The sequence below is a fragment of the Streptomyces albidoflavus genome, from assembly GCF_000719955.1.
Classification (GTDB): domain Bacteria; phylum Actinomycetota; class Actinomycetes; order Streptomycetales; family Streptomycetaceae; genus Streptomyces; species Streptomyces albidoflavus.
Genome location: NZ_JOII01000042.1, coordinates 1 through 41,480, shown reverse-complemented (window position 1 = coordinate 41,480; position 41,480 = coordinate 1). Strand labels below are relative to the sequence as shown.

The 41,480-nt window shown below is 73.7% G+C and carries 36 protein-coding genes, 2 pseudogenes and 1 CRISPR repeat array; of the genes and pseudogenes, 18 read left to right on the top strand and 20 right to left on the bottom strand.

What is annotated here, in order from left to right; genetic code table 11:
• Positions 1-209 precede the first annotated feature (209 nt).
• A CRISPR array of direct repeats spans positions 210-482; the repeat unit is 29 nt; unit sequence CTGCTCCCCGCGCGTGCGGGGTTGGTCCC.
• 30 nt (positions 483-512) lie between these two features.
• From IF45_RS0128195 to IF45_RS0128160, 8 genes and pseudogenes are all read right to left on the bottom strand, one after another.
• Positions 513-2,444 (bottom strand): ATP-binding cassette domain-containing protein, encoded by a 1,932-nt coding sequence (locus IF45_RS0128195; RefSeq protein WP_030310312.1) that lies wholly within the window; start codon positions 2,442-2,444, stop codon positions 513-515.
• Entirely contained in the window at positions 2,441-4,342 is a 1,902-nt protein-coding gene (locus IF45_RS0128190) for an ATP-binding cassette domain-containing protein (protein WP_030310311.1), read from the bottom strand. Before IF45_RS0128190 ends, IF45_RS0128195 begins: the two co-directional genes overlap by 4 nt.
• A 158-nt stretch (positions 4,343-4,500) precedes the next feature.
• Positions 4,501-4,632 (bottom strand): SapB/AmfS family lanthipeptide, encoded by a 132-nt coding sequence (locus tag IF45_RS0128185; RefSeq protein WP_008415578.1) that lies wholly within the window; start codon positions 4,630-4,632, stop codon positions 4,501-4,503.
• Positions 4,633-4,721: 89 nt separating this feature from the next.
• A pseudogene (lanKC, locus tag IF45_RS31680) lies at positions 4,722-7,306 on the bottom strand (class III lanthionine synthetase LanKC).
• 217 nt (positions 7,307-7,523) lie between these two features.
• Positions 7,524-8,501: an ABC transporter substrate-binding protein gene (locus tag IF45_RS0128175; protein WP_030310308.1), complete on the bottom strand. Its 978-nt coding sequence runs from the start codon at positions 8,499-8,501 to the stop codon at positions 7,524-7,526.
• On the bottom strand, positions 8,498-9,352 hold the full coding sequence (locus tag IF45_RS0128170; protein WP_030310307.1) for an ABC transporter ATP-binding protein: 855 nt from the start codon (positions 9,350-9,352) through the stop codon (positions 8,498-8,500). Before IF45_RS0128170 ends, IF45_RS0128175 begins: the two co-directional genes overlap by 4 nt.
• Positions 9,349-10,446, bottom strand: a complete 1,098-nt coding sequence (locus tag IF45_RS0128165) for a FecCD family ABC transporter permease (RefSeq protein WP_051720753.1) — start codon at positions 10,444-10,446, stop codon at positions 9,349-9,351. The genes IF45_RS0128170 and IF45_RS0128165 overlap by 4 nt, the downstream gene beginning before the upstream one ends.
• On the bottom strand, positions 10,443-11,507 hold the full coding sequence (locus tag IF45_RS0128160; protein ID WP_018469934.1) for a FecCD family ABC transporter permease: 1,065 nt from the start codon (positions 11,505-11,507) through the stop codon (positions 10,443-10,445). The genes IF45_RS0128165 and IF45_RS0128160 overlap by 4 nt, the downstream gene beginning before the upstream one ends.
• A gap of 132 nt (positions 11,508-11,639) precedes the next feature.
• On the opposite strand from IF45_RS0128160, the gene IF45_RS0128155 reads away from it, so the two are divergent.
• The 3 genes from IF45_RS0128155 to IF45_RS0128145 all read left to right on the top strand — a co-directional run bounded on the left by IF45_RS0128155 (position 11,640) and on the right by IF45_RS0128145 (position 16,618).
• A complete protein-coding gene (locus tag IF45_RS0128155) occupies positions 11,640-12,326 on the top strand; it encodes an HAD family hydrolase (RefSeq protein WP_030310300.1) in 687 nt (228 codons plus the stop codon).
• 1,160 nt (positions 12,327-13,486) lie between these two features.
• Positions 13,487-14,542, top strand: a complete 1,056-nt coding sequence (locus IF45_RS0128150; RefSeq protein ID WP_037638698.1) for a YihY/virulence factor BrkB family protein — start codon at positions 13,487-13,489, stop codon at positions 14,540-14,542.
• Between the two features lie 120 nt (positions 14,543-14,662).
• Complete coding sequence (locus tag IF45_RS0128145; protein WP_277989197.1) at positions 14,663-16,618, top strand: acyl-CoA dehydrogenase family protein; 1,956 nt, start codon at positions 14,663-14,665, stop codon at positions 16,616-16,618.
• A 111-nt stretch (positions 16,619-16,729) separates the two neighbouring features.
• Here the strand turns inward: IF45_RS0128145 and IF45_RS0128140 are convergent, their stop codons facing one another.
• The 5 genes from IF45_RS0128140 to IF45_RS0128120 all read right to left on the bottom strand — a co-directional run bounded on the left by IF45_RS0128140 (position 16,730) and on the right by IF45_RS0128120 (position 20,737).
• On the bottom strand, positions 16,730-18,046 hold the full coding sequence (locus IF45_RS0128140; protein ID WP_018471168.1) for a cytochrome P450 family protein: 1,317 nt from the start codon (positions 18,044-18,046) through the stop codon (positions 16,730-16,732).
• Positions 18,047-18,179: 133 nt separating this feature from the next.
• Positions 18,180-18,788 (bottom strand): GTP-binding protein, encoded by a 609-nt coding sequence (locus IF45_RS0128135; RefSeq protein WP_008406866.1) that lies wholly within the window; start codon positions 18,786-18,788, stop codon positions 18,180-18,182.
• Positions 18,763-19,137, bottom strand: a complete 375-nt coding sequence (locus IF45_RS0128130; RefSeq protein ID WP_003950005.1) for a DUF742 domain-containing protein — start codon at positions 19,135-19,137, stop codon at positions 18,763-18,765. The genes IF45_RS0128135 and IF45_RS0128130 overlap by 26 nt, the downstream gene beginning before the upstream one ends.
• Positions 19,134-19,535, bottom strand: coding sequence for a roadblock/LC7 domain-containing protein (locus IF45_RS0128125; protein WP_003950004.1), 402 nt, complete (start codon positions 19,533-19,535; stop codon positions 19,134-19,136). Before IF45_RS0128125 ends, IF45_RS0128130 begins: the two co-directional genes overlap by 4 nt.
• The gene (locus IF45_RS0128120) at positions 19,532-20,737 is read right to left on the bottom strand and encodes an ATP-binding protein (RefSeq protein ID WP_003950003.1); all 1,206 of its coding nucleotides are present in this window, start codon (positions 20,735-20,737) and stop codon (positions 19,532-19,534) included. Before IF45_RS0128120 ends, IF45_RS0128125 begins: the two co-directional genes overlap by 4 nt.
• 1,348 nt (positions 20,738-22,085) lie before the next feature.
• Here IF45_RS0128120 and IF45_RS33175 point away from each other — a divergent pair.
• Positions 22,086-22,367 carry a hypothetical protein gene (locus IF45_RS33175; protein ID WP_129805578.1) on the top strand — a complete coding sequence of 94 codons (282 nt, stop codon included), beginning with the start codon at positions 22,086-22,088 and terminating at the stop codon, positions 22,365-22,367.
• Positions 22,368-22,633: 266 nt separating this feature from the next.
• Here the strand turns inward: IF45_RS33175 and IF45_RS0128115 are convergent, their stop codons facing one another.
• Positions 22,634-23,704, bottom strand: coding sequence for a hypothetical protein (locus tag IF45_RS0128115; protein ID WP_030310293.1), 1,071 nt, complete (start codon positions 23,702-23,704; stop codon positions 22,634-22,636).
• Positions 23,705-24,016: 312 nt separating this feature from the next.
• On the opposite strand from IF45_RS0128115, the gene IF45_RS0128110 reads away from it, so the two are divergent.
• The 3 genes from IF45_RS0128110 (at position 24,017) to IF45_RS0128100 (ending at position 27,636) form a co-directional block, all read left to right on the top strand.
• Entirely contained in the window at positions 24,017-26,695 is a 2,679-nt protein-coding gene (locus tag IF45_RS0128110) for a helicase C-terminal domain-containing protein (protein ID WP_030310292.1), read from the top strand.
• 129 nt (positions 26,696-26,824) lie between these two features.
• Positions 26,825-27,085 (top strand): hypothetical protein, encoded by a 261-nt coding sequence (locus IF45_RS0128105; protein ID WP_008406841.1) that lies wholly within the window; start codon positions 26,825-26,827, stop codon positions 27,083-27,085.
• An 11-nt stretch (positions 27,086-27,096) separates the two neighbouring features.
• Entirely contained in the window at positions 27,097-27,636 is a 540-nt protein-coding gene (locus IF45_RS0128100; RefSeq protein ID WP_030310290.1) for a hypothetical protein, read from the top strand.
• Here IF45_RS0128100 and IF45_RS0128095 read toward each other — a convergent pair.
• Both IF45_RS0128095 and IF45_RS0128090 read right to left on the bottom strand, forming a co-directional pair.
• Positions 27,617-27,940, bottom strand: a complete 324-nt coding sequence (locus IF45_RS0128095; protein ID WP_008406843.1) for a helix-turn-helix domain-containing protein — start codon at positions 27,938-27,940, stop codon at positions 27,617-27,619. The two genes, IF45_RS0128100 and IF45_RS0128095, sit on opposite strands and share 20 nt — an antisense overlap.
• Complete coding sequence (locus IF45_RS0128090; RefSeq protein ID WP_030310289.1) at positions 27,940-28,308, bottom strand: type II toxin-antitoxin system RelE/ParE family toxin; 369 nt, start codon at positions 28,306-28,308, stop codon at positions 27,940-27,942. The genes IF45_RS0128095 and IF45_RS0128090 overlap by 1 nt, the downstream gene beginning before the upstream one ends.
• Before the next feature lie 172 nt (positions 28,309-28,480).
• On the opposite strand from IF45_RS0128090, the gene IF45_RS0128085 reads away from it, so the two are divergent.
• Positions 28,481-30,118, top strand: a complete 1,638-nt coding sequence (locus IF45_RS0128085; RefSeq protein WP_003949998.1) for a DNA repair helicase XPB — start codon at positions 28,481-28,483, stop codon at positions 30,116-30,118.
• A 38-nt stretch (positions 30,119-30,156) separates the two neighbouring features.
• Here the strand turns inward: IF45_RS0128085 and IF45_RS31675 are convergent, their stop codons facing one another.
• Entirely contained in the window at positions 30,157-30,480 is a 324-nt protein-coding gene (locus IF45_RS31675) for a hypothetical protein (RefSeq protein WP_030310287.1), read from the bottom strand.
• Between the two features lie 231 nt (positions 30,481-30,711).
• On the opposite strand from IF45_RS31675, the gene IF45_RS0128075 reads away from it, so the two are divergent.
• The 7 genes and pseudogenes from IF45_RS0128075 to IF45_RS0128050 all read left to right on the top strand — a co-directional run bounded on the left by IF45_RS0128075 (position 30,712) and on the right by IF45_RS0128050 (position 34,469).
• A complete protein-coding gene (locus IF45_RS0128075; protein WP_030310286.1) occupies positions 30,712-31,674 on the top strand; it encodes a helix-turn-helix domain-containing protein in 963 nt (320 codons plus the stop codon).
• Positions 31,628-31,756, top strand: a pseudogene (locus tag IF45_RS34130) (DUF397 domain-containing protein); the annotation flags it as partial. The gene IF45_RS0128075 and the pseudogene IF45_RS34130, both read left to right, overlap by 47 nt.
• A 61-nt stretch (positions 31,757-31,817) precedes the next feature.
• A complete protein-coding gene (locus tag IF45_RS0128070) occupies positions 31,818-32,018 on the top strand; it encodes a DUF397 domain-containing protein (protein WP_008406860.1) in 201 nt (66 codons plus the stop codon).
• A 28-nt stretch (positions 32,019-32,046) separates the two neighbouring features.
• Entirely contained in the window at positions 32,047-32,481 is a 435-nt protein-coding gene (locus tag IF45_RS0128065) for a VOC family protein (protein ID WP_030310285.1), read from the top strand.
• 32 nt (positions 32,482-32,513) lie between these two features.
• Positions 32,514-33,092 carry a GNAT family N-acetyltransferase gene (locus IF45_RS0128060; RefSeq protein ID WP_030310284.1) on the top strand — a complete coding sequence of 193 codons (579 nt, stop codon included), beginning with the start codon at positions 32,514-32,516 and terminating at the stop codon, positions 33,090-33,092.
• Positions 33,093-33,125: 33 nt separating this feature from the next.
• Positions 33,126-34,067 (top strand): aldo/keto reductase, encoded by a 942-nt coding sequence (locus IF45_RS0128055; protein WP_030310283.1) that lies wholly within the window; start codon positions 33,126-33,128, stop codon positions 34,065-34,067.
• Between the two features lie 51 nt (positions 34,068-34,118).
• Positions 34,119-34,469: a MerR family transcriptional regulator gene (locus IF45_RS0128050; protein ID WP_008406858.1), complete on the top strand. Its 351-nt coding sequence runs from the start codon at positions 34,119-34,121 to the stop codon at positions 34,467-34,469.
• A 40-nt stretch (positions 34,470-34,509) separates the two neighbouring features.
• On the opposite strand, the gene IF45_RS0128045 is transcribed toward IF45_RS0128050, so the two are convergent.
• Positions 34,510-34,944 (bottom strand): VOC family protein, encoded by a 435-nt coding sequence (locus tag IF45_RS0128045; RefSeq protein WP_003949989.1) that lies wholly within the window; start codon positions 34,942-34,944, stop codon positions 34,510-34,512.
• Positions 34,945-35,148: 204 nt separating this feature from the next.
• Here IF45_RS0128045 and IF45_RS0128040 point away from each other — a divergent pair, with 204 nt between their 5' ends.
• Positions 35,149-36,645: a glutamate-cysteine ligase family protein gene (locus IF45_RS0128040; protein WP_030310278.1), complete on the top strand. Its 1,497-nt coding sequence runs from the start codon at positions 35,149-35,151 to the stop codon at positions 36,643-36,645.
• A gap of 135 nt (positions 36,646-36,780) precedes the next feature.
• Positions 36,781-37,275, top strand: coding sequence for a hypothetical protein (locus IF45_RS0128035; RefSeq protein ID WP_030310276.1), 495 nt, complete (start codon positions 36,781-36,783; stop codon positions 37,273-37,275).
• 39 nt (positions 37,276-37,314) lie between these two features.
• On the opposite strand, the gene IF45_RS0128030 is transcribed toward IF45_RS0128035, so the two are convergent.
• Positions 37,315-38,499, bottom strand: a complete 1,185-nt coding sequence (locus tag IF45_RS0128030; RefSeq protein ID WP_037638691.1) for a glycosyltransferase 87 family protein — start codon at positions 38,497-38,499, stop codon at positions 37,315-37,317.
• A 544-nt stretch (positions 38,500-39,043) separates the two neighbouring features.
• On the opposite strand from IF45_RS0128030, the gene IF45_RS0128025 reads away from it, so the two are divergent.
• Complete coding sequence (locus IF45_RS0128025; protein ID WP_030310273.1) at positions 39,044-41,194, top strand: HelD family protein; 2,151 nt, start codon at positions 39,044-39,046, stop codon at positions 41,192-41,194.
• Here IF45_RS0128025 and IF45_RS0128020 read toward each other — a convergent pair.
• Positions 41,191-41,480, bottom strand: a 290-nt coding sequence (locus IF45_RS0128020) for a HEAT repeat domain-containing protein (RefSeq protein ID WP_030310272.1), incomplete at its 5' end; no start/stop codon positions are given. The genes IF45_RS0128025 and IF45_RS0128020 overlap by 4 nt on opposite strands.

Here is a 41,480-nt window from a genome sequence, read left to right as displayed (position 1 = left end):
GGGGGGTTGGGTCGGGTGAGGCTGAGGAGTGGGGTCGGGGTGTGAGTGGCTGGAAGGGAGGGGTTCGCGGGAGATCTGTCGGGTTCAATGGGGGGCGGGTGCTGGGTGGACACCATGTAGGGGGTATGAGGCATTCACCCGCATTGCCGGAATCTTTGAAGCTTGCGCTAGAGAGTGACTGGGCTGAGTGAAACCCCAGGTCAGCGAGACTGCTCCCCGCGCGTGCGGGGTTGGTCCCAGTTGGCACCGCCGCACGATGATCACAACCCACTGCTCCCCGCGCGTGCGGGGTTGGTCCCGCCGAGGGGTTGTGGATGAGGCCGCCGCGCTGCTGCTCCCCGCGCGTGCGGGGTTGGTCCCTTCGGGCTCGCCACCTCGACCGCGAGCACAGTCTGCTCCCCGCGCGTGCGGGGTTGGTCCCTCGTCGAGGGTGGCGTTCAGGACCGTGACGATCTGCTCCCCGCGCGTGCGGGGTTGGTTCCCTCCCGGCAGCCGCCGCTCCCCGCCCACGCCTAGGTCGACGCGGTGCCCCGGCTCCCCATCGCCGAAGGCTCCCCCAGCCCCGCCGCCAGTTCCCCGTACAAGGCCGACTCACGAAGGAGCGAGGCGTGGGTCCCCAGGTATGGGGTCGCCCCGTCCAAGAGCAGGACGCGTTGCCCAGGTTCAGGCGCCGGAAAGTGGTGGCTCACTGTGATGACCGTGGCCGGGTGGGAAGCGAAGGCCAGCTCGGTCGCAGCCCGTGCCCCTGCGTCCAGGTGGGCCGTGGGCTCGTCCAGGAGGAGCAGGGGCGTAGGTGTCAGCCAAGCCCGTGCCAAAGCGATGCGGCGGCGTTCGGACGGGGTGAGGTGGTCCGGGCGGAGAGGGCGGGCGGGGTCAGCGGCGAGGGGGGCCAGGGTGAAGGTGTCGATGGCTTCCGTGATGCGAGGGGCCGGGGCGTCCGGGGTGAGGTAGGTGAGGTTGTCGTGGAGAGGGGCCTCGAAGATGTAGGGCTCCTGGGGGACGAGGACGCGGGCGGCCGTGCCGAGGGTGCGGGCGTGGCGGGCGGTGTGGCCCGCGAGGTGGATCTGGCCGTGGCGGGGGTGGGCGGTGCCGGCGAGGAGGGCCAGCAAGGTGGACTTGCCCGCGCCGCTCGGGCCTACGACCAGGAGGTGTTCGCCGGGTTCGACGGTGAGGTCGAGGTGGTCGAGGACGGGGGCGGCGTCGGGGCCGTAGGCGAAGGTCACGCCGCGCAGGGTGACGGCGGGGAGTGCCGGGCGGGTGGGGCGAGGCCCACGGGTGGGGCGGGGTCCAGGGGGTGAGGGTTCCGCGCGGAATGGCTCAGGCCCGTGTACGGGCTCGGGGGGAAGTGAGGGTGCGGGGATGGCGGGGACCTCGTCGTCCGCCTTCCCCTGCGAGCAGGCCCCTGGTGCCCGTGGTCCGTCGTCCGCCCTCAGCGCGTGCGCCTGCTCCTCCCGTACGTCCGCCGCGTCCGCTTCCTCCCCCAGCAGCCGGTGCAGTACCACCACCAGCCGCGACCCCGCTGCCCCCAGGGCCGTCAGCAGGGCGTTGACGGCGGGGAGGAGGGCGGTGGTGACGTAGGTGAGGGCGGCGAGGAGTTCGCCGGGGGTGAGGCCGGTGGAGAGGAGGGTGGGGGCGGCGAGGAGGAGGGTGGCCACGGGGAGGTGGGCGGCGAGGCCGAGGGCGGTGACGCGTACGGCTGACCATCGGGCCAGGGCGGAGGCGGCGGTGGCCTCGGCGGTGATGAGGGGGGCTGCTTCGGCGGTGACGAGGGGGGCCGCGCCGGTGGCGGCGATGTCGCGGGCGGCGTGGTCGGTGCGGCCGGCGAAGGCGGCGAGGTGTTCGTCGGCGTCGAGGAGGTCGCGTTGGCGGGCGGCCATGGGGCGGAGGGTGGCGGCGAACAGGGCGAGGCCGGCGGCGAGGGGGATCAGGACGAGCGGGAGGAGCCTCGGGGAGAGCGCTGCCAGGCCGGTGAAGGCGCCGGCCGAGGTGAAGAGGAAGGAACGTACCGTCAGCAGGACGCCGCCGGCGGCGTCGCGGGCGATCTCCGTCTGAGCGGTGAGGCGGGAGACGCGTGCCGTATCGGCCGGGGTGGGTGAGGCGACCGCCCGGATGAGGGTGGCGCGGACGACGCGGCGGACCAGGGAGTCGCGCAGGGGCTCGATCACCCCGCCGAGCGCGCGGAAGACCCCGGCGTCGGCGAAGCCCCCGGCGAGGGCTGCGGCGCCGAGGGCGAGCAGCCAGAGAAGGCCCGTACGGACGTCTCCGGCGAGGAAGCCGTCGTCCAGGGCGCGGGCGACGGCGTAGCCGGTGAGGAAGGTACGGGCCGATTCGAGGAGCGACCAGGCCCCCAGCGCCCCCAGCGGGCCCTTGCGCCGGCGGGCGAAGGTGAGGGCGGGGCGCAGCAGAGGGCTGGGGGCGCCGTCGGTGTGGCGGGGGCGGGTCACTCGGCGGCCCCGGTGCCGGTGTCGACCCGGGGGTCGGTGCGGATGCCGGTATGGAGGTCGGTACGCATGTCGGTGGGCAGCTCGGTACGTACATCGCCAGTCACGTCGGTACGTACGTCGCTACGGGTTCGGGCCCCCGTGTCAGTGACGGTGTCCGCCCCAGCGCCAGCATGGCCCCCAGCCCCAGCCCCCGCCCCGAAGACCGCGCGGTATGCCGGGTCCCGCCACAGAACGGAGTGCGGCCCCGTCCCCCGTATCCGGCCCCCGTCGAGCCACACGACCTGGTCGGACTGGGCGGCGGTGGTGAGGCGGTGGGTGATGGTGAGGCGGGTGCCGGGGGTGTCGGTAAGGGCGCGGGCGACGAGGTGGGCGGTGACGGTGTCGAGGCTGGAGGTGGCGTCGTCCAGGATCAGGAGGCGGGTGGGGCGGGTGAACGCCCGTGCCAGGCCGAGGCGTTGGAGTTCACCGCCGGAGAGGGGGGCTTCGGGGAGGGGGGTGCGGGGGCCGTGCGGGAGGCGGTCCGTGAAGGTGTCGGCGGCGGCGCGGCGCAGGGCTCGGCGGAGTTCGGGCTCGGGCAGGGGGCCGCAGGCGACGGCGTGGGCGATGGTGGCGCCGAAGAGGGCCGGGCGTTCGAAGGCGTACGCGACGGCGTGGCGCAGGGTGTCGGCGGAGAGGGTGCGGAGGTCGGTTCCGTCGAGGAGGACGGTGCCCTGGTCGGGGTCGGTGAGGCGGCCGGCCACCGCCGCCAGCAGGGACTTGCCGGAGCCGGACGGGCCGACGAGGGCGGTGGTGGTGCCGCCGGGGAGGGTGAGGGTGACGGAGTCGAGGAGCGGGACGCCGTCGCGGGTGACGTGGACGCCGTGCAGGGCGAGGGTGCCGTCGCCGTGCGGGGGCAGGTCGCGCGTCCCGTGGGGGGTGGGCGGCAGGGCGGTGACGGTCTCGACGCGGGCGGTGCCGGCCTTGGCGCGTACCCAGCCGTTGAGGGCGCCGGCCAGGGCTCCGGCTCCGGCGGCGAGGACGGCGTAGCGGGAGAGGGCGAGGAGGTCGCCGGGGGTGAGGTGGCCGGCGACGAGGCGTACGCCGCCGACGGCGAGGACGGCGGCGACCAGGAGCGGCATCAGCGCGCCGGAGAGGCCGGCGGCGCGGCCCTGCACGCGCCAGGTGCGTTCGCCGGCCGCGCGCATCCCGGCCAGCGGGGCGAGGACGCGGCGTTCCTCGGCGCGGACGGTTCCGGCGGCGGCGATGGTGGCGGCGCCGGACAGGGCGCCGGTCAGCAGGCGGGCCATGCGGCCCTGTTCCTCCTGGTACGTGGTGAGGGCGGCGCGGCCGTCGCGGAGCAGGGCGCGCAGGATGAGGAGGAGGAGCGGGACGCCGCAGACGAAGGCGGCGCCGGCCCAGGGGTCGACGAGGAAGAGCCCGGCCAGGCCGCCGAGAGGGGCGAGGCCGGCGGCGGCAGCGGTGGCGGCGGCCACGGGGGCGGTTCCGGCGTCGAGGGCGTTGGCGGTGAGGCGGGTGGGCAGGCCGGTGCCGGTGGTCGCGGCGGGGGGCGCGGCGAGAAAGCCGGCGAGCGCGCGGCGGCGCAGCCAGGCCGTGGTGGCGGCGCCGGTCCGGCCGCCGGTGCGGGCGACGAGGGCGTCCGTGGCCACCTCGGTGGCGATCAGCGCGGTGCACAGCAGGACCCAGGACCCGGCGTCGGCGCGGGCGATGAGCAGGTCGACGGCGCGGCCGAGGGCGAGGGGCAGGGTGACGGCGGCGGCGGCGCCGAGCGCGGTGGCCGCGAGGACGAGGGCCGCGGGTCCCCTGCCCCGGCGTACCGCCTCCCGCAGCAGGCGCCCCTCGGCGGGCGGCGGGGCGGGGGTGGCGCGGGCCCGGGCGGCGTCGGCGGGGGCGGCGGTCATGGCTGCTCCGTTCGGGCGGGCGAGCGGGCGGGGGCTGTCCGGGCGGGCGCGGAACGCGGGAGGTCCCGGGCGCTGGGGCGCCCGGGACCAAGGGTTGTCGCACGCGCCTGGCCCGCAGGGGGCCGGGCGCGCGGCGGACAGCCGGGTTCAGCCCTGCGTCACGGGGTGCAGAGGGTGACGCTCAGCGAGCTGTACTCGCAGATGAGCAGGGAGATCTGGCTGCCGGTGGCGAGGTCGCCCACCGCCTCCTCCTGCGGGGTGTCCATCGCCTGGAGGTCGAGAAGCGCCATGACGTACTCCTTCGTGTCGAGCGGTCGGACGACCGCCACCTGGGAAAACGAGTGGTGCTGGTGGTGCTGGGTGGTGCGCGGCCCTGGGTTCAGGGCCGGTCTGTGGGCCGCCGGAGCGGCGGGAGGAAGGGCAGGTGCGCGGCGGGTTCGCCGTGGGTCGCTGCCAGGGCGAGCAGGACGCCGGCCGTGCCGGTGGAGAGGTCCATCGACAGGCGGGTCAGCTGTTCGCCGGGGTGGGCGAGGTGCCCTTGGTAGGTGAGCGCGTGCCAGTCCAGCAGGGCGGTCTGGCGGGTCAGGAGGGCGGTGCGGGCGGCCCGGTCGCCGGGGGTGGTGGTGCGGGCCAGGTGGAGGAGGAGTCCGGCGACGCCCCGGAAGAGGCCCGGCTGGATGTAGAAGGCGGAGCCGGTGGCCCGCAGGAGGGCGGTCCGGGCCTCCTCGAAGGCGGGGTCGGGGCGGTGGGCCAGGTAGTCGTCGAGGACCATCGCGATGCCCGCGCTCCCGGAGCCGAGGTACGGCATGGTCCGCCGGGCCTCGGAGACGACGAGCGAGCCGTCCGGCCCCGGCACGCAGCGGCCCAGTTCCTCGCGCAGCGCGGTGGCGGCGGTGTCGAGCAGGGCGGGTTCGCCGGTACGGGCGTGGCGGCGCAGGCAGAGCAGGGCGGTGCCGGCCGGGCCGTGCAGCAGTCCGGCCTTGCCGCCGGGGGCGGCGGGGCGGAGTGCGGCGGCCTCGGCGCGGTCGGCGGCCTGGCCGAGGGCGGGGTTGTCGGTGGCGTCGGCCAGGTCGCGCAGGGCCAGGGCGACGCCGGGGGCGCCGGAGTGCAGGCCGGGGCCGAGTGCGTCGAGGGGTTCGGCGGCGACGAGGTGGGCGAGGCGCAGGGCCTCCTCGCGGTGGCCGAGGCGGTCCAGGGTCCAGGCGATGCCGGTGAGGCCGTCGTAGAAGCCGGTCGGGGTGCCGGAGGCGGGGCGGCGGGTGGTGCGGATCAGCCATTCCTCGGCCTCCTCGCAGCGGGCGCCGACGGTGTGGAGGGCGTGCAGGACGCCGGCGGCGCCGTAGCCGTACGACTGTCCGCCGGCCGGGGTGGCGAACTGGGCGATGTCGCCCGGGAAGTAGCGGTCGTCGCGGTCGGGGGTGGCGGAGGCGAGCAGGGCGGCCACCATCGAGTCGCGGGCGGCGGGCCAGTCGGTGGCGGACACCGATGGCCGGCCGCGTGACGTCCCGGCCTCCGGCCGTGCCGGGCCGGCGAGTTCGGTGACCGCCTCGTCGAAGAGGGCGCGGTCGATGCCGTACCGGTCGGCGGCGAGGCCGGCGAGGTGGGCCGCCTTGTCGCGGTCGAGGGGCAGCAGGGTGGTGAGCGGGACGAAGAGGGCGAGGCGGAGGCAGGCCAGGGCGTACCGGTCGACCTCGGTGCCGCGCAGGTGGGGCGGGGCGACGAAGGCGGGGTTGGCGACGATCTGCGGGCGGCGCTCGGCGGCCGGGGTGGCGGCCTCGAAGTCCAGCAGGGTGACGGAGAGCTGGTCCGGCGCCACCATGATGTTGTTCATGTGCAGGTCGCCGAAGGCGATGCCCCGGGCGTGGAGCGCCTCGACGGCCTCCGTGACGAGCTGGTGGGTGCGCAGGGCCCAGGCGGTGTGCTCGGCGAGGGCTTCGGCGGCCGGCTCGGCGGCGGAGAGCGGGAAGCGGCGGGCGAAGACGGTGTTGAGCGGGGTGCCCGGGATGAACTCCATGGCCAGGAAGCGGTGTTCGCCCACGGTGTGCAGTCCGTGCACGCGGGGGACGCACGCCAGCCCTTCGAGGGCGCGCAGGGCCGCGTACTCCCGCTCCAGGCGGGTGACCGCGTCGGCCCCGTCGGCGGCGAGCCCGGCGTGCGGCCGGCCCTCCTTGAGCACCACGGCCTCACCGGTCTCCCGGTGCGAACCGGCGTACACCCCGCCCCCGTTGGAGAAGTGCAGGGCGCGTTCGACGGTGTACGGGAGATCGGTCGTGCCCTGGGCGGCGCGGCCTCGGCGTGCGGGCGCAGGAAGTCGGGGAGTTCCACCCAGTCGGGGAGGCGGAAGGCGGGGCCGCGGGTGTCCGGGACGAGGCGGCCGGCCGGGTCGGCCACCGCCGGGACCAGGGAGCCGTCGGCGGCGCGGGTGAAGCGGGGCGCGAAGGCGCCGTAGCGGACGTGGACCGGGCCCTCGCCCCAGCGCAGGTCGCTGAGGACGACCGGTCCCGCGCTGCCCTTGAGGGCGTCGGCGAGTTCGGCGGCGAGTTCGCCGCAGGCGGCGGTGGTGGCCGGGTAGACGGTGACGAACTTGCCGCTGCCGGCGCGGTCGGCGTACTTGGTGTTGCGGTGGAGCAGCAGGGCGGGCCCGGCGAGGAACTTGAAGGCGGTGGCGCGCTCCTGGCAGATCCCGGCGACCGTCTCCAGGACCTCTTCGGCGTTGTCCGGCGTCGCGGAGACGTGGATCTTCCAGCCCTGGGGCGGGAGTTGGCGCCCGGCGGGGGCGAGCGAGAACCAGTCACCGCGCTCGGCGCTCTCCCAGCCCTCGGGAACGGGGCGCCGGGCGAGGGCGTAACGGTGACCGTCGCTGCCGTTGGCGTTGCCGCTGCCCTCGGCTGCACGGCCGGCCCGGCGCGGGGTGTCGTAGAACCAGCGGTCGGTACCGCTGTAGAGCGCGTACTCCGGATTCACCGGTCCCCCTCGCCGTCTGCGTTCCCGTGCCGTGCCGTGCTGTGCTGTGCGTCGATGACGGGTTCCACACTGCCCGTGGCCGGGTGGTGCCGGTAAGTAACGCTTGTCATAGGCGAGTTGTGGGAAATACATGGTCCGAACGGGTCATGGCGGACGGGTTCGGAGCATGCTGCGAGGGGGCTGGCGGTGGCTGCCGGAAGCGGCTCGGAGGTGGAGGTCAGGAGGCGGAGGTCAGGGCCTCTTCCAGCTCGTCCAGGATCTGCTGGGCGGCGGTGTAGCCGATGCCCTGGATCCACAGCTCGTCCTCGACCTTGTGGACGGCGCCGGACTTGACGGCGTCCAGGGAGCGCCAGAGGGCGGACCTGGTGGTCTGCGTCTCCTTGGCCTTCTCCGGGTCGCCGTAGGTGGCGGTGAAGACCACGTCGGCGTCGGCCAGGTCGATCTTCTCGGGGCTGACGTCGTACGAGAAGCCGTCGGTGGCCTTGTCGGTGATGGCGGGGCGGCCGAGGCCGACGTCGGCGAGGAGGGTGCCGATGTAGTTCTTCCTGCCGTAGATGCGGATGTCGGCGCCCTCGACGAAGCGGACCACGTTGACCTCGGTCTTCTCGGCCTCGGCCGGGCCGCCGACCGCCTCGGTGACCTCGGCGGTCCGCTTCTCGTAGGCGGCGGTGGCGCGGTCGGCCTCCTTCTGCTTGCCGAGTGCCTCGGCGTGCACCTGGAAGTTCTCCTTCCAGGGGTAGCCGGTGTTCTCCGTCATCACAGTGGCGGCGATCTTGCTCAGCTGGGCGTAACGGGCCTCGTCGCGGACCTTGGAGGTGAGGATCAGGTCGGGCTTGAGCGCCGCGATCGCCTCCAGGTTGGGCTGGGCGATGACGCCGACGTTCTCGATCCCGGCCAGTTCCTTCTCCGGCAGGTAGCTCGCGAACCCGCCGGCGGCGTCGGAGCGTACGGCGCCGACCGGCTTCACGCCGAGGGTGAGCGCGGAGTCCAGTTCGGCGGTGTCCAGGACGACGACCCGCTTCGGCGCCTCGGGGACCTCCACCTCGCCCATCGCGGTCTTGACGGTACGGGTGGCTCCCGCGTCCTTGCCCGCGTCGGCGGCGGTCTCCTCACCGGAGCCGCAGGCGGTGAGGGTGACGGCGAGCGCGAGGGCGCCGGTGGCGGCGAGGAGCGGACGGGCGGTACGTCGGGTCATGGCCTGGCCCTGCTTTCTTCTCGGGTGGGGACAGCGGGTTCCGGCGCCGGCCGGGCGTCCCAGGGCGCGCCCGGGACGACGAGCGGGGAGCCGGTGACGGGGTCCGGGACGACGACGCACTCCAGGCCGAAGATCTCCCGGACCAGGCCGGCGGTGACGACCTCGGCGGGGGCGCCCTCGGCGACGACGCGGCCCTCCCGGAAGGCGATGAGGTGATCGGCGTAACGGGCGGCCTGGTTGAGGTCGTGCAGGACGAGGACGACGGTGCGGCCCTGCTCGCGGTTGAGGCGGCGGACCAGGTCGAGGACCTCGACCTGGTGGGCGAGGTCGAGATAGGTGGTGGGCTCGTCGAGCAGGAGCAGGCCGGTCTCCTGGGCGAGGGCCATGGCGATCCAGACGCGCTGCCGCTGGCCACCGGAGAGGGCGTCCACGGGACGGTCGGCGAGGTCGGTGGTGGCGGTGCGGGCCATCGCCTCCGTGACCGCCCGCTCGTCCTCCTCGGACCACTGCTGCCACCACCGCTGGTGCGGCTGGCGGCCGCGCGCCACCAGGTCGGCCACGGTGATCGCCTCCGGTGCCACCGGGGTCTGCGGCAGCAACCCGATCTGCCGGGCGATCTGGCGGGTGGGCAGCCGGGCCAGTTCCGCGCCGTCGAGCAGGACGGCGCCGCCGACGGGGCGCAGCAGCCGGCCGAGCGCCCGCAGGGTGGTGGACTTGCCGCAGGCGTTGGGCCCGATGATGACGGTGACCCGGCCGTCGGGAATGTCCAGGTCGAGGCCGGGGACGACGGTGCGGTCCTCGTAGGCGAGGGTGAGGTCCCGGGCGGTGAGGCGGGCGGCGGGGCGGGTCATGAGGTGCCTCCGGTGGCGCGGGGGCCGTGTCGGGTGACGAGCAGCCAGATCAGGTACGGGGCGCCGACCGCCGCGGTGAGCACCCCCACCGGCAGTTCGGTCGGCGCGAAGAGGCGACGGGCCAGCAGGTCGGCGGCGACCACGGTCACCGCGCCCGCCAGCGCGGAGCAGACCAGCGGGATCTGCGCGGTACGGGTCAGCCGCCGGGCGATCTGCGGGGCGAGCAGCGCGACGAAGTCGACGGGCCCGGCCGCGCCGGTGGCGACCGAGGCGAGGACCACCCCGACGAGGACGAGGCCGAGACGGGCGCGCCCCAGGCGGGCGCCGAGGGAGGTCGCGGTGGCTTCGTCCAGGGTGACGGTGCGCTGGGCGCGGGCGGCCCAGACCAGGGCGGGCAGGGCGGCGAGCAGGGTCCAGCCGACGAGGGCGGCTTCCGGCCAGGCGCGGCCGTTGAGGGAACCGCTCATCCACACCTGGGCCTGCTGGGCCACGGTCTGGTCGCCCTTGGTCAGGAAGAGCGTGGTCAGCGCCCGCAGGGCCACCGCGAACCCGACCCCGACCAGCACGAACCGGGTGGCCTGGAGCCCGCCCCGCCAGGCGAAGAGGTGGACGAGCAGCGCCGCGAGGAGCCCGCCGCCCACCGAGATCCAGGGCAGCACGGTGTACGAGGTGACGCCGAAGGTCAGCGCGGCGACCGTGGCGGCGCTCGCGCCCTGGCTCACCCCGATCAGGTCGGGGCTGGCCAGCGGGTTCCGGGCGACGGTCTGGATCAGCGCGCCCGCGATCCCGAACGCCGCCCCGACGTACAGCCCCGCCACCATCCGGGGCAGCCGCAGCTCCCCCACGACCAGCGTGTCCGGCGAGGGACGCCCGAGCAGCACGTCGACCACCGACCCGGGCGCGACGAAGCTCTCGCCCACACTCAGGTACGCCACGCACACCACGGCCAGCACGCCCGCCAGGACGGCGCCGGTCGCCACGGCCCGCACGGGGACGAGGAGGCTGGCGGGCCCGACGCGTACGGGGACGTACCCGGCGGGTCGTACGCGGGCGGGTTCCGGCCCCGCCTTCAGCACCACGCTGCCGCCGCTCACGCGGTCACCGCCCTGCTCCGGACCAGCGCCACCAGGAAGGGCACGCCGATCAGCGCCGTCATGACCCCGGCGGGGACCTCGCCCGGCGGGAAGAGGACGCGGCCGACGGTGTCGGAGGCGAGGAGCATCACGGGGCCGGTCAGGGCGGCCAGCGGGAGGACCCAGCGGTGGTCGCCGCCGACCAGGTGGCGGACGAGGTGCGGGACCGCGAGGCCGACGAAGGCGACCGGCCCGGCAGCGGCCACCCCGACCCCGGTCAGCACGGCGGCTCCGGCGCCCGCGGTGATCCGTACGGCCGCCACCCGCTGCCCCAGCCCCTTCGCCACGTCCTCCCCCAGCGCCAGCGCGTCCAGCCCCCGGGCCGACGAGGCGACCAGCGCCAGCCCCACCAGCAGAAACGGCCAGACCTGGACGGCCACGTCGGCGCCCCGGCCCTGGAGCGCCCCCACGTTCCAGAAGCGGAACTCGTCCAGGGCACTGGAACTGGTGGTCAGCACGGCGGTGGTGACCGAGACCAGCAGGGCGTTGATCGCGGCGCCGCTCAGCGCCAGCTTGACCGGGGTCGCGCCGCCCCGGCCGCCCGCCGCGACCGCGTACACGGCGACCGCCGCGAGCCCCGCCCCCACGAAGGCGAACCACACGTACCCCGCCAGGGTGTGCACCCCCGCGAAGGCGATGGCGAGGACCACCCCGACCGAGGCGCCCTGGCTGATGCCGAGGATGCCCGGGTCCGCGATCGGATTACGGGTGATGCCCTGCAGGGCGGTCCCGGCGACGGCGAGCGCGGCGCCGACCATCACGCCGATCAGCGTGCGCGGCAGCCGCATCTCCCGGACCACCTCGGCGTCCGGGCCCGTGGCCCCCTGGAACAGGGCCTCCACGACCGTTCCGGGCGCCACCGTACGGGCGCCGACGGCCAGGCTGAGGACGACCGCGACCAGCAGCGCCACCAGGGCCGCCACCGTCCAGGCCGCCCGGCGTACGGCGCCGTCCCGGCGGGGCCGGGGCGCGGTGGGCGGGGCCTTCGCCGGCGACGGGGCGGCGGGTGGGGCGGGGGGCATCGGGTCCTTTCCGGGCGGTCTGCGGGGCGCCGGCCGGGAGCGGACATCACGGCACACCGCCCCAATTGCCCGTTCTGCGCCGGGACTTAGGCTTGGCTAAGTGTACGGCCGCCGGGGCTGCACAATGGAGGGATGCCCGAGCACCTCACCTCCGCCGCCGCGCCCGCTCCCTCCGACCCCGCCGTACCGGCCGCACGTCCGGTTCCGGGCGGGGCGGGGCCCGTCGTCGGGTTCGACCTCGACATGACGCTGATCGACTCACGGCCGGGCATCGGCGCCGCGTACCGTGTACTCGCCGCCGAGACCGGCGTCCTTATCGACGTCGACCTGGTCGTCTCCCGGCTCGGGCCGCCCCTCGAAACCGAGCTGGCCTGCTGGTTCCCGGCCGAGCAGGTCCCCGCCGCCGCCGCGCGCTACCGCGAGGTCTACCCGACCACCGCGATAGCCCCCTCGCTCGCCCTGCCCGGTGCCGCGCAGGCCCTGGAAGCCGTGCGGGCCCACGGTGGGCGCTCGCTCGTCGTGACCGCCAAGAACGAGGAGCACGCGCGGCTCCACCTCGACCACCTCGGTCTCCGGGCCGACCTCGTCGTCGGCAGCCTCTGGGCCGAGGCCAAGGGGGGTGCGCTGCGCGCACAGGGGGCCACCGTCTACGTCGGGGACCACGTCGGCGACGTGCGCGGTGCCCGGGCCGCCGGGGCCTTCTCCGTGGCCGTCGTCACCGGGGGCTGCACCCCCGACGAACTCCGCACCGCCGGCGCCGACCTCGTCCTCCCGGACCTGACCGCCTTCCCCGCCTGGCTGGCGGAGTTCGCCCGCTGATTCGCCTCGGGCGCCGGCCGGGATGTGGCTGCGCCGCGACTGGGGGTGCCTTCGCCTGCGCCCGGCCCCCGATCGGCCTCAAGCGCCGGCCGGGCTGGGGATGCGGCGTGGCTGGGCTCCGCCCCTGCGTACCCGCCCGTGCCCCTGCGGGTCACCGATGGCCTCAATCGCCGGCCAGGCTGTCGGTTGCCGAGCTCCGTCCCGACCGTGCCGGTCAAAGACTGGCCTCAAGCGCCGGCCGGGCTATTGGGTTTCGCGGTGCGTTCGCCGGTTGGGTCGGGCGGGGCCGCACCGGGGTACCTCCTCACAAACTGCAGGGTGCGGGGTCAGTCGCTTCAAGGCGGCCGAGCACGGCAGTTTGCTGCGGGGGCACCCCGGCACGGCCCCGCCCTTCCGTCTCGTCGGCGTCTCCCCGCCGGTGGGTGGGGAAAAGACAAGGCCGTCGCCCATTGATCTTTGTGGCGAGCGAGAGCGAGGACGGTGGTCACTGTGGAGAGGCCCTGTATCGGTGACGGCCCCTCCTCCCCTCCGGCGGTTGGCCGCGTACGAGACCGTGGGGTGGGGACGGGTCGGGGTGCCCCCGCAGCAAACTGCACACACGGCCGTCTTAAAGCGACTGACCCCGCACCATGCAGTTTGTGAGGAGGTACCCCGGCACGGCCCCACCCCACCCACGCACCGGAGGTACCGCGAACCTCACAGCCCGGCCGGCGTTTGAGGCCAATCGTTGACCGGCACGGTCGAGACGGAGCCCGGCAAACAACAGCCCGGCCGGCGATTGAGGCCATCAGTGACCCGCAGGGTCGAAGCGCGCAGGTGGAGGCGGAGCCCAGCCACCACCCCATCCCAGCCCGGCCGGCGATTGAGGCCACCGGGACCGGCAGGGGCGAGGCCGGTAGATCGGGGCGGAGCCCGGCAAGCAACAGCCCGGCCGGCGGTTGAGGCCGATCGGGGACCGGGCACACGCGAAGGCACCCCCAGTCGCGGCGCAGCCACATCGCGGCCAAGCAGATAGGCGAAGCCCAGCCCCGCCGGAGGCCCTGAGTACCGGCGGGCCCGCCCGCCCACGTAGCGTGCAACCCCCGCGCGCAGGTCGGTCGCGCACGAACGGGGTAGGCACCCCTCGACCCGTAGGGCACCGGGTGCCGCGAGGAGGAACGATGAAGCAACCGGCTCGGACAGCGGGCGGGGCCGTGGCCGAGGAGGCGCGGACGGTGGAGGGTATCGAGGGGGACGGGCCCGTGAAGGGTGAGCCGGGGCGGACGGTGGAGTGGTGGGTGGCGTTGCGGCTGACGCCGGGGGCGTTCTGGCGGGACGACATCTCGGACTTCGCGGCGGCGCTGACCTATTACGCGATCCTCGCCGTGCTGCCGGCGCTGCTGGTGGTGGTGATCGCCTTCGGGCTGGTGAGTCCGGACACGGCGGAGCGGTTCGTGGGGCAGGTGACGGCGTGGGCGCCGGGCGGCTCGGGGGCCTCGCTGCGCGAGGTGCTGACGCGGGTGGTGCGGGTCGACTCGACGGCGTGGACGCTCCTGGTGACGGGCGGGGCGAGCGCGCTCTGGTCGGCCTCCAGCTACCTGGCGGTCTCGCGGCGCGCGCTGCACCGCATGTACGGGGTACGGGACCGGCGTTCGCCGTGGGGCAAGGCGCACCGGATCGTGGCGACGGCCCTGGCCCTGCTGGCGCTGCTGCTGGTCAGTTCGCTGCTGCTGATGCTGACCGAGCCGGTGGCCGAGTCGATCGGGCGGCTGCTGGGGCTGGACGCCGGGGTGGCGTGGGCGTGGAGCGTGCTGCGCTGGCCGCTGCTGCTGTGCCTGGTGGCCTGTCTGGTCGTGGTCGTTTTCCGGAACGGCCCGGTGGCCGCCCGTCGGCGCGCCCACAGCATCCCGGGCGGCGTCCTCGCCGCGACGCTCTGGCTGACCGCGTCGGCGGGGCTGGCGCTGTACGCCTCGGTGCTCAGTACGTACAGCCGTCTCTACGGCTCGCTCGCGGGGATCGTCGTCTTCCTGGTGTGGCTGTGGCTCTCCAACGTCGCGCTGCTGCTCGGCGCCCAGTTCACGGCGGAGTTGTGCCGCGCGGCGGGGGGTCCGGGCGCACCGGCCTGCCACCCGGAGCCTGCCGAGGAGGTGGCCGCCCAGGACGCGTCGGCCGGCGCCCAGGACGCCGCGGACACCGAGGAGACCAGGGAGCACGGGCGGGCGCCCACCGGTGCGTGATCCCCTTCCGCTTTTCGCCCTGGCAGGGATGGAGCGTGTCGTACGCGGGCAAGGCGGGTGATTCCCCGCAGAAAGTGCGTACATCCCGCCAGGGATTGGCTTGAACTGGTCACTTGACATATGACACATGGTCAGTTGGGCCCTATCCATGACTCCCTGGCGACCGTTACTTTACAAAGTGTGATTACTGAACGAGAGATTCCGCTCCGCCACAGCTCCATCTCCGCCTCCGTTTCCACCGCCGACGACCTGCTCTTCGCGACACGCGGCGAAGAACACCTGCGCTGGCGGGAGCTATTCAGCACGGAGGAGTTCGGCCACCGGGACTTGCCACACCGGGAAAGGGTGGAGTTGTCCTATCGGCGCTTGCGTACCGTCGCCGCCGCGATACCCGATCCCCGCGCGCTCGTCCTGAGCGCGCCGGCGCTGACCGCGCTCCACGAGTGGGCGGGCCCGGCCGATCCCGGGATGGCCACGCTGGCCTCCATCCACTACAACCTCTTCCTGGGCAGCCTTCTCGACCACGACCACGCGGAGCGGGACCTGGAGCCGTGGCTGCGGATGGACCGGATCGGCACGTTCCTGTGCACCGAGGCCGAGCACGGCAACGACGCGGTGAACATGGAGACGACCGCCGAGTACGACCGCGCCTCTCGTCAGTTCGTCCTCAACACCCCGGGCCCGGGGGCGGCCAAGTGGATGCCCAACACCTCGCTGACCGGCGGTCCGAAAGACGCCGTGGTCGCCGCCCGGCTGCTGGTCGACGGCCGTGACCTGGGCATCTTCCTCTTCCTCACCCCGCTCAGCGACGAGCGGGGCCACCTGCCGGGCGTCAGCGTCGAGCGGCTGCCGCACACCTCCGGCGCGCCCGTGGACCACTGCGCCACCCGCTTCCACCACGTGCGGCTGCCGCACAGCGCGATGCTCCAGGGCGACCACGGGCGGCTCAGCCCCGACGGGGAGTTCGAGAGCACCCTCGGCAGCCCCCGCATCCGCTTCCTGCGCTCCATCGGCCGGGTGTCGATGGGCAAGCTCTGCATGTCCGGCTACAGCCTGGGCGCCACCCGGCAGGCGGTCGCGGTCGCCGTACGGCACGGCTCCACGCGGCTGACCTCCGGCATGACCAAGGGCCGCCGGGTCCCGCTGATGGCCCACCGCAGCCACCACGAGCCGCTGCTCGACGCCCTCGCCACCACGTACGCGGCGACGCTGCTGCACCGCTCGGTGGTACGCCAGTGGGAGGTGGCCGAGGAGGCCGAGCGCGAGGAGGTCGACCGGCTGGTCGCGGTGACCAAGGGATGGATCACCTGGGCCGCCCGGGAAACCATGACGACCTGCCGTGAGCGGTGCGGCGCCAAGGGGCTGCTGCTGACGCAGGGCATCGCGGGCCAGCTCGCCGCCAACGAGGGCACCATCACCGCCGAGGGCGACAACCAGGTCATCTGGGTCAAGGCCGCCGGTGAGCTGCTGATGGGCGGGTTCACCCCGAAGCCCCCCAGCGAGACCGCGCCCGAGCAGCGGTCCCTGCGCGACGGTACGCACCTCCAGGACCTGATGGCGGACGTGGAGCGGATCTGGCACGAGCGGGCCCGGACCCGGCTGCGCACGGGCGGCGTACGCGGCAACCCGATGGCCCGCTGGAACGGCGCGGTCACCCCGGCGCTGGAACTGGTCGCCGCCCACGCGCACCGGCTGGCCGGGGAGGCACTGCTGGAGGGCTCCGACCGGGTCACCGGGGACGAGGCCGAGCGCATCCGCGACCTGCACCGCCTCTTCGCGCTGCGCCAGGTGGCGGCGCACAGCGGGGAGCTGCTGGCCGGGGAGCGGCTGACGGCGGAGCAGGTGCGGCGGCTCCCGGACGAGGTCGAGCGGGTCGTGGCGGACCTGGAGCCCCACGCCCTCGCCCTGACGGAACGTTTCTTCGTACCGGAGCAGGTGCCCGGCAGCGACCCCGCGGGCCTCGTCGAGACAGCGGGCCTGGTCGAGGCTGCGCCCGAGAGCGTCGCCGGAGCCGTCCCCGCCGGTGCGGAGTCCCGTGCCGGCGGGCTCCGGGAGAGCGAGCCGGACGCGGCATGACGGGCTGAGGCGCACGACGGCGGGACACGGGACGGCCCGCCGTGCGTGGGCACGACGGGCCGTCCTCGCCTCTCTCGTCCTCCGGGCGGCACGCCGGCCGGAGGCTCCGGGTCAGACCCGGAAGATGTCGAGGAAGGAGCTCCAGAAGCCCTTCCTGCGACCGCCGCCGTCCGAGGAGGCCGGGGCGGTGTGCTGCGGCTGCGGGGTGGCGGGTGCCGCCTGCTGCTGCGGGATGCCCCGGTTCTGGAGGGCCGCGGCCATCCGGGTGGCCGGGGTGGGGCTGAAAGCGACCGGCAGGGAGACCAGGGCCCGGTGGAAGGGTCCCGGGCGCCACTGGAGGTCCTCCTCCGGGACGCCGAGCGTCAGGTCCGGCAGGGCGTTGAGGATCTTCTCGACCGCGGTGACCGCGATGACCTGCGCCGGGTCCTTGGCCGGGCAGGCGTGCGAGCCCGCGCCCCAGGCGAGGTGCGCGCCGCGACCCGCGCTGCGGCGGGCCTCGGCGAGGGCCGGGTCGCTGTTGGCGCCCGCGAAGGAGATCAGGACGGGGCTGCCGGCGGGCGCGATGACACCGTTGCCGAAGTCCGTGTCCTGGGCCGGGTAGTGGGCGGCGTAGTTGGCGATCGGGGTGCGGTGCCACAGGACGTGGTCGACCGCCTCCTCGACCATCATCCCGGCGCCCCGGCCGCCCGCGCCGCCGGAGAGCAGCTCCAGCAGGGCGTTGCCGATGAGGTTGCGCTCCGGCTCGATGCCGGCGCCCATCAACATCACCAGCTGGTCCTTCAGCTCCTCGTCGGTCAGCCCGGCCGGGTGCTGGATGAGCCAGGAGATGACGTCGTCGGCCGGCTCGCGGCGCTTGATCGCGATGAGCTGCATCAGGCAGGCGTCGAGGCGGGCCTTGGTCCGCACCGGGTCCTTGCCGTCGAACATCGCCGACATCTCGGTGGTGAGGGTGTCGCCGATGTCGGCCGGGCAGCCGAAGAGCTTGTTGAACAGCAGCAGCGGGAGCAGCTTGGCGTACTCCGCGAGGAGGTCGGCGCGGCCGCGCTCGCTGAACTGGTCGATGAGGTAGTCGGCGATGGGCTCCACGTCACGGCGGATGCGCGTGATGTTGAGCTTGGCGAGGCTGTCCGTGACCGCCTTGCGCAGCCGCAGGTGGACGGCGCCGTCGGTGAACAGGGCGTTCGGCCGGTACGCCATCATCGGCAGGACCGGGCTGTCCATCGGGACGCGGCCCTCGTTCAGCGCCGCCCAGCGGCGGGCGTCACGGGGGAAGCTCGTCGGGTTCTGCAGTACGCGCAGCGCCGTCTCGTACCCCACGACCAGCGTCGCGTCGACTCCGGGCGCCAGCTCGACCGGGCCGGCCGGGCCCTGCTCGCGCAGCTGCTCGTAGAGCGCCTGGGGGTCGGCGGCGAAGTTGGCGTCGTGCATCGGGCATCTGCCGGTCGCCGAGGCGTACGGGGGATGGCTTTCCATGGGGTCTCTCTCTGTGGCCCGGGCGGTCCGGGCGGGCGGGGGGTCCTGGTGGCGTCCCGTCGGGGGGCGGGGCGGGGGGCGGGGTGCGTCAGGCGACGCGTTCGCGGGTGAGGAGGTGGCGTACGAGGGCGATCAGGGCGCGGGCGGAGGACTCCCGGTCGCGGGCGTCGCAGTAGACGACCGGCGTGTCCGGGAGCAGGTCGAGGGCCTCGCGGACCTCGTCCTCGCCGTACTTCTGCTCCGGGGTGAAGCTGTTGACGGCGATCGCGTAGTCCAGGCCGTAGCTCTCGATGAGGTCGATGACCGGGAAGGTCTCCTCCAGGCGGGCCGGGTCGACCAGGAGCAGCGCGCCGAGGGCGCCGCGTGCCGTGTCCTCCCACAGCTGCATGAAGCGCTGCTGGCCCGGGGTGCCGAAAAGGTACAGGACCAGGTCGTCGGCGAGGGTCAGCCGGCCGAAGTCCAGGGCGACCGTGGTGGTGCGCTTGTCGGGAGCGGCGCTCAGGTCGTCGAACTGTACCGACGCCTGGCTCATCTTCTCCTCGGTGCGCAGCGGCTTGATCTCCGACAGCGCGCCGATGAGGGTCGTCTTGCCGACGGCGAAGTGGCCCACCACCAGGATCTTGGCAGCGGTGGTCACCGCCTCGGAGACGTAGAGCGGTCCCTGTGCCGTCTCAGCCGATGAGGGATTGGAGTCCATTCAGAACCTTCTCAAGAGTGTCTCTCTCAACGTTCTGCGCCCGCGGCGGTTCGGCACGGCGCAGCAGGTGGCCCTGGTCGAGTAAATCGGTGAGCAGCAGCCTGGCCACGCCGACCGGCAGGGCGACGTGGGCGGCCACCTCGGCCACGGACAGGTACCCGCCGCCCAGCAGCTCCCAGATGGCCTTGACCTCCGGGGACGCCCCCAGCGGGAGCGTCCGTTCGGGGGCGATGGTGACCAGGGTCTGGAGGGCCAGCTGGTCCCCGGCGGGCAGTGTGCGCCCGCCGGTGATGACGTAGGACCGGACGAAGTCGCTGGTGACGGAAGCTTCCTCGCCGGGCCTGGTCATACGCTCACACCGTTGTTCGAGCGTGGCGCCACGCCCATCGCTCTGCTCAGCGACGCCACGGTCTTCTGCATCCGGATGGACATGGACTCCATGTCGACGTCGACGGCCGCGGAGACCGCCAGATAGGCGCCCTGGCCCGCGGCGATGAGGAAGATCCAGCCGCCGTCGTACTCCATGAGCGTCTGCTTCCACACGCCCCGGCCGAGGCCGACGAAGCTGGCGACGGCGCGGCTGAGGGACTGCATCGAGCTCATGGCGGCCGCGTTGGTCTCGGCCTCGCCGCGCTCGATGCCGTCCGAACTCTGGAGGAGGAGGCCGTCACCCGAGACGAGGATGGCGTGACGGGCGCCGCGCACTTCCAGCACGTCGTTCAGCACCCACGACAGATCGGTCTTCACTGGTACTCGGGTCCTTCCGTGGTCATCGTGTCCCGGCCGATGCGCGTCCCGCGGGCGAAGGCCCCGAGTCGCGACGCGGTCATCTCGCTGTCGGCGGCCGGCGTCTCTACGGTCGTGGCGGGCTCGGCGGCGGCCTTGGCGGCCACCTCCCCCGCGCGCCTGCGGCGCTTGGGCAGGCCGCCGGTGGTGGTACCCACGACGTACGGGGTGTCGGTGTCGGGTACGGCCGTCAGGTGCTGCGGGGGGAGCGCCGGGACGGCCTCGACCCGGGCGGGGGCCTGGGCGGGCTCGTTGAACTCGGTCGTCAGCAGTTCCTCCGGAACACGGATCACCGCGCGCACACCTCCGTAGGGGGACACCGACCCGACCGAGACGGCGAAGCCGTAGCGGGCGGCGAGCATGCCGCTGACGGCGAATCCGACCCGGGGCGGGTCCCCGAGGCTCGTGATGTCGACGGTGCCGTCGCTCGCCAGCAGGGTGGCCGCGCGGTCCTTCGTCTCCTGGTCCATGCCGAGACCGGCGTCGTCCACGATGAAGCAGACGCCGCTGGGGACGGCCTGGATGTTGACCTCGACGGGGGTGCCGGGGGCGCTGTAGTTGGTGGCGTTCTCCAGCAGCTCGGCGAGGACCACCGCGACGGGCTCCACGGCCTTGCTGGTGACGGCGACGTTCACCTGGGAGTGGACGCTGACCCGGCCGAAGTCCTTGATCCGGCCCTGGGCGCTGCGGGCCACGTCGTACACGGTGGCGGTGCCGTCGCGCCGGCCGAGCCAGCCGCCGCACAGGACGGAGATGCCCTTGGCGCGGCGCGAGAACTGGCTGCCGGTGTGGTCGACGGACATCAGGTCGCCGAGCACCTCGGCGTCGTTGCCGTACTTCTTGAGCAGTCCGTCGAGGAGCAGCTGCTGCTCCTCGGCGAGGGACTGCAGCGTGCCCATGGCGGACTTCAGTACCGCCTTGGTGGCGGACTCGGCGTCCGCGCGGACGTCGGCGACGTCGTGGGCGTGGCGGGCGCCCATCTCCTGCTGGCGCAGGTGCAGGCGGCCGATCTCACCGCGGGCCTCGGCGAGGCTCCTCTCCAGCTCCCCTTTCCCCCGCCGCAGGGCGAGGTTGGTTCTGCGGGCACTCAGCACTGCGAGCGCCGCAGCGACCAGAACTACAAGCAGGACCCACAGCAGTGGCTCCTGGATGAATGACGTCATGAGACTCTCTTCAAGTCGCATCGCGTCGGAGCTTCGGGCAGCCAAAGGAGCCCGCGGCAGAGCCGGCGGACCTCCTCCACTGGGGAGGCCAAGGCCGCGGGCCGCCTCATACGGACCTCATTGGGGGGACCACACCCGCTCCTCCACGATGGAGCCGTCGCGACTGCCCCCCGTAGCGCGTGATCTCACGCACCGTCAGTCTGCTGAAAGTCAGATGATCGTATCACCGCGCGAATTTGTTCAGATCTGATTGCGGCATCGAGGGGCGATGCTCACAGGAGCGTCACAACACGCCGTGTTTACACACCTGTTGGCAACGAAGGCGTCGGATCGCTACACCGAACGCCTCCAGCGCGCCACCTCGGCGAGATGCGCCCGGCGGCAGGGCAACGACGCCTCCAACGCCGGGGCTTGCATCCCCGCACAGACCATCGCGCACCCAAACATATCGCTGGAACACGGAGCAAGGCCAGAACTTAATCCGAATTGCACCGGCTTGCTCGGACCCGCCCCAAGGGCTCGCAGCAAGCAGACCGGCCTCGGAATCCGGCAAATAGGCCCACATGTACCCCTTGAGGGAAAACGGCCAGGTCCAGGCCCTGACGCCTCCACGCCGGCCGAGAAAGCCACGTGGATCGAAGCATCGCAGCCGACTCCACCGCCGAGGGATGCAGAACGGCGAGCCACACCACCATGCGCTGCAGCCAACCTCGCAGCGAGATCTCGCCTGCAGACCTGTCCAGCCGGGCACGCAAGGCTGCACCCCATCTACACGCCTTCGATTTGGACACCTAGAGGGACATACCATTAAAACTCAGCACGAAATACACAATAAGAAATAAGTTCACCTCGAAGGCGATCCGGCTCTATCGGCCGGCAGACCGAACGCCTTCACCCCTCACCCAAGACCATCGCCATGAGACAAGAAATCACCCGCCCAGCCGCCTACTTCATGGCAGCACACCTCCATCGAACGACCCTCCCGAAGTGCCGAGCAGGTGATTTTTGGCCAACGCACACTTTCAGCCGGGCATAGATTCGAGACAGGATCTGCGCCATCCCAGATCCAGGACTTGAAACTCGTTGAAGCCCGCCCACATATTTGCTATTCTCCGAAAACTGTCACCACTCCGCTAAAAAGACATCTGGATGGGAACTCATGATTAAGAGACGCGCCCACAAGCGCATAGCCACTATCGCGGGCGCTCTATCCGCCACCACCCTCCTCACTGTCACGCAAGCTGCCGCAGTCTCCCTCGAGATCGAGCGAGCGACCAGCACCAGCGGCCCCACTTCTCCTGGCAGTCCCTGGAGCTGCGTCCGCAGCGGAGACAACCACACTGGCACCATGGTCGCTCAAGCCTGCTGGAGAACCGAAGGTGACTGGTTCCTGATCCACGACTCGGCGAAGGACGGCTACTCGGCAGTGGTCGACTGGGAAAGTCGCGACCCCCAGAACCGAGTCCACCGCGCGGGATTCATTTTCAACGCTGAAGGCTACGCGTCTACCGTCTACAAGAACAAGAACTACCCGGAGCAGAATGACATTCGCTTCAGGGCCTGCCTAGGCAACTGGTCCACCAAGAAGATCAAGGCAGGTACTTGCTCAGGCTGGATCACCAGAGGCTGAGAGTCTGAAATAGAAGCTGGCCACCCAGGGGCGTCTAATATTTACACCTCTGCCCTCCGCTCGACAATTCGGCGGGGTCCGAACCGCGAACATATTCGGGCCCCGCCGGAGCTCCCCTTACCCGGAGTCCATATCAGGTACCGAGCAAGTTTCACTGGCGCGACACCACGACTCAATCCGTCGGGCGAAGCCCACTCCGTATCGACATACAGGGTCAGCAGTGCCGGCGGGAGGTAGCTCACACCGGCACTTTGGACCATCCTTCGTCAATGCCGCCGCCGCGCCCGCCAGAGCAGGAAGACCGCCGACGCCACGGCCGCCGTACGCAGCAGCACCGGCCACAGCTCGCCGATCGCGTCGGCCATGCCCGCCTGCGGGATCGGCTCGCCCCAGCGGCCCTCGGTACGCCCCCACAGCCAGACGGCGCCGCCCAGCAGGGTCAGGGCCGGGATGCCGAGGGCGGCGAACTTGGCCTGGACGGGGGTGAGCCGCTTGGTGAGGTAGGCGGTGAGCCAGCCGAGGAGGAGGCAGAAGAGGTTGCCGAGGATCGCCCCGGCGACCAGCAGGGCGGCGGCCAGCAGGAGCAGGGGGCTGCCGAGGCCGCCGCCCACCAGGGCACGCGGCGAGAAGCGGCGGCGGCGCGGGGCCGCCGTGCCCAGCGGGTCCTCGGCCGCCTCCGCCAGCGCCGCCTCGGCCTCGGCGGCGGCCTCGTCCTTCTCCGCCTTCTCCTTGGCCGCGCCCGGCGCCTCGGGCTTGTCCATCCGTACGCCCGGGTTGAGGAGTTCGGGCACCTCCACCCCGCCCTGGAACCCGGCGAACTCCCCGGGCAGCCGCGTCCCGAAGGTCCCCGCGCCCCCGCCGCCGCCCAGCCCTTCGGGCGTGGCCTCGACCCGCCACCAGTCCGGCGAGGCTCCCGCCAGGTCGGGCCCCGAGACCCCGCGTCCGACGTCCTCCAGACCGGGAACCCGCCGGGGCGGGGGCGGGGGTTCCGCCTCCTCGCGGGGGGCGGGGAAGACCTTGCGCAGGCTGGGGCGGGCCGGACGGGGCTCGGGTTCGGCGGGGCGCGGCGGCGGGACCGGGGTGTGCGCGGGCGCCTCGGCCACGGCGGAGGTGCCGCCGGCCTTGGCGACCACCTCGGCGGGGGTGCCGAGCTTGCCGAGGGCGCGCCGTACGGCAGCGGGGCTGTCGCCGCCGGGACGGGCCCGGCGCTGGTCGATGTCCCGCCGCAACTCGGTGATGAGCCGCATCCGTTCGGCGGCCGGCACCTGCCGCTGCTGGGCCAGGTCGCCGACACGGCTCAGATAGTCGAAGACGAGCTGGTCACTCTCGATCCCCACGCTGCCCCTCACTCCGCTCGTACGCGACGCCCCTACCCGGAGAACCGCCGCGTCCAACGGTACGCATCGCGGGGGCGGTTCGGGGGTGTCGGGCGGAGGGCCGGCGGACGACCGCCCCGGCCGGGCCATGGACAGCCCGGCCGGCGCTTGAGGCCACTCGGCCCGGCCGGCGCTTGAGGCCGGGGACGGCCGGCCGGGGCACCGTGTTCCCCGGCGCGGGGGCCGCCGGGAACATCACGCCCAGCCCACCGACCGGTGACGGTTCGGGCCGGTCGGCGCGGTGAGCGGGCGCGGGCCGCTACCGTGGGCTGGATGAGCGCTGAGCAGCAGCACAGGGACGGTCAGGCGGCGGACCCGGGACCGAGGTCGCTGGCGCAGGCCCTGCGCGAGCGCGACGACGCCTCGCTGGGGGCCCTGCTCCGGTCCCGCCCCGACCTGCTCCACCCGGTCCCCACCGACGTGACCCAGCTGGCGACACGCGCCGGGACGCGCGCCTCGGTGCTGCGGGCCCTGGAGCACCTGGACCGGTTCGCCCTCCAGGCGGCCGAGGCGCTGGCGGTGGCGCCGGACCCGGCCTCGTACCAGGAGCTGCTGGACCTGCTCGCCGGGGACGACGGGGACGAGGAGGTGGCCGGGGCGCTGCCCGCCACGGTGGCGCTGCTGCGGGAGCGGGCGCTGGTCTGGGGCGGCGAGGACCGGCTGCGGCTGGTGCGCACCGCCCGCGAGCTGCTGGCGCCGTCCGCCTCGCACTCCTCGCCGACGGGGCTGGGCCCCTCGGTGGCGGAGGCGACCTCGGGCATGTCGCCGGGGCGTATCCAGGCGATCCTGACGGCGGCCGGGCTGCCCCACACCCACGACACGGTGTCGGCGGTGGCCGCCCTCAGCGGCCTCTTCGCCGACCGGGAGCGGGTCGCGGAGCTGCTGGAAGGGGCGCCCGAGGCGTCCCGGGAGGTGCTGACGCGGCTGGTGTGGGGCCCGCCGTACGGCCAGGTGACGGCCGAGCCCGCGGCCCATCTGCGCTGGCTGCTGGACCGGGGTCTGCTGCTGCCGACCACGCCGGGCACGGTGGTGCTGCCGCGCGAGGCGGCCCTGTCGCTGCGCGGGGGCCGCGCCCACCGCGTACCGGAGCCGACGCGTCCGCGGGTCGCCGTGGCCGCCGAGCGGAAGCCGCAGGTGGTGGACGCGGCGGCGGGCGGGCAGGCGCTCGCGGCGCTGGACACCGTCGAGGAGCTGCTGCGCTCCTGGGACGAGGGCGGGCCCGCCGTGCTGCGGGCCGGCGGGCTGAGCATCCGCGACCTGAAGCGGACGGCCACCGTCCTGGAGGTGCCCGAGCCGGTCGCCGCGTTCTGGGTGGAGCTGGCGTACGCGGCCGGGCTGATCGCCTCCGACGGCGGCTACGTGGAGGAGCACCACGAGCGGCACGACCGCCCCGACGCCGACGCCGAGGGCTACGAGGACGAGGAGACCCGCGACGCCCGCACCCGCCGCCGCTCCGGCGAGGCCGAGCACTACGCGCCCACCCCGGAGTACGACGCCTGGCGCGACCTGCCGCCCGCCGAGCGCTGGGCCTGGCTGCTGGAAGCCTGGCTGCCCGGTACCCGCGCCCCCGGCCTGATCGGCGGGCGCGACGGCCGCGACCGCACCCTCTCCGCGCTCGGCCCGGGACTGGACCGCTCGCCCGCGCCCGAGGTACGGCGCCGGGTGCTGGAGCTGATGGCCGGGCTGGAGCCGGGCCAGGCCCCGGACCCGGCGACCCTGCTGGAGCGGCTGCGCTGGGAGCGCCCGTTGCGTTCGGCGGGGCCGCGCCGCGAACAGCCCGAGCCGCCGCGCACCGGGGGACGCCCCGCGTACGGCGGCGGGGTCGCGGCCAACGACCCGGAGGCCCTGCGCACCAAGCTCACCGAGTGGGCCCTGCTGGAGGCCGAGATGCTGGGCGTGACCGGGCGCGGCGCGCTGGCCACCCACGGCCGGGCCCTGCTCGGGGCCGAGGGCAGGTCCGAGGGGGCCGGCGCGGGCACGGCCGCCGCCGGTTCGGCGCGGGCGGCCGTGGTGGCGGCCCTGCTCGCCCCGCTCCTCCCCGAGCCCCTGGACCACGTCCTGCTCCAGGCCGACCTGACGGCGGTCGCCCCCGGCCCGCTGGTGCGGCCGCTGGCGGAGGCGCTGGGGGTCCTGGCCGACGTGGAGTCGAAGGGCGGCGCGACCGTCTACCGCTTCACGCCGGGCTCGGTGCGCCGCGCCCTGGACGCCGGGCGGAGCGCCACCGAGCTGCACGCCTTCCTCGACCGGCACTCGCGCACGCCGGTGCCGCAACCGCTGACGTACCTGATCGACGACGTGGCCCGCCGCCACGGCCTGCTGCGGGTCGGCGCCGCCTCGTCCTACGTCCGCTGCGACGACGAGTCGGTGCTCGACGAGATCCTCGCCGACCGCCGGGCCACCGCCCTGCGCCTGCGCCGCCTGGCACCGACGGTGGTCGCCGCCCAGGCCGACCCGCGCACCCTCATCGAGGGGCTGCGCGCGATGGGGTTCGCCCCGGCCGCCGAGTCCGCCGAGGGCGACGTGATGATCGCCCGCCCGCACGCCCACCGCACCCCGCCGCGCACGCCCCCGGCGCCCGTCCCCGACGGCCCGCCCGCCCCGGACGCCACCCTGCTGACCGCCGCCGTACGGGCGGTCCGGGCCGGCGACCGGGCGGCGACGGCCCCGCGCAAGGAGACCCCCCAGGCCCCCGGCGGCCTGCCGCGCACCTCGCCGGCCGACACCCTCGCCACCGTCCAGGCCGCCGCGATGACCGGCGAGTCCGTCTGGATCGGCCACGTCAACGCCGAGGGCGCCGCCTCCCAGCGCCTGCTGGCCCCCCTGCGCGTCGAGGGCGGCTACGTCACCGGCTACGACCACACCGCCGACGAGGTCCGCACCTACGCCCTGCACCGGATCACCGGCGTGGCGGAACTCGCGGACAAGCCGGACGGGGCCGAGCCGGCCCGCTGACCACCGGACCGCCGGCCCAACCCGTTCCCCGTCGGCGGGACTTGGGCGGCGTGTCCGGACATGCCCGGGGTACACGGCCCACCTCTGACCCTTCCGCCCGCCCGGCGGACCCAGCAGAGGGGGAACCCCATGACCGACCCGAAACCCGACCGCGCGGCCCCGCTCGGCGACCTCGGCCCCGGCACCCGCCAGCGCCGCCAGCTCCGTTTCCGCGCCCTGGACATCGCCTGGACGGCCCTGTTCACCGTCCTCCTCCTGTGGGGCGTGACGGCGGCGGTCGGCGCGCTGCGCGGCGACACCACCTGGGCGTACTCCGTCGTCGCCGGTGTCCTGCTGGCCGGCGCGCTGGGCCTGCGCCTCACCCTCCCCCGCCGCCAGATCCGGGAATGAGGACCGCACCGGTGAACCGCCTCCACACCTTCCTCACCCGGAACCTCTGGGCCCAGGTCGCCCTCTCCGTCCTCGGCGCCAGCGCCCTGGTGCTGCTGATCAGCCCCGGGGAGTCCCCGACGGCCGTGCTGATCCGGGTCGCCTTCTCCTCCCTCGGCGGGGTCGCGGTCCTGCTCGCCGTCCGCCGCAAGGAGAAGCGCGCCACCGGCACCGACACCACCGGCCTGGTCACCCTCGACGGCCGCATCCGCTCCGGCGACGTCCCCACCGACCCCGCCGAACGCGAGGCCCTGCGCGCCCTCGTCGCCAAGCGCCTCCACCGCACCCGCAACCGCCCCTGGGCCCTCGCCTTCCTCGTCCTCCTCTTCGGCGGCGTCACCGTCCTCACCGCCCTCACCGCGGGCCCCCGCGAAACCATCGGCTTCGGCATCCTCGCCGTCACCTTCCCGGTCTGGATCTACTTCCAGGGCAGGAAGCAGCTCCGCAGGCTGCACCGGATGCGGGAGGCGCTGCGGGAGGAGGAGCGGGGGGTCACGCAGCACGCGGCGTGAACGTCACCCGCGACTCCCCTTCGTCGATCGCCACGTTCAGCGACCCTTCCAGGGCCCGGGCCAGCCGGCGCAGCAGCGGAAGCGTGGGCACCGTGTCACCGCCCTCCATCCGTGACACCTGCGGCTGCGTCATCCCCGCGCGCTCGGCCAGCTCGGCCTGGGAGAGCCCCAGCTCGACGCGGCGGTCGTACACGGCCTGCCCGAGGTCGCCCGCCAGCCGCGCGTCGACGTACTCCTGGTCGTACTCCACAGCCTCACCGGCCAGCAGCCGGGCCCGGCGGGTCTTCCACGTGCTGTGATTCATCAGCTGTCCTCACGCCGCTCGTAGGTGTGCTCCGCTGTGCCGTGCTCGTCCTCACAGACCTTCTGCGCCTGGTGAGCCCGCTCAATTTCCGCGGCCTCGCGCATCTTCGTCTTCCGGAACACCGTCAACAGCACGATGCGCTTCTCCGGAACAAGCCAGTACGGAATCCGCACGGCCTCACCGTCCAGCTCGAACCGCAGCTCACGCAGCTTGCCGCCGAGGTGCCGGGAGTATGGCTCGCCGAGCGTCGTAGGGGCACTCAGGAGACGGTCGGTCTTGTCCTCGACTCGCCGGTACAGACGAAACGGCAGCAGGTCCAACCAGTCCCGCACCTCGGGCTCGATCTCAATCTCCCACTGCCCCGTCATGCAATCAAAGGTATATGCACTCGATTGCATGAGCAAGACGTGACCCGTCCGACACCACCACGCCCCCACTTCGCCCCGCCATGCGGGACCATGGAGGACTGGCCCGGTGCGTCCGTGGGGCGTCGCCGGGGCGGGGACGGGTGCGGACGGGCGTAAGACGGAGGTTGTTCGGGTGTCCTGTTTGATCGTGCAGAGCGACAAGACGCTGCTGCTGGAGGTCGACCATGAGCAGGCCGACGCCTGCCGGCGGGCCATCGCGCCCTTCGCCGAGCTGGAGCGTGCGCCGGAGCACATCCACACCTACCGGCTGACGCCGCTGGGCCTGTGGAACGCGCGGGCGGCGGGCCACGACGCGGAGCAGGTCGTGGACGCGCTGGTGGAGTACTCGCGGTACCCGGTGCCGCACGCCCTGCTGGTCGACATCGCCGAGACGATGGACCGGTACGGGCGGCTCACCCTGACCAAGCACCCGGCGCACGGCCTGGTCCTCACCTCCACCGACCGGCCGGTGCTGGAGGAGATCCTGCGCTCGAAGAAGATCCAGCCGCTGGTGGGCGCCCGGATCGACCCGGACACCGTCGCGGTGCACCCCTCGGAGCGCGGCCAGATCAAGCAGGCCCTGCTGAAGCTGGGCTGGCCCGCCGAGGACCTCGCGGGGTACGTGGACGGCGAGGCGCACGCCATCGAGCTGGCCGAGGACGGCTGGGCGCTGCGCCCGTACCAGAAGCAGGCCGTGGAGGGGTTCTGGCACGGCGGGTCGGGCGTGGTCGTGCTGCCCTGCGGCGCGGGCAAGACGCTGGTCGGCGCGGGGGCGATGGCCGAGGCCAAGGCGACGACGCTGATCCTGGTCACCAACACCGTCTCGGCCCGGCAGTGGAAGAGCGAGCTGATCAAGCGGACCTCGCTGACCGAGGACGAGATCGGCGAGTACAGCGGGACGAAGAAGGAGATCCGCCCGGTCACCATCGCGACGTACCAGGTGCTGACGACGAAGCGGAAGGGCATCTATCCGCACCTGGAGCTGTTCGACTCCCGGGACTGGGGCTTGGTCGTCTACGACGAGGTGCACCTGCTGCCGGCGCCGGTCTTCAAGTTCACCGCCGACCTCCAGGCGCGCCGCCGCCTCGGCCTGACCGCGACCCTGGTCCGCGAGGACGGCCGCGAGTCGGACGTCTTCTCGCTCATCGGCCCGAAGCGGTTCGACGCGCCGTGGAAGGAGATCGAGGCGCAGGGCTACATCGCCCCCGCCGACTGCGTCGAGGTCCGCGTCAACCTCACCGAGAGCGAGCGCCTCGCCTACGCCACCGCCGAGTCCGACGAGAAGTACCGCTTCTGCGCGACGACCGCCTCCAAGCAGAAGGTCACCGAGGCGCTGGTCCGCAAGCACGCGGGCGAGCAGACCCTGGTCATCGGCCAGTACATCGACCAGCTCGACGAACTGGGCGAGCACCTCGACGCCCCCGTGATCAAGGGCGACACCTCCAACGCCCAGCGCGAGAAGCTCTTCGACGCCTTCCGCACCGGCGAGCTGTCGGTCCTGGTCGTCTCGAAGGTCGCCAACTTCTCCATCGACCTGCCCGAGGCCACCGTCGCCATCCAGGTCTCCGGCACCTTCGGCTCCCGCCAGGAGGAGGCGCAGCGCCTGGGCCGCGTCCTGCGCCCGAAGGCCGACGGCCACGAGGCCCGCTTCTACTCGGTCGTCGCCCGCGACACCATCGACCAGGACTTCGCCGCCCACCGCCAGCGCTTCCTGGCCGAACAGGGCTACGCGTACCGGATCGTCGACGCGGACGAGCTGCTGGCGGGGTGAGTCCCGCCCTGACCGCCCGGGACGGCTCGCCCGGGTGGTCAGGCCGCGTGGTCCGCGTTCTGGTGGCGGCGCAGGAGGACGTTGGCGTCGGTCTGGGCGCTCCAGTCGAAGGCGGCGCGGGCGGCGGCCCGCTCGCGGTCGAGGCGGGCGCATTCGGCGCATCCGGCGACGGTCTGCGGCGGGCGGTCCGGGTCCACGTCGAGGGCCTGGGCCACCGTCTGCCGCGCCCGCCGGTTGGCCGCCTGTACGCCGGCGCTCAGCCGCTCGGCGAGCGTCGCCGCCCGCACCCGGTCCGGGTCGGTCCGCCACTCGCCGCCCCCGCCGACGGGCCGCAGCACGGCGTGCGCCCCGTCCTGCCCCACGTACTCCCCCGCCCGCCCCGAGGCCGCGTCGTAGACGACCGCCCCGCGCCGCCTCGGGTCACCGTTGCTCGCTCGGCTTGCCAATTGCTCTCTCCGTACTGGGTTTTCGCCCGGCACCCCGGGACGAACGGTTACTTTGTGTGCGGTCAGTGTTGCCCAGCGCAACCCGGGGTCGCCATGCCCGACGCGTGTCACTGACCGCCTGTCACAAGCGATCACGAGGGAGTGTTCGTGAGCCGACGCACCACCGCGCCCAATGTCGAAGCCGCCACCACCGCCGACGTCTTCGGCGAGGTTCTGCGCTACTTCCGTGAGGAGGCGAGCCTCACCCAGAAAGCCCTGGCGGAACACATCCCGTGCGACCGCTCCCAGGTCGCCCGCGTCGAAAGCGGCGACCGGGTCCCGCACGACACTTTCGTCAAAACGTGCGACAGAGTTCTGGGAACCAACGGCGCCCTGATGCGGCTCTGGGTCCGCATCGACTGGTACCCGGAGGTGGAACACCCGGACTGGTTCAGGCGCCGGGCTGAGATGGACGAAGTGGCGGTGGCGGTGCTGGAGTACCAGCAGCAGACCATGCCCGGACTTCTCCAGACAGAGGAGTACGCCACGGCTCAGTTCGGCCAGGTGTCAGGGCCTGACGAGGTTGCCGATCGCGTAATGGCTCGCATGAGCCGACAGCAGCGATTCCTGAGCCCCGGTGGCCCCCTGTACCTCGTCGTGCTGGACGAAAGCTGCCTGCGCAACATCATGGGAAGCCCTGCGATCATGGCGCGCCAAGTGGCCCATCTTCGCGCCGTAGGCGCCCAGCCGAACATCAGGATTCAAGTGATACCGGGCAGCCACACCGAGGCGGTCCTGCCCAATACATCCATGTCCCTGATCACCCTGCCCGACGGGCAGGAGTGGGTGTACTCGGAGTCGCTGGACAGAGGGCATTTCAGCAACGCACCAGACGTCTTGGCGCAGCACAAGCAGACCTATGATTTGCTCAGGGCGGACGCGCTGTCGGCCAGGGAAACGGCCGCTCTGTTCGACGCGGTGATCGAGAGGAACGGGCACTATGGACCAGCAGAGCCTCAGCGCAGCGTCCTGGGTGAAGAGCAGCTTCAGCGGAAACAACGGCGGCAACTGCCTCGAACTCGCCCCCGCGTTCCCCGGCCTCGCCCCCGTCCGCGACAGCAAGATCGCTGAGACCGGCCCCGTTCTCCCGTTCACCCGCCCCGCCTGGGCGTCCTTCGTCACCGCCGTCCAGCAGGGCGAACTGACCGCCTGACCCCTGTCAGTTACGAGGATCAGCGCATCCCCCAACGGCTCACACCGCCCGGAGGCCGACCATGCGCACCCCAGACCTCACCCACGCCCACTGGACCAAGAGCAGCCACAGCGGTGCCAACGGCGGCGACTGCCTAGAACTGGCCCTGGCCATCTCCGGCTTCGCCCCGGTCCGCGACAGCAAGCACACAGACGGCGGCCCCGTGATCCCCTTCACCCGTCCGGCCTGGGCCGCCTTCGTGTCGGCCCTGGTCCGCTCGTGAGGCGGCGGTCGGCAGGTAGCTTGCCGCCATGGAGCAACGCGTCAGCCTGATCACTCTCGGCGTCACCGATCTGGACCGTGCCCGGCGTTTCTACGAAGCGCTGGGCTGGCGGGGCCAGGAGGTCGAGGAGACCGTGTTCTTCCAGGCGGGCGGGCTCGGGCTGGTGCTGTGGGGGCGGGAGAAGCTGGCGCGGGACAGCGGGCGCGAGGCCGGGACGGCAGGCGGGTTCGGCGGGATCGTGCTCGCGCACAACGTGCGGTCCCGGGAAGAGGTGGACGCGCTGCTCGGCCAGGCGGAGCGGGCGGGCGGCCGGGTCACCAAGCCGGCGGCGGCGTCCCCGCACGGGTTCTACTCGGGCGCGTTCGCCGACCCGGACGGCCACCCGTGGGAGGTCGCCCACAACCCGGGCTTCCCGCTGGCCGAGGACGGCACCCTCACCCTGCCGGAGTTCGACACCCTCTGAGCAGGACCTTTCTCCCGCTCTAGGCTGGGCCCATGAACCGGCCGCAGACCGTGCCCCTCCTCCTGGACGCCACCGAGCTGGCCGCCGATCCCGCGCGGGAGCCCGGGTTCGCGGCACAGGCCCACCGCCTGCTGGCCGAACTGGTGCGGGAAGGTGCGGCGTTGGGCTGGGTCGAGCCGCCCTCGCCGGACGAGGTGGCGGAGCTGTTCGCCCAGGTGCGCGCCGCCGCCCGGGCCGGGGACGGGGCACTGCGGGTCGCGTACCTCGGGGAGCGGCTGGTGGGGCTCGGGTACTGGCTGCGGTACGCCCGGCCGACCCATCGGCCCCACGCCGACCTGGAGAAACTGGCCGTGGACGCCGCCGCGCACGGGCAGGGGGTGGGCAGGGCGCTGACGGCCGCCCTCGTCGCCGACGCCCGCGCGGCGGGGGTGGAGGTGCTGACGCTGGACGCCCGGGGCGACAACACGGGCGCGCTGCGCCTGTACCGCTCGCTGGGCTTCACGGAGTACGGCCGCCTCCCGGCCTTCGTGGCGGTCGGGGAGCGGCGGTACGACAAGGTCTTCTGCATGGTGGACCTGCGCACCGGGAAGCGTCCGGCGCCCGGGACTTGACCTGGAGCGCGCTCCGGTTACGAGCATGAGGCCATGGATCTCCACACGACCGACCGTCAGATGGTGCTCGGCACGATGGACTTCGGCACCCGCGTTCCGGCAGACCGCGCCTTCGCGATACTCGACTCCTTCGTGGCGGGAGGCGGGGTCTGGCTCGACACCGCGAACTGCTACTCCTTCTGGAACGACCCCCAGGGTGTCGGCGGGGCCAGCGAGCGGGTCATCGGCGCCTGGCTCCGCGAGCGCCCCGGAGCCCGCGACTCGGTGCGCATCGCCACCAAGGTCCGCCACAACCCGCTCGTCCCGCACGAGCGGGACAGCGCGGAGGGACTGTCCGCGCGAGCCGTCCGCACCGGGGCGGAGGAGAGCCTGAGGCGGCTCGGGGTGGACCACGTCGACCTGCTCTGGGCCCACGCCGAGGACCGGGACGTTCCGCTGGAGGAGACCGTCCTCGCCTTCGGGGAGCTGGCCGCGAAGGGAGCCGTCGCCCGGGTCGGGGCGGCGAACCATCCCGCCTGGCGCGTCGAGCGGGCCCGGTCGCTCGCGCGGGAGCGGGGAGTCGAACCGTGGACGGCGCTGCAACTGCGCCACTCGCTCGTCCAGCCGCGGCCCCTCACCCCGGTCGCGGAGGGCGGCCACCGTATGCTCACCGCCGAGGACCTGGACCTGGCCCGGTCCGAAGGGCTCGCCGTGTGGTCGTACACCTCGCTGATGTGGGGTTCCTACGTCCGCCCGGACCAGCCCCTTCCGGACTCCTACCAGCACCTCGGGACCAGCCGGGTCCTCCAGGTCCTCGGCGAGGTGGCCGAGGAGCTGGAGGCCACGCGGAACCAGGTCGTCCTGGCGTTGCTGATGCGCCAGGGCATCGATCCGATCGTGGGAGCCAGCCGCGTCGGGCAGGTCGAGGAGGCGCTCGCCGCCCGCCGGGTGAGGCTGGACGACGGGCACCTCGCGCGCTTCGCCGAAGCGCGCTGACCGGCGACCGGCGATCGGCGACGGGCCACCGGCGACCGGAAAGGGACTCGTATGACCACGTTGCACACCCCGGCGGCGACCGCCGACCGTACCGGCGTCTCCCTCGACACCTTGCGCTACTACGAACGGGAAGGGCTGATCGGCCCGATCCGGCGCTCCCCCGGCGGGCACCGGGAGTACACGGAGGACGACCTCTTCTGGATCGGGCTGATCAAGTGCCTGCGCACGGCCGGGCTCGGCATAGCCGACCTCAGGGCGTTCGTCGCCGTCCTGCGCTCCGACCGGGCGCCGCAGGACCGGGCCGCCTTCCTCCGGGAGCGCCGGGCGGCGCTGGAGGAGCGGGTGGTGGGGCTGCACCGGGCCATCGAGATCCTCGACGCCAAGATCGCCCACTACAGCTGAGGTGGTGCGGCCCGGCGTGCCGGGCCGCACCCGCACCACCTCAGTCCAGGCAGAACTCGTTCCCCTCCACGTCCTGCATGTTCTGGCAGGACTCGTTCTCCTCGTCGGCGAGGAGGAGGGTGCCACGGGTCGCGCCGAGGGCTTCGAGGCGGACGCACTCGGACTCCAGGGCGGCCAGGCGCGCCTCGCCGACGAGGCCGGTGCCGGCGCGGATGTCGAGGTGGACGCGGTTCTTGACGGTCTTGCCCTCGGGGACGCGCTGGAAGAAGAGGCGCGGGCCGACACCTTCGGGGTCGCTGCACGCCGACCAGGAGTCGCGCTCCCCGGCGGGCTGCTCCGCGTCGTACGCCTCCCAGGAGGCGTAGCCCTCGGGCGGGGTCGGGAGGACGTAGCCGAGTGCCTCGCTCCAGAAGCGGGCGACGCGCTGCGGGCTCGCGCAGTCGAAGGTGATCTGAACCTGCTTGACCGATGCCATCCGGCCAGCTTAGGGGCGTCAACTGGACTGCCCGCAACCGGTTTAGGGGCGGGCGGGGCACCCGTTCCGGTCAGCCGCCGTCGCCCGTGGTGTGGGGGCGGGCGTGGGCGGGCAAGCAACGCCGGGCCCTTGTGGTCCTCCGAGACGACGGCCGGTTCCGGCGGCAGCCGGGTGACCGGCCCTGACGCATGCCGGGAGCAGGCCATGGGACGTGATCTTCCCCAGCGCGACTTCACCGACGAGGACCGGGAACGGTTCCGGGCGCGGCTGCGGGCCTCGCTCGGCCTGCTCGACGGGCTCCTCACCTCGCCCGGGTTCGGCGCCGGGGAACCGACGCTCGGCGCGGAGCTGGAGATGTTCCTCGTGACGCGCGACGGCGTCCCCGTCCCCCGGAACGAGGAGATCCGCCGCGCCGCCGCCGACCCCCGCCTCGTCCTGGAGGTCAACCGCTACAACCTGGAGGCCAACCTGACCCCCGTCCCCTTACGCCCGCGCCCCTTCACCGCCCTGCACGACGAGGCGGACACCCTGCTGGAGGCGGTCCGACGGGCGGGCGCCGCGCACGGCGCCGAGCCGTACTGCGCGGGCCTGCTGCCGACCCTGCGCCCAGCCGACCTGACCCGGCGCAACATGTCGCCGCGCGGCCGGTACGCGGTGATCGACGACGCCCTCGGGCGGGCCGGGCGCGGGCTGCGGGTCAGCGGGGAGCAGCGGCTGCGGATGCGCTCCGACACCTTCTGCGCGCAGGGCGCCGCCAGCTCCTGGCAGATCCATCTGACCGTACGGCCCGAGGAGTTCACCCGCGTCCACAACGCCGCCCAGCTGATGACCGCCCCCGTCCTCGCCGTCGCCGCCAACTCGCCGCTGCTGCTGGGCAGGCGGGCCTGGGACGAGTCCCGCATCCCCTGGTACGAGCAGGCGTTCGGCCAGCACCGGCGCCGCGTCGCCCCGGCCGACCGACGCTCCGGTTTCGGCCACGGCTGGCTGCGCGGGGGCGTGCGGGAACTGGCCGAGGAGGCGGTACGCCGGTACGCGCCGCTGGTGCCGCTCTGCTCCGGCGGCGACTGGGACCGGCCGCTGCGGCCCGGCGGCCCGCCCGCCCTGGACGAACTGCGCCTGCATCTGGGCACCCTGTGGTGGTGGAACCGCCCGGTGTACGACCCGGCCGGTGACGGCCACCTCCGCATCGAACTGCGCGCCCTGCCCTCGGGCCCGACCCCCGCCGACATGGTCGCCAACACCGCCCTGCTGACCGGCCTGATCCTGGACCGCGCCGCCCGCGAGCCCGGCGGCGAACTCCCCTTCGCCCTCGCCCGGGAGAACTTCTACACCGCCGCCCGCGACGGCATGGCCGCCCGTCTCTGGTGGCCCGCCGGCCCCGCCGCCCCGGTCCGCCTCGCCGCCCGCGACCTCGTCCGCGCCCTGCTCCCCCGCGCGGCCGCCGGACTGGCCGCCGCCGGGGTCGCCGACGACGAGGTGCAGCGGTGGCTGGGGGTGGTCGAGGCACGCGTCCTGACCGGCCGCTCCGGCGCCCACTGGCAACGGCGGACCCACCGGGCGCTGGGCTCGGACGACCGGGCGACCGTGCGCCGGTACCTGGAGCTGAGTTCGACGGGCGCACCGGTCCACAGTTGGCCGGCGCCGCAGGCGCGGGTGCGGGGGAAGGCCAAGGGGACTGGGCGGGGCGGTAGTTCGCGGTAGGCGGCGGTGGGGGGGAGGGTCGCGGACGGAGCGGAAGGGGCGGGCGGCACGGTGGCGCGGCGAGCCCTGCCCGCCGTGCGGGGCCGGAGGTGTGCGGGGTGTTTTTCCCTGGACGCCAGGGGCACAGGGAGTGTCATGAACTTACAGAAACGCACACCCCGGCAGGCCACCGCAGAGGCCCGGCCCGTCCGTCGCGCGGGGCTGGCCCTCGCCGCCGCCAGTCTCCTGGTCGTCGGCGGCACCGCCTGCGAATCGGACGGTGCCACCCCGGCGGGCGACGCCGCCCCCGCCGCCTCGGCCTCCACGGAGGCCGGTGACCAGGCCGCCTCCCCCGGCGACACCGCGAGCCCCACCAGCGGCGCCCGGTCCCCGGACGCCGAGGAGGACGTCACCGCCACGAGCGGCGAGGGCGACGGCCCCGGGAAGAGTTCGCCGGACCGTACCGAGAAACTGGTCGACGGCAGCGAGGCGCGGATCACCGAGGTCGGCGAGCAGCACTACGTCGCCAAGATCGTCAGCAAGGGGGCGGTCGTGGCGACGCTGGAGACGGACGGCCACGACACCGGGCTCGACGCCAACGGCGTCTACATCGTGCTCAGCAACGGCGGTGTCATCAGCTCCCACAAGTGACTCCGCAGCTCCCACAGGTGCCCCCGGGCCTGCGGCCGCTCACCCCGCCCGCTCCCCCACCGGCTCCCCGGCACCGCTGCCCGCACCCCGCACGCCCTGCGCGGGCACACGCGGCCCGCCGCCACCGTCCCCCCATCTCCCGTAAGCCGCCCACGCGGCGGCCGCGAGGAGGCCGAGGCCCAGGACCGGGTACGGCGCGCCCAACGGCTGCTGCCACCAGGGGAAATGGAGGTCCAGGTCGCCCTGGTGGGGCAGGAGCCAGTGCGGGCGGGCGAGGAACAGCACGGTGAGGGCGGCGGCCAGGACCGTCCGGTCCCGAGCCAGCAGGACGACGAGGAGCGGGACGCACCACACCCAGTGGTGCGACCAGCTGATCGGCGAGACGAGCAGGCCCGTCACGGCGGTCACCAGGAGCGGCCAGGGGCTGTCGCCGCCGAGCCGCCGGGTCAGCCGGCGGGCCAGCCACAGCCCGGCGAGCCCGGTGACGGCGGCCGGCACCGCCCAGGCCAGGCCCGGGTGTTCGGTGTGCAGGGTGCGGGCGATCAGCCCTTGCAGGGACTGGTTGTCCACGATCCAGGCGAGGCCGACGCGGCCCGTCTCGTAGAGGCGGCGGGTGAAGAAGTCGACGGTGGCCGAGGGCAGGACCAGTGCGCCCAGCAGCACGGTGCCGGTGAAGGAGGCCAGCGCGGTGAGGCCCTCGCGGACCCGGCCGGTGATCAGCAGGTGGACGATGAAGATGCCGGGGGTCAGCTTGACGCCGGTGGCGACGCCGAGGGCGAAGCCCTTGCCGAGGGCGCCGGCCGGGCGGGTCAGGTCCCACAGGACGAGGCAGACCAGGGCGAGGTTGATCTGGCCGAAGAGCAGCGTCTGGAAGACCGGCTCCAGCCAGATGCCGGCCGCCACCGCGAGGAGCAGGAACGGGGCGCGGGTGGCGCGTCCGGCGAGGCGGCAGGAGAGGTGGACGAGGAGGGCGAGGAGCGCGGTGTTGCCGAGGATGAAGCAGACCTTGAGCGCCGTTATCGGCAGCCAGGTGGTCGGCACGAAGAGGATCGCCGCGAACGGCGGGTACGTCGCCGGCAGCTTCCACTCGGTGACGGTGAAGCCGTAGAGATCGCTGCCGTTCACGACCGCGCGGCCCTCGGCGCGGTAGACGAGGGTGTCCGCCATCGCGATGTGCTGGATCAGGCACAGGACGACGAACGCGGTGAACGAGAGCGCCAGCACGCAGGCCGCCAGTCGTACACCGGGTGACCTTTTGATCACTGCCAGGTGTGTCACGGGCGCGACCCTAATGGATCGTGGCGCCCCGGCAAGCGGGCCTGCACGGTTCCGGCCGGGCGGGCCCGGGGCTCCGGCCCCGGCCTGCGGGACCCCGGGGGCGGCCGGGGGAACGCCTGTCGCAAGGAGGAGGCGCGGGGCGCGGACGCACGCGAAGCCTCCTCCTGGGCCTCCACGGGCTCCGCATATCGGGCTCCGCGTCCGGCTTCTCGCGGGCCTCTCGCGCGGCCGCCGGAAATCCATTGGCCCCCACTGCCCTCCCCCGCCTACAATCTGCGGCCTTGCCCGCCTCCCCTCCGGGGAGCGCTGCCGGCCGGACGGAAACCGGCCGACGCGTCGTGAAGTGACCGCCCCTCTCGGCGGACCGACCCTCACACACCCGGCACGCCCCGCCGCGCACTCCGCCCCTGCCTTCGCCAGGGCCCGGTGCGCCCCGCCCGCGTGCCCGCACGATGCCCGTACGAAGACCGCACCACGGAGGCAAGCGCCCGTGCTCACGCCGCACGACACCCCCGAGCCCGCGACCGGCACCGCGACCGGCGCCGAGACCCCGCATTCCGCCGAGGCCCCGCCCGGCGGCGACCCGCTCGCCCGCGAACGCGCCCACCTGGCCGCCTCCCGGGCCGCGCTGCGGGCCATGCGCGAGGACGTCGAGTCGCTCGACCTCACCGACGTCACGGCGAACTGGGTCAACGCCGCCGTCCTCAACGCCCAGATCGAGGAGCGGATCAAGTCCCTCGCCGACCTGTCCCACACCCCGCTCTTCTTCGGCCGCCTCGACTACGTCCGCGAGGTCTCGGCCGGCGAGGAGGGCACCGCCCCCGACGGCCCCTACCGCGCCGAACGCTTCTACATCGGCCGCCGCCACGTCCACGACCCGGCCGGCGACCCCATGGTCATCGACTGGCGCGCCCCCGTCTCGCAGCCCTTCTACCAGGCCAGTCGCACCAACCCCCTGGACGTCGCGCTGCGCCGCCGCTTCGGCTACACCGGCGGCGACATCACCGCGTACGAGGACGAGGACCTGACCGCCTCCGGCGACGGCGCCGAGGCCACCAGCCGCCTCCTCCAGCAGGAGATCGAGCGCCCCCGCGTCGGCCCCATGCGCGACATCGTCGCCACCATCCAGCCCGAACAGGACGAGATCGTCCGCTCCGGCCTGTCCGGCACCGTCTGTGTCCAGGGCGGCCCCGGCACCGGCAAGACCGCCGTCGGCCTGCACCGCGTCGCCTACCTGCTCTACGCGCACCGGGAGCGGCTGGCCCGCACCGGCACCCTCGTCATCGGGCCGAACGACTCCTTCCTCCGCTACATCGAGCAGGTCCTGCCCGCCCTCGGCGAACTGACCGTGCACCAGGCCACCGTGGACTCCCTCGTCGCCCACGTCCCGGTCACCGGGGCCGACCCGGCCCCGACCGCGATCGTCAAGGGCGACGCCCGCATGGCCGAGGTGCTGCGCCGCGCGCTGCGCTCCCACGTCGGGCGCCCCACCGAATCCCTCGTCGTGGTCCGCGGCTCCCGCCGCTGGCGCGTCCCCGCCGACGAGATCACCACCCTGATCGAGGAACTCCTCGCCCGCGACATCCGCTACGGTGCCGCCCGCGAGGCCCTGCCCCAGCGCATCGCGCACGCCGTGCTGATCCGCATGGAACAGGCCGGGGAGGCCCCCGACGACCGCGTCCAGAACGCCGTGGCCCGCGACCGCGCCGTGAAAGCCCTGGTCAAGGAGGTGTGGCCGCCCGTCGACCCGGCCAAGCTGGTCCTGCGCCTCCTCGGCGACGCCGACTTCCTCCGCACCCACTCCGCGGACCTGCTCACCGACGAGGAACGCACCGCCCTGCTCTGGCCCAAGCCCTACCGGGGTGTGAAGTCCGCCCGCTGGTCCGCCGCCGACGCCGTCCTCATCGACGAGGCCCGCGACCTCGTGGAACGCACCCCCTCCCTCGGCCACGTCGTCCTCGACGAGGCCCAGGACCTCTCCCCCATGCAGTACCGCGCCGTGGGCCGCCGCTGCTCCACCGGCTCCGCCACCGTCCTCGGCGACCTCGCCCAGGGCACCACCGCCTGGGCCACCCCCGCCTGGCCCGAAGCCCTCCACCACCTCGGCAAACCCGACGCCCACGTGGAAGAACTCACCGCCGGCTTCCGCGTCCCCCGCGAGGTCATCGCCTACGCCTCACGCCTCCTCCCCGCCATCGCTCCGGGGCTGGCGGAGGTCCGCTCGGTGCGTGAGTCGCCGGGCTCCCTGCGGCTGGTGCGGGCGGGAGAAGGCGCGCTGCTGCCGGGTCTGGTGGAGGCGTGCCACGCGGCCCTCACGCATGAGGGCTCGACGGGGCTGATCGTCCCCGACCCGCTGGTGGAGGCGGCGAGGGCAGCCCTGGTGGGGGCTGGGCTGTCGGCGCTGGCACCGGGTGAGGAGACGCGGGCGGACGCGCGACTGACCCTTGTCCCGGCTTCGCTGGCCAAGGGGTTGGAGTACGACTACGTGGTGCTGGGCGAGCCGGCGAGCGTGGTGGAGGCGGAGCCGACCCGGGGGGCGGGGTTGCGGCGGTTGTATGTCGGGCTTACCCGTGCTGTGTCCGGGCTGACCGTGGTGCACGAGCGGGAGCTGCCGGAGGAGCTGGGGGCCGACACCCATTAGGCGATCTCCGTGGCGAGCCACCGCAGCCGGGCCAGGCCCTCGGTTGCGGTGGTGCGGACTTGGTCGGAGTCGTCGTGCTGGGCGCGGTCGGTGAGGAGGGGGAGGGTGGCTGGGTCGTCCGGCCAGAGGAGGGTGACCAGGCGGAGGTAGCGGGAGCGGGTCTCCGGGGAGTCGTCTTCGGTGGCGGCGCGGAGGGCCAGGGGGTGGGCTTGATCGGGGTGGCGGACGGCCAGGGCGGTGATGGCGTCTGCCCGGACGGTGGGGTCGGGGTCGGTGAGGGCGGCGA

Coding starts and splice junctions, on each gene's coding strand:
- IF45_RS0128190 (WP_030310311.1), bottom strand. CDS start 4,342: ATGACCGCCGCCCCCGCCGACGCCGCCCGGGCCCGCGCCACCCCCGCC.
- IF45_RS0128185 (WP_008415578.1), bottom strand. CDS start 4,632: ATGGCGCTTCTCGACCTCCAGGCGATGGACACCCCGCAGGAGGAGGCG.
- IF45_RS0128175 (WP_030310308.1), bottom strand. CDS start 8,501: ATGACCCGACGTACCGCCCGTCCGCTCCTCGCCGCCACCGGCGCCCTC.
- IF45_RS0128170 (WP_030310307.1), bottom strand. CDS start 9,352: ATGACCCGCCCCGCCGCCCGCCTCACCGCCCGGGACCTCACCCTCGCC.
- IF45_RS0128160 (WP_018469934.1), bottom strand. CDS start 11,507: ATGCCCCCCGCCCCACCCGCCGCCCCGTCGCCGGCGAAGGCCCCGCCC.
- IF45_RS0128155 (WP_030310300.1), top strand. CDS start 11,640: ATGCCCGAGCACCTCACCTCCGCCGCCGCGCCCGCTCCCTCCGACCCC.
- IF45_RS0128150 (WP_037638698.1), top strand. CDS start 13,487: ATGAAGCAACCGGCTCGGACAGCGGGCGGGGCCGTGGCCGAGGAGGCG.
- IF45_RS0128145 (WP_277989197.1), top strand. CDS start 14,663: ATGACACATGGTCAGTTGGGCCCTATCCATGACTCCCTGGCGACCGTT.
- IF45_RS0128140 (WP_018471168.1), bottom strand. CDS start 18,046: ATGCACGACGCCAACTTCGCCGCCGACCCCCAGGCGCTCTACGAGCAG.
- IF45_RS0128135 (WP_008406866.1), bottom strand. CDS start 18,788: ATGGACTCCAATCCCTCATCGGCTGAGACGGCACAGGGACCGCTCTAC.
- IF45_RS0128130 (WP_003950005.1), bottom strand. CDS start 19,137: ATGACCAGGCCCGGCGAGGAAGCTTCCGTCACCAGCGACTTCGTCCGG.
- IF45_RS0128120 (WP_003950003.1), bottom strand. CDS start 20,737: ATGACGTCATTCATCCAGGAGCCACTGCTGTGGGTCCTGCTTGTAGTT.
- IF45_RS33175 (WP_129805578.1), top strand. CDS start 22,086: ATGGTCGCTCAAGCCTGCTGGAGAACCGAAGGTGACTGGTTCCTGATC.
- IF45_RS0128110 (WP_030310292.1), top strand. CDS start 24,017: ATGAGCGCTGAGCAGCAGCACAGGGACGGTCAGGCGGCGGACCCGGGA.
- IF45_RS0128105 (WP_008406841.1), top strand. CDS start 26,825: ATGACCGACCCGAAACCCGACCGCGCGGCCCCGCTCGGCGACCTCGGC.
- IF45_RS0128095 (WP_008406843.1), bottom strand. CDS start 27,940: ATGAATCACAGCACGTGGAAGACCCGCCGGGCCCGGCTGCTGGCCGGT.
- IF45_RS0128090 (WP_030310289.1), bottom strand. CDS start 28,308: ATGACGGGGCAGTGGGAGATTGAGATCGAGCCCGAGGTGCGGGACTGG.
- IF45_RS0128070 (WP_008406860.1), top strand. CDS start 31,818: ATGCGCACCCCAGACCTCACCCACGCCCACTGGACCAAGAGCAGCCAC.
- IF45_RS0128065 (WP_030310285.1), top strand. CDS start 32,047: ATGGAGCAACGCGTCAGCCTGATCACTCTCGGCGTCACCGATCTGGAC.
- IF45_RS0128060 (WP_030310284.1), top strand. CDS start 32,514: ATGAACCGGCCGCAGACCGTGCCCCTCCTCCTGGACGCCACCGAGCTG.
- IF45_RS0128055 (WP_030310283.1), top strand. CDS start 33,126: ATGGATCTCCACACGACCGACCGTCAGATGGTGCTCGGCACGATGGAC.
- IF45_RS0128050 (WP_008406858.1), top strand. CDS start 34,119: ATGACCACGTTGCACACCCCGGCGGCGACCGCCGACCGTACCGGCGTC.
- IF45_RS0128045 (WP_003949989.1), bottom strand. CDS start 34,944: ATGGCATCGGTCAAGCAGGTTCAGATCACCTTCGACTGCGCGAGCCCG.
- IF45_RS0128040 (WP_030310278.1), top strand. CDS start 35,149: ATGGGACGTGATCTTCCCCAGCGCGACTTCACCGACGAGGACCGGGAA.
- IF45_RS0128035 (WP_030310276.1), top strand. CDS start 36,781: ATGAACTTACAGAAACGCACACCCCGGCAGGCCACCGCAGAGGCCCGG.